Here is a 57671-nt window from a genome sequence, read left to right as displayed (position 1 = left end):
GCAACCTCTCCCGGTACGTCCGGCACGGCATCGGCGTGCACCACGCCGGCATGCTGCCGAAGTACCGGCGTCTGGTGGAGAAGCTCGCCCAGGCCGGTCTGCTGAAGGTCATCTGCGGCACCGACACCCTCGGCGTGGGCGTCAACGTGCCCATCCGCACCGTGCTCTTCACCGCTCTGACCAAGTACGACGGCAACCGGGTGCGCACGCTGCGGGCCCGTGAGTTCCACCAGATCGCGGGCCGGGCCGGCCGGGCCGGTTTCGACACCGCCGGGCTTGTGGTCGCGCAGGCGCCTGAGCACGTCATCGAGAACGAGAAGGCGCTGGCGAAGGCGGGCGACGACCCGAAGAAGCGGCGCAAGGTGGTGCGCAAGAAGGCGCCTGAGGGCTTCGTCGGCTGGACGGAGAACACTTTCCAGAAGCTGATCGAGTCCGATCCGGAGCCGCTGACCTCGCGGTTCCGGGTGACGCACACGATGCTGCTCTCGGTGATCGCCCGGCCGGGCAACGCCTTCGAGGCGATGCGCCGCCTGCTGGAGGACAACCACGAGCCACGCAGGCAGCAGTTGCGGCACATCCGCCGCGCTATCGCGATCTACCGCTCGCTGCTCGACGGCGGCATCGTGGAGAAGCTCGACAAGCCGGACGCCGAGGGCCGGATCGTCCGGCTCACGGTCGACCTTCAGCAGGACTTCGCGCTCAACCAGCCGCTGTCCACGTTCGCGCTCGCCACGTTCGAACTCCTCGACCCCGAGTCGCCGTCCTACGCCCTGGACATGGTGTCCGTGGTCGAGTCGACCCTGGACGACCCCCGGCAGATCCTTGTCGCGCAGCAGAACAAGGCGCGCGGTGAGGCCGTGGCGGCGATGAAGGCGGACGGGGTCGAGTACGAGGAGCGCATGGAGCGCCTCCAGGACATCACCTACCCGAAGCCGCTGGAGGAGCTGCTCTTCCACGCGTACAACACCTACCGCAAGAGCCACCCGTGGGTCGGCGACCACCCGCTGTCGCCGAAGTCGGTCATCCGGGACATGTACGAACGGGCCATGTCCTTCACGGAGTTGGTCTCCTTCTACGAGCTGGCCCGCACCGAGGGCATCGTGCTGCGCTACCTCGCCAGCGCCTACAAGACCCTGGACCACACCATCCCGGACGACCTGAAGTCCGAGGACCTCCAGGATCTGATCGAGTGGCTGGGCGAGATGGTCCGCCAGGTCGACTCCAGCCTGCTGGACGAGTGGGAGCAGCTCGCGAACCCGGAGGAGATGACGGCCGAGGAGGCGCAGGAGAAGGCCGACGAGGTCAAGCCGGTCACCGCCAACGCCCGTGCCTTCCGCGTCCTGGTGCGCAACGCGATGTTCCGCCGCGTGGAGCTGGCCGCGCTCGACCAGGTCGAGGAACTCGGCCAGCTGGACGCCGAGTCCGGCTGGGACGCCGAGGCGTGGGGCGAGGCGATGGACGCGTACTGGGACGAGTACGACGACCTCGGCACCGGCCCCGACGCCCGCGGTCCCAAGCTGCTGGTCATCAAGGAGGAGCCGGAGAACGCCCTGTGGCGCGTCCGCCAGATCTTCGACGACCCGAACGGCGACCACGACTGGGGCATCAGCGCGGAGATCGACCTCACGGCCTCGGACGCCGAGGGACGTGCGGTCGTCCGCGTCACCGCTGTCGGACAGCTCTGACCACAGGAGAGACCCACCGATGACGAACCCGGCCGAGAGACTGGTCGACCTGCTCGACCTGGAGCAGATCGAGGTCAACATCTTCCGTGGCCGCAGCCCGCAGGAGTCCTTGCAGCGGGTCTTCGGCGGCCAGGTGGCGGGCCAGGCGCTGGTCGCCGCCGGCCGCACCACGGACGGCGACCGCCCCGTGCACTCGCTGCACGCGTATTTCCTGCGTCCGGGCCGGCCGGGTGTGCCCATCGTGTACCAGGTGGAGCGGGTCCGCGACGGGCGGTCGTTCACCACCCGGCGGGTCACGGCCGTGCAGCAGGGCCGCACGATCTTCAATCTGACCGCCTCCTTTCACGAGCCTGAGGAAGGACCGTTCGAGCACCAGCTGCCGCCGGCCCGCGAGGTGCCGGACCCGGAGTCGCTGCCGACGGTGACCGAGGAGATCCGCAAGCATCTGGGCGCGCTGCCCGAGCAACTGGAGCGGATGGCGCGCCGCCAGCCCTTCGACATCCGGTATGTCGACCGGCTGCGCTGGAACCCCGAGGAGATCCAGGGCGCCGATCCACGCAGCGCCGTGTGGATGCGCGCGGTCGGACCGCTCGGCGACGATCCGCTGGTCCACACGTGCGCGCTCACGTACGCCAGTGACATGACTCTTCTGGACGCGGTCCGCATTCCGATCGAACCGCTGTGGGGTCCGCGGAACTTCGACATGGCCTCGCTGGACCACGCCATGTGGTTCCATCGGCCGTTCCGCGCGGACGAGTGGTTCCTGTACGACCAGGAGTCCCCGATCGCGGTGGGCGGCCGGGGCCTTGCCCGGGGCCGCATCTACAACCTCTCAGGGCAGCTGATCGTGTCGGTCGTCCAGGAGGGGCTGTTCCGGTCCCTGTAGCGGGGGCCGGAGCCGGGCGTGCGGTGGGCCGGGAACATCGGGCCGGGGGCGTCGGCCGCTTTGTTCAGACCTGTGCGGGCCGTGGTTTCTGCGGCGGAGCCAGCCGCGCAGCCCGCGTGCCGGTCGGTGTGTACCCGCTCGGGGCGCTTGGTTCCGGGGCGGGCAGGACCTGGCCGGTGCGGGCTGCCGTGCCGGCAGGGCCGGGCGGGCCTCCGTGCGCATCCTGGGCACCGGCCGGCGCGCGGCCGGACGCCGGGCCGGCGAGAGGCTGCGGGCCTCCTCGACGGCCCGGGCCAGTTCGCTGCGCAGCCACTCGATCTCGTCCGCGTCCTGTGCGGTCATGATGGTCTCGGCCAGATGGGCGGAGGGCGATCCGGGCTGGCCCGCTCCCGGCACCACAAGCCGGTAGCGGTTCAGCCGGGCCCGTTCGTACGGGTCCCTGACCACGTCGGCGATCTCGACGGAAGCGAGGAAGGCGGCCACGGCTCCGGCCCGGGCCCATGGGTCCTCGGCCTGACGCAGCAGGAAACCGAAGTGACGCCCGCGCCAGTTGCGGGCGCGCAGATCCACTCCGTCCGCCAGCCGGCTGCGCAGCACTTCGGGCGTGCGCCCCTTGAGCAGGTGTGCGTTCTCCGGGGCCGCCGCGAAGGTGCGCAGGTCCGCCGCCAGATAGAGCCAGACCACGGCGCGATAGCGGTTCAGGTAAAGGCGCACGGGCACGAACAGGCCCAGGCGGGCGAGCCGGGTGAACCGGCCGGCCGGGATCCCCATGAGCGCGGCCCCCTCGGTTGTCCCGACGACGCGCACGCTCTCGCGCAGGGCTTCGGGGAAGCCGTCCTGGGCGCGGAGGCGGTCCAGTTCCGCGCGCTCCACCCGCCCGGGTCCCCCTCCCCCTTCGTCGGGCACGGTCCTGATCCGGCCGAGGTGCACGGCGAGGTCGAACTCGCTGCGCTTGAGGCCCAGCTCCCTCGCGGCTCGGCTCGGCGTGCAGCTGCTGGTGGGGTGCGCGGTGAAGGTGGTCGCCGACATGGTCGTACTCCCCCGGGGACTCGGGTGGCTCACGCCCGGTGCGTTCGCCGTGCACACACCGTAGCCGTTTCGGAGCAGTCCGTGGCGGGCCTGTGGATAACTCCCCGGTGGTTCAAAAAACCGCAGGTCAGGACTCTTGGTTAGGCGTGCGCTCGGGCTGCCTTGCGTCGACGGCGAGGTGTTCGCCGACGCGGTTGACGAGGAGGGTCATCTCGTAGGCGATCTGCCCGATGTCGGCCTCGGCCGCGCTGAGCACGCACAGCGAGCTGCCGGTGCCGGCAGCGGTGACGAACAGCACGGCGTCGTCGTACTCGATCATGGTCTGGCGCACCCGGCCCGCGCCGAAGTGGCGTCCCGAGCCCTTGGCCAGGCTGTGCAGCCCCGATGCCACGGCGGCCAGATGCTCGGCGTCCTCGCGGCGCAGGCCCGTGCTCGCTCCGGTGACCAGTCCGTCGTTGGACAGGACCAGTGCGTGCCGCACATGCTCCACCCGCTCGGTCAGATCGTCCAGGAGCCAGCCGAGTCCCTGGTTGTGCGCCATGTCCTTCTCCCCGTGTGCTGTCTCCGCCTGGCTGGAGGAGCCTCCCGGCCAGCCTTCCCCACCGACCGGGGCAGGGGCAAGGAGGACAAGCCCCTGACCCGGAAGATGACCGACGCACACTGACCGACGCCCGCCTCCGAGGCAGCCCGGGCGAGACCGGGTCCGGCCGTTCGCGCCGATGAGAGACCCTTCGTACGGTTCCGTTCCCCCGCGCTCGCCGGGGCGAACCGGTCTTCGAGACCGGCGACGCCGTGGTGAAAGGGCGCAATCTCGCCTGTGCCGGATGGATCGCCCGGTGCGGGACGTTCCTTGCCTCATACGGAAATGCCCTTGCGCTAGCCCACCGAGTCCAGCAGCCGGGCGGTGTGCCTGCGTCCGGCGTACTCGACGAGGCTGATCAGCACTTCCTTGCCGGAGTTCCGGTCGCGGGCGTCGCACAGCACCACCGGGGTGCCGGGGTCGAGGTCAAGGGCCCGGGCGACGTCGTGGGCGTCGTGGGCCCGGGCCCCGGCGAAGCAGTTGACGGCCACCACGAACGGGATGCGCCGGTGCTCGAAGTAGTCGACCGCGGGGAAGCAGTCCTCCAGGCGCCGGGTGTCCGCGAGGACCACGGCGCCGAGCGCGCCCTGGGACAACTCGTCCCACAGGAACCAGAAGCGGTCCTGGCCCGGGGTACCGAAGAGGTACAGGGAGAGGCCGGAGCGGATGGTGATGCGCCCGAAGTCCATCGCGACGGTGGTGGTGACCTTCCGGTCCACGCCGTCGGTGTCGTCCACGAGTTGGCCGGCTTCGCTGAGCAGTTCCTCGGTGCGCAGCGGCCGAATCTCGCTGACGGCCCCGACGAGGGTCGTCTTGCCGACGCCGAATCCGCCCGCGACCAGTATCTTCAGCGCCAGGGCGGAGGTGTCGTCGACGGTGCCGGAGTGCTCGGAGACCATGTTCACTTCTCTCGGAAGGGCCGACCGGGGCCGACGTACGTTCATCTACAGCGCCCGCAGTCCCGCGATGACCTCGCGCAGGATCCGCTCGTCGGGCAGTTGCGCGGGCGGCACGGGACGGCTGATGGTCACCCGGCCCAGTTCCAACAGGTCCCCGAGGAGCACCCGCACCACCCCCACGGGCAGGTCCGCGTCGGCGGCGAGTTCGGCGACGGACTGGGTCTCGGTGCGGCACAGCCGGATCAGCGTGCGGTGTTCCGGTCCGAGCGCGGTGTCGTCGTCGGCCGCCGGTGCGGCGGGGTGGAGGGTGACCAGCGCGATCAGGTCGAACCGCACGCCGGTGGGGCCCGGTTTGGTGCGTCCGCCGGTCATGGCGTAGGGGCGGACCAGGGGCCCGGCCTCGCCGTCGTACCACTGGCTGCCCGGCTCGCGGGGACCACCGGTCGGGGTCTGGGTCATCGGTTGTGCCTCTCCGGCTCATCCGGCGGCGGGCGGCTGCGCGGTGACCCGCGGCGGGGTGTAGAGGTGTTCGCCGACGCGCTTGACCAGTCGCGCCATCTCGTAGGCGACGAGGCCGATGTCGGCGGTGACGGCGGTGAGCAGCGCGAGGCAGGAGCCGTCTCCGGCGGCTGCCACGAAGAGGAAGGCGTCGTCCATCTCGACCATCGTCTGGCGCACCCCGCCGGCTCCGAAGTGTCGTCCCGCGCCCTTGGCGAGGCTGTTGAAGCCGGACGCCACGGCGGCGAGGTGCTCGGCGTCCTCGCGCGCGAGTCCGCTGGAGGCGCCGACGGCCAGTCCGTCGTTCGACAGCACCACGGCGTGCCGCACCTCGCGCACGCGCCTCACCAGGTCGTCCAGCAGCCAGTCCAGTTCGCCGGATCGCCGCCCTGTCCTCGGGTTCGGGTCCTGGATCATGCCGGGTCTCCTTCGCTGCTGTCACTGCGCGTTTCGGGTTCCGGGGCGGCACCGCGGCCCGGCTGCCGGCCCCCGCCGCGCACCCAGCCGGCGCGGTAGGCCGCCATGCGGTCCCGCACGAGTTCGGGGGTGCGCCGGTCGTCGCCGTGGCGGGTGGGGGACGGGTCCGCCTCTGCCGTGTGCTGCTGGCGCAGCTGGGGGGCGAGGCTGGCCTGGCGCACCCGGCGCGGGAGGTCGTCGGAGGGCTCGGACTCGTCCGGAGGGCGGTGCAGCTTCAGGGGGGTCACTCCAGGTGGCGGGGGCTCGTACGAGCCTGGGCCGGGGGCGGTGCCGTACGCATCCGGCTCGGGGGCGGCGGCGCGGTGCGGGCGGGGTGGGTGGGCGCTGTTGCGCGGCTCGGGGGTGGTGACGGCCAGGGCGGGCCGGCCGAAGCCCACGGTGACGGGTTCCGGCGGCGGGGCGGCGCCGGACACGCGCGCGTACCCGCGACCCCGCTCGGTGACGGTCTGTTCGTCCTGGCGGGGCGGGCGGTCGGCCGGGCCGGTGTGCAGCAGGGCGGTCGGCAGCAGGACGACGGCGGTGGTGCCGCCGTAGGGCGACGTCCGCAGGTGCACCTTGATGCTGTGCCGGGAGGCGAGCCGGCTGACCACGAAGAGCCCGAGCCGGTCGCTGTCGAACAGGTCGAGGGCATCGGACTGTTCGATGCGCCGGTTGGCTTCGGAAAGGGTGTCGCCGCCCATGCCGAGTCCGCGGTCCTCGATCTCGAGGGCGTAGCCGTTGCCGACGGGCTCCCCGGTGACGCGTACGCGCGTGTGGGGCGGCGAGAACTGGGCCGCGTTCTCGACGAGTTCGGCGAGCAGATGGGTGAGGTCGGCGACCGCCGCTCCGATGATGTGCGCCTCGGGGAACTGCCGTACCTCCACGCGCGCGTAGTCCTCGATTTCCGATACGGCGGCGCGTACGACGTTCGTCAACGGGACGGGCAGCCGCCAGGCCCGGCCGGGTGCCGCCCCCGAGAGGATGATCAGGCTCTCGGCGTGCCGCCGCATCCGGGTGGTGAGGTGGTCCAGACGGAACAGGTCGCTCAGCTCGTCGGGGTCGTCGGAGCGCCGTTCCATGCGGTCCAGCAGGCTGAGCTGGCGGTGCACGAGCACCTGGCTGCGGCGGGCCAGGTTGACGAAGACCCCGGAGATGCCGCTGGCGAGTTCGGCACGCTCCACGGCGGCGTGCAGCGCGGCGCGGTGCACGGTGGTGAGGGCTTCCGCGACCTGGCCGGTCTCGTCCTCGGCGGGTGGTCCGGCGGGTGCCTCCGCGTGGATGTCGATCTCCTCTCCCGCGCGCAGTTTCCGGATGGCCTGGGGCAGTTTGCGGCGGGCGATCTCCAGGGCGTCGTTGCGCAGGCTGACGAGTTCGACCACGAGTGCCCGGCCGATCCGCACGGAGATGACGAGCGAGGCGGCGACGGCGGCGAGGCCGAGGAGGACCGCGGCGCCCGCCGGACTCAGCAGTCCGCGGGTGAACGGGTCGGCGCGTCCGGCGACGGCACGACCGGTGTCCCGCGCGATGGTCCGCATGCCGTCCTGCACGCGCGCGTGGGCGGCGCTCCAGAGGCCCTGACCGGCCGCGTCGGGCTCGGCGACCGGGCCACCGTTGACGATCTTGTCCTCGGCGCGGCCGAGGTCGGTGTAGGAACGGCTGCCGGCGAGGGCGCGCCAAGCGGCGCGCTGGGCAGTGGGGAGGTCCGGGACGGCGGTGTCGGTGAGGGTGCGGCGCGCGGCGACGGCGGCGCTGAACAGCCGGAGCCGCTCGCCCCGGAGCGCGCCCGCGGTCCGCGCGGTGCCGAGCAGGGCGTCCTCCTGGGCCAGTGCCTCGGCGGCGCGGGAGAACTCGAGCAGGACACGCGCGTCGGAGCCGGTGTCGGAGCGCTGGACGGCGGTGAGGGTGCCGTCCACGGCGAGGGCCGCCGCGATGCTGTTCGTGTACTGCTCGTACGTCGTGTTCCAGGCGGTCCGGTGGTCGAGAACGCCCCTGCGCAGCGTACGGAGACGCTCGGCGCCCTGGATGAAGGCGGCGAGGCGGTCGGAGATGTCGGAGGGCAGTTCCTGGCTGTCGGCGACGGTGCTGCCGTCACCGAGCCGCAGCGCGGCCACGGCCCGGTCGGTGCGGGCGGCCAGCCCTTCGAGGTCGCTGCCGTCGGTCCCGGGCGGGGCGGTGGCGTAGCGCACGGCGGCGGTGCGTTCGGCCTGGAGGGCGATGACGGCGGTGGCCACCGGGGTGCGCAGTTCGGCGTCGACACGCTGGGACTCGCGGAGCCGGGCGACGTCCTGGGCGGTGCTGACGGTGGCGTACGCCCACAGAGCGAGCAGGGAGACGACGGGCACCATCAGGAGGCTGACCACCTTGGCGCGCACGGTCCGCGGCCGCAGGGGGCGGCGCGCTCCGCGGGCGCGTGCCGGGCGCGGTCCCCTGCCCAGGGAGCCGTCGGCGGGCGGGCCGGCGTGCGCGCGGCGGCCGCGGGGCGGGTGCGGGGACGGCTCCGGGGTGCCGTCGTTCGGGGTGGTACGGGGTGGGCGCATGGCCTCCTCGCTCGGGGTGTGGGCGGAGCGCTCGGGACTGCCTCAGGGGGTGAGGGACTCGACGGGCCGTTGGGCGGAGGCGGAGGCCTCGCGCTCGTCGGCGCTGGGCGAGAGGGCGACGAAGGCCGAGGTGATGAACAGGTAGGAACCGAGGCCGACGGCGAGGGGGAAGATGAACTGCATCGCCGTTGCCCCGGGCAGTGCCGCGCCGGAGGGGTGCACCCGCACGCTCACCGCGAACATCCCCGTGTAGTGCATGCTGCTGACGGCCGCTCCCATGACGAGGGAGGCGACGGTGACCGCGCGGGGGGACTTGATGTTGAGCCCCGCCCACAGGGCCGCGGTCGCCGCCACGATGGCGATCAGCACCGACAGCCCGACGAGCACGGGGTCGTACCTGACGTCGCCGTGCAGCCGGACCGCGGCCATGCCCAGGTAGTGCATGCTGGCGACGCCCAGACCCGTGGTGAGACCGCCGAGGAGGAGTGACCGGGTGCGGTCGCGACTGCGGCCGACGGCGAAGACGCCGGCGCAGACGACGACCATGGCGACGAGAAGGCTGAGCATGGTCAGCGGCACGTCGTAACGGATGTCGGTCCCACTGACGCGGAAGCCGAGCATGGCCACGAAGTGCATGGTCCAGATGCCCGTACCGATCGCGGAGGCGGCGGTGACTTGCCAGTTGCGGCGCGCGCGGCCGGTGGTGGCGAGCGCGCGGACGGTGCAGCGCAGTCCGAGAGCGGCGCCGGTGCAGGCCATCACGTATGACAGCACGGGGGTCAGCCAGCCGAAGGCGGCGTGGTCCAGGTGTCCCATGGCCCAGGGACGCTAGGGGTGCACGGGTGCACAAAGGGGGCGCATTTCGAAAGGTGTTGGAATATGACACTGAGATGCGCTGGAACGATCGCGTCCAGCTCGAACATGCGCACAGGGGCATCCCTCGTGTTGGTGAGGGATCATGCGGAGCATGAGCGACGACCACACACATGTCCGGGAGTTCTTCACCGCGCGGGCGGCCGACTGGGACAGCAGGTTCCCCGACGACGGCCCCGCCTACGCGGCCGCCGTCGCGGATCTCGGGCTGCGTCGGGGTGACCGGGTCCTGGACGCGGGCTGCGGCACAGGGCGCGCACTGCCTCCGCTGCGCGCCGCCGTGGGGCCTTCCGGGGTGGTGCTCGGCGCCGATCTGACGCCGGCGATGCTCGAGGCTGCCGTACGGTCGGGCCGGGACCGGGACGGCCGGCTGCTGCTCGCCGACGTCGCCGCACTGCCGCTGGGCTCCGGGTGCCTGGACGCCGTGTTCGCGGCGGGGCTGATCGCGCATCTGCCGCAGCCGGAGGACAACCTGCGGGAACTGGCGAGGGTGGTACGGCCGGGCGGCACGCTCGCGCTGTTCCACCCCATCGGCCGGGCCGCGCTGGCGGCGCGCCACGGCCGCCGGATCACCCCCGACGACCTTCGGGCAGAACCCCACCTCCGGCCGCTCCTGGCTCGTTCGGGCTGGCGTATGACCTCGTACGCCGACGAGGACACCCGCTTCCTCGCGGTCGCCGTCCGCGAGGGCTGACCCGGGGTCAGCCCGCCCCGCCGACGACCGCCGCGAAGGCGTCGGGGTTGTCGAACATGACGTTGTGCCCGGCGCCCGGCACGGTCACCACCCGCACCCCGGCGGCCTCCAGGTCCGCGCTGCCCGCGAGGTCGCCGCTGTGCTCGCCCTGCAGGTAGACGCGGTCCACGGGCAGCCCCTCCAGGATCGTCCGCATCACCGGATCGGAGCCCTGGCGCAGGCCGACGGCGCTGCGGTGCAGGGCTCGCGGATCGGCGAGCCGCATGGTGGCCGCCCACAGCGGCCCGACGCGGTCCAGCACGCGCGCGTACTCCCGCTCGGCGAACTCGTCCTCCGTATAGGCGGCGATTCCGCTGCTGCCGGCGGTCGGCGGCGGGAAGGGGTCCAGGTTGGCCTCCGTGAGCACCAGCCGGGACACCAGGTCGGGGCGCCGGTGCGCGAGCACGATGGCGACGGCGCCGCCCATGCTGTGCGCGATCAGCTCGGCGCCGGCGACCTGGGCAATGTCCAGGGCCGCCGCGACCGCGTCGGCGTGCTCCGCCAGGGTGTACCCGAAGTGCTGGGGCCGGTCGCTCACTCCGTGCCCGGGCAGGTCGACGAAGAGGCTGCGCCGGCCCGCCAGTTCGGGCCGGGCCGCGATGTGCGCGTGATAGACGGAGGACATCGACCCGAGCCCGTGGAGGTACACCCGGGCGGGTTCCGCACCGGGCGCCTCCGTCCAGCGGACGCAGCTTCCCTCGCTGTCGAATACGGCCTGCCGCATGGCACCTCTCCCTGCCGACTGTGCTGTCCCGCGACAATACATCGGTGCCGATGTATTGCGTCAAGGTGGTATGGAGGGGGCGATGTACACCGCCATGCCGCAGAATGCCGTCATGCTGGAACTCGCCATCCTCGGATTCCTGTACGACGCCCCGCTGCACGGATACGTCCTGCGCCGGCATATCGCGGCGCTCACCGGCCATGTGCGGCCCGTCGCCGAGAGCACCCTGTACCCGGCGATCAAACGGCTGGAGAAGGCCGGTCTGCTGGCGCGGGCGACCGAGCCCGGTGCGGTGGCCGCGCCCCGCCATGTGCTGCGGCTGACCGAGGAGGGCGGACGTGAGCTGCGGCGGCGGCTCGCCGAGCCCGCGCAGCGTGAGATCACGGACGAGAACCACTGGTTCACGCTGCTCGCGTTCCTGCGGCACCTGGAGGACCCCGCCGCCCAGGCCGCCGTGCTGCGCCGCCGGCTGGCCTTCCTGGAGGAGCCGGCGAGCTTCTTCTACGACGGCGACCGGCCGCTGCGCGCCGAGGAGCTGGACGATCCGTTCCGGCGCGGCGTTCTCACCATCGCGCGGGCCACGAGCCGGGCCGAACTCGGCTGGCTGCGCGACACACTCGCGTCACTCGAGGGTGTCGGCCGCTGAGGTGTCCAGGTGGGCCGGCCGTGCAGACCGGAACGGGACGGTTGCCGCATACGTCGCCGAGCGGCGGAGGAGCGGCCGAGAATGACGGCCCCACGGACCGGAGCCGTGGCCCCTCCGGGGCGAGTGGCGGTCTGGGGAAGTCCTGTGGAGACCGTGGCCGTTTCGCCCCGTCCAGGTGGAAACCGGCAGGTCCGGGTGGTGTGCGGAGTCGTGACAACCGCCTTCCGCCCGCATTAGGGTGCGCGCCGATGGAAGAACCACTGGGGAGGCAGAGATGGCCGGGACGGACGAGAAGGCCGTCGCCGCCGCAGACGACGCGCTGTATGTACTCACAGCGGTACTGCTGACGCCGGCGCAGTTCCCGAGCGTGCTGGGCGACGACTACCCGGAGGCCTGTGCGGCTCTGGGCCTGCCACCCCGGGCCGACGGATACGGCCTGGTGCTGGGCCAGGACGGCGACGGTGCGCGGTGGACGGTCGTCATCGACGACGTCTCGCTGGTCGCTGTGGCGATCGCGTCCTGGGACTGCGGCATGGAGTACGAGCTGTCCCCGGACGAGCGCGCCGTCGTCACCGCGCTGCCGGGCTGGCCGCTGGCCGTGGCCGTCGCCGCCCCGGGCGTACCCGCGCCGCACGACCCTGCGGTGGAGGCGGGCGACCAGGCGCCGCTGAGTCCGCCGGACACCAGCTCGTGGGGCCCTGCGCAGCGGCGCCTCGGCGCCGATGAGATCGCCCTCCAGTGGGCGATGTGGCGGGAGCAGATCAGCGACGACAAGTTCCTCCCTGCCGGCGAGCCGCAGGGGGCGTCTGCCGAGCCCCGCGCGGAGGGCGGAGCGAGCGTGCCGCAGGGCGGCCATCAGGGCGTCAGGCGAGTGCTCGCGGAGGCGCGCGCCTATCTCGACACGCCGCCGCCGCTCGGCCGGGTGCGTTCCTCCTTCGCCACCGGGGACGCCCGTACGCTGCGCGCCGACGGCCCCGGCTGGTCGATAGTGGCGCGCACCGACGACATCGCGTTCGTGCTGCTGGACGAGGAACCCGGCGAGGTGTTGCCGGTGGGCCGGGGTCCCGAGCTGCCGGGCCTGCTGGAGGCGCTCGACAAGCTGGCCGTACGACCCCTGTGAGCCGCGCTCGCCCTCCGGCCCACCGCGCCGTCGGGTCCCCGGCCGCTCAGCGGCCGAGTTCCTTGCGGGTGACACGGCGGAGCCTGCGCCGCTGGGAGGGGTCCAGCGCCAGATAGGCGGCGACCGGAACTCCGACCACGACGAGGAACACCACCCACCAGGGCAGCCAGGCCAACAGGATCAGCCCGATCGCCACACCTCCCACGGCGATCATCAGCTTCTTGGACATGAGCGTCGCCTCCTTCACGGCCGCTGCCGCTTCTGCACTGAGAACGGCCGCCCGCTTCCCGCTGTTCCGGCCCTGTCCCGGAGACATCCCGGAGGCCGCCCCCTAAGGGTCGCCCGTCGCGACGGCGTCGGCATGTCCCGTTCACCCTCCGCGTGCTGTACCCTCGGCGACCCCAACCCGAGTAGTCAAATTTGAGGAGTGCGGCAGAGCGTGCAGGGCAAACAATGCGCACCACCCTCCGAACTGTCCGAACTGGCCCGCTGCGGCGTCGTGTTCCTGCCGTCCGATCCCGCCCGGGCCGGCCGGTTCGCCTTCTGGCGTCCGGACGGCGCGCCTCCGCCCGGCGGCGTCGACGGATACCCCGAGGAGCTGGACGTCGTCGCGCCGGCGGCGGACGGCGGCGTCGAGCGGGTCCGGCGCCCGGTCCTCGTGCTGTCGACGGGCGCGGCTCTGCCGCTGCTCACGCGCGTGCGTGGACTCCCCGAAGTGCACCGGGCCGGTGCCTTCTGGGGGGCGGCATACGCCCTGGCCCTGCACTTCCTGGCCCGTGGGCTGCTGCTGCCGGGGCTCTCACCGGGCGAGCACGACGCCTGGCGGATCGGACCGCTGTCCGCGCGGGACACAGAGCTGATCCGTGAATGCGCCGCCGCCATGCCCCCGGAGGCGCACGCCGTGCCGCTCGCGCCGTCGGGGCCACCCCAGCTGCCCGCTCCGGAGCGGCTGCTGCGCGCCTTCCTGGACGCGGTCGCCGACACCCTGCCCCGCTCCCCCGCCGCGCCCCTGGTGACCGGCAGCCCTCCGTACGCCGTGGCCGAGCCGCAGCGGCTGCCCGCCCTGCGGGCGTGGGCCGACGACATCGCCACCGCCCATGACGCGGGCGTACGGCTGTCGCTGCGGGTGGAGATGCCCGGACTCGGCGAGGCGCCGCAGGAGGAGGCTGCCGTCCGCTTCCGCGCCGTGCTCCAGGTGCATGGGCCGAGCGGCGCGGCGGACGTCATGGATGCCGCGGGCCTGTGGACCGGGGCGGCGGACGTGCGGGGTGCGTTCGGCCCACGCGCGCGTGCGGACGCGTTGCTGACGCTGCGCCGCGCGGCCCGCGTCTGGCCGCCGCTGACGCCCCTGCTCTCGGCCGCCGTGCCCGACACCGTGGACCTCGCCGACGAAGAGATCACCGAACTCCTGGGCGAGGACGGCCGAGCGCTGGCCGCGGCCGGAGTCGAGGTGCACTGGCCGAAGGAGGCCGTGCGCGGCCTCACCGCGCACGCGGCCGTCGGCCCGCCGGACGACGGAACGGAGACGAGCGGTGCACCGGCGGGCCCGTCCGCGTTCCTCCCAGGAGCCGGCGCGGTCGCGTTCCGCTGGCGGTTCGCGCTGGGCGGGCGGGAGCTGTGCGGGGAGGAGCTGGACCGGCTCGCGGAGGCCAAGCGCCCGCTGGTCCGGCTGCACGACGGCTGGGTTCTGGTCGACCCGCGCGAGGCGCAGCGCGCCCGAAGCCGCAAGGAGCGGGCCCTCTCGCCCGTGGAGGCCCTGGCCGCCGCGCTGACGGGCTCGGCACAGGTCGACGGCCGGCTGGTCGACGTACGGCCCACGGGATGGCTCGCCCGGCTCCGGGAACGGCTCGCCGGGGCTGAGCCCGCGCCAGCCACCGGACCGCCGCCCGGTCTGGCCGCCACCCTGCGGGACTACCAGCTGCGCGGCCTCGACTGGCTGGCCCGCACCACGGCTCTCGGCCTGGGCTGCTGCCTGGCCGACGACATGGGCCTCGGCAAGACCGTCACGCTGATCGCGCTGCATCTGCACCGGCAGCGGGAGGCCTCGACCACCGGTCCGACGCTGGTGGTCTGTCCGGCGTCGCTGCTCGGCAACTGGCAGCGCGAGATCGAGCGGTTCGCTCCCGGGGTGCCGGTGCGCAGGTTCCATGGCGCCGGGCGTGATCTCGGTGCCGTCGCGCGCGGGGAGTTCGTGCTGACCACCTACGGGACGATGCGCCTGGACGCCGCCGGGCTGGCCGCTGTGCCGTGGGGGCTGGTCGTGGCCGACGAGGCCCAGCATGTGAAGAACCCGTACTCGGCGACCGCGCGGGCGCTGCGGTCCATCGACGCACGCGCACGCGTGGCGCTCACCGGCACCCCGGTGGAGAACAACCTCACCGAACTCTGGGCGATCCTCGACTGGACGACACCGGGCCTGCTCGGCAGCCTCGGCACCTTCCGCGCGCGGTACGCGCAGCCGGTCGAGACCGGCCGGGACCCCGCCGCCGCCGAGCGGCTGGCGCGGCTTGTGCGGCCGTTCCTGCTGCGGCGCCGCAAGTCGGACCCCGGCATCGCACCCGAGCTGCCGCCGAAGACGGAGACCGACCGTCCCGTCACGCTCACCCCGGAACAGGCAGGACTGTACGAGGCGTTGGTCCGCGAGACGATGCAACGGATCGCGGCCGCCGACGGCATGGCGCGCCGGGGTCTGATCGTGCAGCTGCTGACCGGTCTGAAGCAGATCTGCAATCACCCCGCGCAGTTCCTCAAGGAGGACGAGCCACGGCTTGCCGGGCGCTCGGGGAAGCTGGAGCTGCTGGACGAACTCCTCGCCACCGTCCTCGCCGGGGGCTCGGGGGTGCTGGTGTTCACGCAGTACGTCCGCATGGCGCGTCTGCTCGAACGGCATCTGGCGGCGCGCGGGGTGGCGTCGCTGCTGCTGCACGGGGGCACTCCCGTGGCGGCCCGCGAGGAGCTGGTCCGGCGTTTCCAGGACGGTGAGGCACCGGTGTTCCTGCTGTCGCTGAAGGCGGCCGGCACCGGTCTGAACCTCACCCGCGCGGAGCATGTCGTGCACTACGACCGGTGGTGGAATCCGGCGGTCGAGGCGCAGGCCACGGACCGCGCGTACCGGATCGGGCAGGATCAGCCGGTGCAGGTGCACCGGCTGATCGCCGAGGGGACTCTGGAGGACCGCATCGCGGAGCTGCTGGGCCGCAAGCGGGAGCTGGCCGACGCGGTGCTCGGCTCCGGCGAGGCCGCGCTGACGGAGCTGACGGACGCGGACCTGGCCGCACTGGTGGAACTGCGCGGGGAGGCGCGATGAGCCGTGACGACGACGAGCGGGACCGTGACGCTGGGCGCACGTTGGCGGCGCTGCCGCCGGTGCGGGGCCGTGGGTTCGCCCGGAGCTGGTGGGGGCGGGCCTGGCTGCGGGCGCTGGAGGACGCCGCTCTGGACGCCACGGCGGTCAAGGCGGGGCGCCGGCTCGCGCGCGCGGGTGCGGTGGGCGCGGTGACCGTACGGCCGGGCCGGGTCACGGCCGTCGTACGCGATCCGGGCGGGGCGGCCCATCGGGCCGACGTCCTGGTGCCGGAGCTGTCCGACACGGCGTGGGGCCAGCTGCTGGACCTGGCCGTGGAACAGGCCGGGCATCTGGCCGCGTTGCTGGACCGGGAGCTGCCGCCGCACCTGGTCGAGGACGCGGCCTCGCGCGGGGTCGATCTGCTGCCGGGCCTGGGCGAGCTGGACCCCGAGTGCGACTGCGGCGCTTGGGACCACTGCGGGCACACCGCCGCGCTGTGTCACCAGGTGGCGAGGCTGCTGGACGAGGATCCGTTTCTGCTCCTGCTGCTGCGCGGGCGGCGGAGGGGGACCTTCCTGTCCGAGCTGCACGTACGGAGCACCACGCCCCGGGCGGAGCCTGCCGACGCCGGGCCCGCGGACGTGGGCGCGGGCCTGGATGCGGCGCATGCCTGGGCGGCGGCGGACGCCCTGCCCCCGCTGCCCGCTCTGCCCGGACTCCCCGACGAGCCCGGCACATCGCCGTCCCTGGACGCCGGAACGGCGCCGGCACCCGGGGTCGATACCGTCGCACTGGAGCATCTGGCGGGCCGTACCGCCGTGGAGGCGTACCGGATGCTGGCGCGGTTCCGGTCCGGGGATGCACCCGCGGAGGGGCTCACGACGGCGCAGGACGCGGTACGGCTGGCCTGCGGACCGGTGCCCGGCGCGGTGGCCCGGCGGCTCGCCGAGGGGTCGGGGCGGGGCGGCGCGGAACTGGCCGCGGCGGTCCGGGCCTGGCGCGTGGGAGGTCCGGCGGCCCTGGCCGTGTTCGAGGAGGAGTGGCAGGTGGCGGGCGCGGCGCTGGCACGCGCGCGTGCGGCGCTGGAGTCGGCCTGGGGGGAGGACGAGCGGCCGGTGTTCCGGCACAGCGGCAACCGGTGGACCCTCCCGGACGGCACGGTCCAGCTGCGGCTCGGACGGGACGGCCACTGGTGGCCGTACCGCGACGAGGACGGCCACTGGGTCCCTGCGGACGGCGCGGACCGCGATCCGGCCACGGCACTGGCCGCGGCGCGATGCGCCGCGGAAGGCGCGGACTGACGCTCCGTCAAAGCGACGAACGGTCGACAGCGGCGTCAGGACGACCGCGGTGTACGTGCGGCTGCCCGAGGGGCTGTGACGCGGGCCTCCCGGCGGTCAGGGGAGGGGCACGTGCCCGTGCCGCCTCCCCGGCTCTTCGCGTCTGCCCGCGCGCGTGGGCGACGGCCTACGCGCGTGAGTGCTCAGCCGCGGGCCGCCAGCAGGTGGTCCATGGCCAGCTGGTCGAGCCGTTCGAAGGCCATGCCGCGCGCGGCCGCGCTCTCCACGTCGAAGTCCTCGAAGGCCGTGCGGTCGGCGAGCAGCGCCTGGAGGCCGTCGGCCGCGGTCGGCTGGGCGAGCTGGTCCAGACGCGCGGCGCGCAGCGCCTCCTGCACCTCCGGGTCGGCGCGGAAGGCGGCGGCACGCTCCTTCAGGACGAGGTAGTTGCGCATGCAGCCGGCCGCCGAGGCCCACACGCCGTCGAGGTCCTCGGTGCGCGGCGGCTTGAAGTCGAAGTGCCGGGGGCCGGTGTAGCCGGCGCTCTCCAGCAGGTCGACCAGCCAGAAGGCGGCGCGCAGGTCACCGGCGCCGAAGCGCAGGTCCTGGTCGTACTTGATGCCGGACTGGCCGTTGAGGTCGATGTGGAAGAGCTTGCCCGCCCACAGGGCCTGGGCGATGCCGTGCGGGAAGTTCAGACCGGCCATCTGCTCGTGCCCGACCTCAGGGTTCACGCCGTACAGCTCGGGGCGCTCCAGGCGCTCGATGAAGGCCAGCGCGTGGCCGACCGTGGGCAGCAGGATGTCGCCGCGCGGCTCGTTCGGCTTGGGCTCGATGGCGAAGCGCAGGTCGTAGCCCTGGGCGGTGACGTACTCGCCGAGCAGGTCGAAGGCCTCCTTCATGCGGTCCAGAGCGGTGCGCACGTCCTTGGCGGCGCCGGACTCGGCGCCCTCCCGGCCGCCCCAGGCGACATACGTCTTCGCGCCCAGCTCGACCGCCAGGTCGATGTTGCGGATCGTCTTGCGCAGCGCGTAACGGCGCACGTCACGGTCGTTGGCGGTGAACGCGCCGTCCTTGAAGACGGGGTGCGTGAAGAGGTTGGTGGTGGCCATCGGCACGGTCAGGCCGGTGGCGTCCAGCGCCTGGCGGAAGCGCTTGATGTGCGACTCGCGTTCGGTGTCCGAGGAGCCGAAGGGGATCAGGTCGTCGTCGTGGAAGGTCACTCCGTAGGCGCCCAGCTCGGCCAGGCGCTGCACCGTCTCGACCGGGTCGAGGGCACGGCGGGTGGCGTCGCCGAACGGGTCCCTTCCCTGCCAGCCGACGGTCCACAGGCCGAAGGTGAACCTGTCCTCGGGGGTGGGCTGGTAGTTCATGCCGCGGCTCCTTGCTGCGTACGACTATTTCGTCATGGCCGTTTACAAATTAGTATGCGGACGCACCTGTGGGAAGAGAACAGCCAGTACGCATCCCGCTGAGCCGCGGAAGAGGGAGAGCCCGATGTCAGCAGCCGAGGGTCCGCTCGTCGTCGGCGTGGACACATCCACGCAGTCCACGAAGGCGCTCGTCGTCGACGCGGCCACCGGGCAGGTGGTGGCGAGCGGCCAGGCGCCGCACACCGTGTCCTCAGGAGTGGGCCGGGAGAGTGATCCTCGCCAGTGGTGGGACGCCCTGTGCGCGGCGCTGCGTCAGTGCGGCGACGCGGCGCACGAGGCGGCCGCGGTGTCGATCGGCGGCCAGCAGCACGGCCTGGTGACCCTGGACGAGCGGGGCGAGCCGGTGCGTCCGGCGCTGCTGTGGAACGACGTCCGCTCGGCGCCCCAGGCCCGCCGGCTGGTGGAGGAGCTGGGCGGGCCCAAGGCTTGGGCGGAGCGCACCGGGAGCGTGCCCGGGGCGTCGTTCACGGCCACGAAGTGGGCCTGGCTGGCCGAGCACGAGCCGGAGGCCGTGCGGGCGACCAGAGCGGTGCGGCTGCCCCACGACTACCTCACCGAGCGCCTGACCGGGCAGGGCACCACCGACCGCGGCGATGCCTCGGGGACCGGCTGGTGGGCGTCGGGGACGGAGGCCTACGACGAGGAGGTCCTCGCTCATATCGGTCTCGACCCGGCACTGCTGCCCCGGGTGCTGGGGCCGGGCGAGGTGGCCGGCACCGTGCGGGACAGCCATGACCTGCCGTTCTCCAAGGGCACGTTGGTGGCCCCCGGCACCGGCGACAACGCGGCGGCGGCGCTGGGGCTCGGCCTGCGGCCCGGCACCCCGGTGCTGAGCCTCGGCACGTCCGGCACGGTGTACGCCGTCTCCCGGCACCGCCCGGCCGACCCGACCGGCACGGTGGCGGGGTTCGCGGACGCGCGCGGCGACTGGCTGCCGCTGGCCTGCACCCTGAACTGCACGCTGGCCGTGGACCGGGTCGCCACGCTGCTCGGCCTGGACCGCGAGGCCGTCGAGCCCGGGGGCACGGTGACCCTGCTGCCGTATCTGGACGGCGAGCGCACCCCGAACCTGCCGAGCGCCTCCGGCCTGCTGCACGGACTGCGTCACGACACGACCCCGGGCCAGTTGCTGCAAGCCGCGTACGACGGCGCGGTGCACGCGCTGCTCGGCGCGCTCGACCTGGTCCTCGACGAGGACGCGGACCGCAGCACCCCGCTGCTGCTGATCGGCGGCGGCGCCCGGGGCACCGCCTGGCAGCAGACGGTACGGCGCCTGTCGGGACGGCCCGTCCAGGTGCCCCAGGCACAGGAACTGGTCGCCCTGGGCGCCGCGGCGCAGGCGGCCGGGCTGCTGACCGGCGAGGACCCCGCGGCGGTGGCCCGCCGCTGGAACACGGCCGCGGGCCCGGTGCTGGAGGCCGTGGAACCGGACCGGGAGACGCTGGCCAGGATCAGCGGGGTACTCTCCGACGCGGCCCCGCTGCTGGAGCGGGGGACCCACACCCAGCCGCCCGCGCAGAGCCCGGCGGCACAGGACAAGGATTGACGGAGGCATGACCGCACCGCTGCACGAGGCCCGCCCGGGTGCCGGCCGTGCCCTGCCGGACACCCAGCAGGGCATGCGCCGGCGCAATCTGGCCCGGGTGATGCACGCCGTGAGCGCCGAGGGACCGCTGTCGCGGGCCGCGGTCGCCTCGCACATCGGGCTGACGCGGGCGGCGGTGTCGACCCTGGTGGACGAGCTGATCCGCTGGGGACTGCTGGAGGAACTGGGCCCGGAGCGGCCCGGCCGGGTGGGCCGCCCGGGGTCGGCGCTCGCGGTGAGCGGCCGCGGGCCCGCCGGGATCGGCGCCGAGATCGGCGTCGATCACCTCGCGGTGTGCGCGGTGGATCTGCGGGGCACGGTCCGCGCGCAAGCGGTACGGCACGGCGCCAACCGGGGACGGGCGCCCGGGCCGGTGATCGAGGAGCTGACCGGGCTGATCCGCCGGGTCGTCACCGAGGCGGAGGAGGCGGAACTCTGGCCCGCCGGTCTCGCGGTGGCCGTGCCCGGCCTGGTGGCGCGGGACGGGCGGACGGTCGTACGCGCCCCCAACCTGGACTGGTGCGACACGGACCTCGGCGCTCTGCTGCCCGCAGGCCTGCCGCTGACCGTGGACAACGAGGCCAACTTCGGTGCGCTGGCCGAGCTGTGGCTCGGGGAGGCCACCCCGGGCGACTTCCTGCATGTGTCGGCCGAGATCGGCATCGGCGCCGCGGTCGTGGTGGACGGCGGACTGCTGCGTGGCACCCGGGGTTTCGCAGGCGAGCTGGGCCATGTGCCCGTCCGGCCGGACGGTCCCCCGTGCCCGTGCGGCGGCCGGGGCTGTCTGGAGCAGTACGCGGGCGAGGAAGCGGTGCTGCGCGCGGCCGGACTCGAACCGCGGGAGGACCTGGTGGGCCTGCTCGCCGAACGGGCGGAGCAGGGCGACGAGGGGGTACGGGCGGCGCTGCGGGATGCCGGTACGGCGCTCGGCATCGCCCTGACCGGAGCGGTGAACCTGCTGGACCCCGAGACCGTGGTGCTGGGCGGCGCCCTGGCCGGACTCTCACCCTGGCTGCTGCCCTCGCTGGAGGCGGAGCTGACGGGCCGTACGGCGGGCCCGGCCTGCCCGGTGTCGGTGTCCCGGCTGGGTCCGCAGGGGCCGCTGCTCGGCGCGGCGCACTCGGTCGTCCGGGCCGTCCTGGACGATCCGGCGACGGTGGCGGAACGGTCCTGACGCCTGGCACGCTGGGGCACGTCGGAGAGGGGGGCCTGATGACGGGCTGGGTGCCGCGGGCGGAATGGGTCAAAACCCAGCCACAGGCTCTGCTCGCCTCGTGCGTGCTGATGCTGGACGGGCAGTCTCGCGTCCTGCTGCTGCGCTACGGTCCGGGCCACCCGAACGCGGGCCGGTGGTGGCTGCCCGGCGGCATGCTGGACCACGGCGAGGATCCCTGGACCGCGGCGCGCCGCGAGATGCGCGAGGAGACCGGTGTCGAGCTGGGGCCGGCGCCGCAGCTGCTCGGGATCGACCACCGGGTGGACGTGCTCGGCACCGGTCCGGTCCTCGACTCCTTCTTCCACGGCGGCACGCTGGCCGAGGGCACCCGCATCCGGCTGAGCGCGGAACACGACGGGCACGGACTGTTCACACCGTCCGAGCTGGTGGAACTGCCGCTTGTGACACGGCGGTCCACGCTGCTGGCCCTGTATGAGGCCGCGCTGAGCGGGGACGTGGTGTACCTGAGCGAGGGTGTGCCGGTGTGACCGTGCCGGCGCGGCGGCCCGGGAGGGCGGCCGGGCAGCCCGGCCGGCCGGGGCCTCGGCGGGAGGCGGGACAGTCCGCCTGGCCGGGGCCTCGGCGGGTGGTGACGCGGGCCTGACAGGCCGCTGGACGGATGCCCCTCCTCCCGGCGTGGACCGCTGAACTCACCCGAACGGGTGGCCGAGTTGTCCACAAGGAGGGGCCTGTCCACGGAACCGCGGCGGACCCTTCTGCCCGCTCCGCCCGCGCCGTACCGTGAGGGCACGAGGCGGAACTGCCGGGCCGTCAGATCCGTCGGCCGCCTCTCGGATCAGGGAACGCGCACGCGCCGGACGGCAGCGGCCTCACAGGCATCGGGGGACACATGCACGGGGAGACGACCAGGGCCCTGTTCCAAGCTCGGAACGTCACGGGCTCATTGCGATCCCAGAACCGCACGGGCGCATGGCGAATACCGCTGCCGGACCCCGTGCGGTGGCCGGTGCACCAGCGCGGGATCTGTGAGCCGGACGCGTACCGATGCGCAACCCCGGCGGACCCGTCACCGTTGGCCAGCGCGTGTGACGGGAACGACACGTGCCTGGCCACGCTCGGCGAGGAGCGGCCGACCGCGCCGGACGCGTACCCCCGTGTGCCCGAGCGAGCGCGCCGGAACGCACCGGGTCTGCACCACTGACGTCCCCGCCATACCCGTCCTCGCTCCCCCACCCCTCCCCCCAACCTGCCCCACTCCCCACCCCACATCACCCCCACACTCCCGAAAGGGGCCCGACGATGGACATGGACCCGGTAAAGCCGCGGCTGAGCAGACGGTGGCTGCTGAAGGGGGCGGCGCTGGCCGCCGTGCCGTACGCGCTGCTGCCCGAAGCGCGTGCCGGTGCGACCGAGCCGGTCGACTACCCGCCGGCCCAGTGGGCCGGGGCGAGCAGTTCCAACTACACCACCTCCGACCGCCCCGACAGCTACCTCATCGACCGCGTGATCATCCATGTGACACAGGAGACGTACGCCAACACGCTGGCCATCTTCGCGAACCCGGCGAAGAAGGTCTCCGCGCACTACCTGGTCCGCTCGGCCGACGGCCATGTGGCCCAGTGTGTGCACGAGACGGACATCGCCTGGCACGCGGGCAACTGGGACTACAACACCCGCAGCATCGGCATCGAACACGAGGGCTGGGTGGACCAGCCCGCCTACTTCACCGACGCGCTCTACGAACAGTCGGCCCGGCTCACCGCGGCCGTCTGCGCCAAGTACGGCATTCCCACGGACAGGGAGCACATCATCGGCCACTACCAGGTGCCGGGCACCGACCACACCGATCCCGGGCCGAACTGGGACTGGGTCCGCTACATCCGACTGGTCAACCTCGCCTAGGGGCATCCGCCGGCTGTCACGCCCGACACGAGGGAGGCGATACACGAAGGGTTGGTGAACCGGTGTCGCACTGGTTGTCCGTGCGAACACCGTGCGTGACCATGGAGGCAGCCGTTTAAGCGTCGGGGAGGCCGAGTTGACCGATCCGTGGGTGGCCCTGGAAGCCGGAGCCGACCCCGCCGCACGGGTCCGGGAACTGCGCCGGGCGCACGAGACGTTCACCAGAGTGGGCCGGGTGCCGCGGCCGGTGCGCTCGGTGGTGGCGGAGTCGTGGCGGCGCAGCGCACGGGCCGGTGTCGGACCGGACGGCAGCGCCTGTGTGGAGCTGACCGAGGGCGAGCTCGGCGCCTACCGGGCGGAGCACCCGCTGGCCCGGGTGATGCCGCTGTTCCGGGAGCTGCTGGGCACCTTCGCCGCCGACGGCGAGCATCTGCTGGCGGTGTGCGACGCGCACGGCAGACTGCTGTGGGTCGAGGGCCATCCGGTGACCCGGCGCCGGGCGGACGGGATGAACTTCGTGCCCGGTGCGCGCTGGTCGGAGACGGCGGTGGGCACCAACGCGCCGGGGACGGCCGTGGCGGTGGACCGGCCGGTGCAGGTGTTCGCGGCGGAGCACTTCATCCGGCAGGTGCAGCCGTGGACGTGCGCGGCGGCGCCGGTGCACGATCCGCGTACCGGCCGGGTGCTGGGCGCGGTCGACATCACCGGCGGGGACGGGCTGGCGCATCCGCACAGCCTCGGCTTCGTGCGGGCGGTGGCGCGGGCCGCCGAGACACAGCTGGCCCTGCTCGCCCCGCCGCGGCGCGCCGCCGGCGTCCCGCTGCTCAGCGCGCTGGGCCGGGACGAGGCCGAACTCACCCTGGAGGGAGGGCGGATCAGACTCAGCCGCCGGCACAGCGAGATCCTGGTCCTGCTGTCCCGGCATCCGGAGGGCCTGAGCGGTGACGAGCTGCTGTGTGCGCTCTACGCGGACGAGTCGGTGACCCCGGTGACGCTGCGCGCCGAACTGGCCCGGCTGCGCCGCCTGCTGGGGCCGGGGCTGCTCACCTCACGGCCGTACCGGCTGACGGCCGCGGTGGAGTCCGACGCGAGCGTGGTGGAGCGACGGCTGGAGGCGGGTGCGCTCACCGCGGCGGCGGAGGCGTACACCGGCCCGTTGCTGCCCGGTTCGCAGGCTCCGGCGATCGTACGGCTGCGGGACCGGCTCGCCGGAGGGCTGCGGGCGGCGCTGATCGCGCGGCGCGACCCGGACCTGCTGGCGGACTGGGCGCACGCGCCATGGGGAGAGGAGGATCTGGAGGTGTGGCAGGCGCTGGCCGCGGTGCGGCCCACCGCGCCGGTGCGGGCCCGGCTCGCCGCGCTGGAGACCGAACTGACCGCACCGGCCGGCCGGGCACCGGCGCGGACCTGCGGTGCAACGTGCCTGCAACGTCCGTCCGCCTAGCCTCGCGCCGGGAGCTGCCCAACGGCGGGCAGCGCTGGACCGGGAGGCAGACCAGCATGACTCGTTACGCGGCGCCGGGCACCGAGGGCGCGATCGTCTCCTACCAGGCGCGGTACGACCACTTCATCGGCGGTGCGTATGTGCCGCCGGTGCGCGGGCGGTACTTCGAGAATCCGTCGCCGGTCAACGGGCAGCCGTTCACCGAGATCGCGCGGGGCAGCGCCGAGGACGTCGAGCGGGCGCCGGACGCGGCGCACGAGGCCGCGCCGGGGTGGTCCCGGACGTCGGTGACGGAGCGCAGTGACATCCTGCTGAAGATCGCCGACCGTATGGAGGCCAACCTCGAAGCCCTCGCGGTCGCCGAGAGCTGGGAGAACGGCAAGCCGGTGCGGGAGACCCTGGCGGCGGACATCCCGCTCGCGATCGACCACTTCCGGTACTTCGCCGGGGCCATCCGGGCTCAGGAGGGGTCGCTGAGCGAGATCGACGACGACACGGTGGCGTACCACTTCCACGAACCGCTGGGGGTCGTCGCGCAGATCATCCCCTGGAACTTCCCGATCCTGATGGCGGCGTGGAAGCTGGCGCCGGCGCTCGCCGCGGGCAACGCGGTGGTCCTGAAGCCCGCCGAGCAGACACCGGCCTCCATCCACTACTGGCTGAGTCTGGTCGCCGACCTGCTGCCGCCGGGTGTGCTGAACATCGTCAACGGCTTCGGTGTCGAGGCGGGCAAGCCGCTGGCGTCGAGTCCGCGGGTGGCGAAGATCGCGTTCACCGGGGAGACCACCACCGGGCGGCTGATCATGCAGTACGCCTCGGAGAACATCAAGCCGGTCACCCTGGAACTCGGCGGCAAGTCGCCGAACATCTTCTTCGACGACGTGTGGGCGCACGACGACGACTTCCGCGACAAGGCGCTCGAGGGCTTCACGATGTTCGCGCTCAACCAGGGCGAGGTGTGCACCTGCCCGTCCCGGGCGCTGGTGCAGCGGGGCCAGTACGCGGAGTTCCTGGAGGCGGCCGTGGCGCGGACGCGGCGGATCAGGCCGGGGCACCCGCTCGACACCGACACGATGATCGGCGCACAGGCCTCCAACGACCAGTTGGAGAAGATCCTCTCCTACCTGGACATCGGCCGGCAGGAGGGTGCGAAGGTGCTCACCGGCGGCGAGCGCGTGGAACTCGACGGCGAGCTGAAGGGCGGCTACTACGTCCAGCCGACGATCTTCGAGGGCGACAACCGTATGCGGATCTTCCAGGAGGAGATCTTCGGCCCGGTCGTCTCGGTGACCTCCTTCGACGACTTCGACGACGCCGTCAAGATCGCCAACGACACGCTGTACGGGCTCGGAGCGGGCGTGTGGACCCGGGACATCAACACGGCCTACCGCGCGGGCCGCGCCATCCAGGCGGGCCGCGTGTGGACCAACTGCTACCACGCCTATCCGGCGCACGCGGCGTTCGGCGGGTACAAGCAGTCGGGGATCGGGCGTGAGACGCACAAGATGATGCTGGAGCACTACCAGCAGACCAAGAACGTTCTTTGTTCTTACAGCCCTCAGAAGCTTGGGTTCTTCTAGAGCCTGCATTCGGGTTGCCTGGAGGTATTTTGCGCTCCAGGCGCCCCGACGTTACAGGTACCCACTGTAATCAATTGGGTTCTTAGAGCTACTGCCTGGCATCCAAAGGAGATCCCGCCGGACCAGTCGCGGACCAAGTAGCGCCTCGGGACATCAGCCCACGAGCCGCCCGGTCACGAGCGCAGCGACCCGCCGATACCCGCAAGCAGCGCGCAAACCGCCTGCAGGACTGGGAGAGCTCATCGGACCTCATGACCGCCCTGAACGAGTCCCCACCCGAGCGAAGTCTCCTCGCGGCGAAAACGGGCCTGCCAACGTCCACAAGCTGCCGAAGGCCACGAACAGGACAGCCCGGAAGGGCCAAGCAAGAAGGCCGCCGCGAGGAAGCCCGCTCCAAGCTCGCGACGCGAACAAGGCTGTTGTCAGTGCCTCGTGCGATCCTCACCCCGGAAGCGGGCACTTCAGAAGGAGGCCGGGTGGCGAGGGGACGTCCGCGGAAGGATCCACGCGATCCGGTGCTGATTATGCGGGATGCCGGGCTCGAACCACTGGAGCCCTATCCAGGAAGTGATAAGCCCTGGCGCTGCCGCCATGAAGCGTGCGGGAGAGAAGTGTCACCGCGGCTGGGCAACATTGCCGCGGGCCGACAGGGCGGCTGCCGGTACTGCTCAGGCACGGCTCCGATTCCTCCGGAGGAGGCGGTGGCGTTGATGCGCTCGGCCGGCCTGGAACCGCTGGAGCCGTATCCCGGGGCGACACCCCCTTGGCGCTGCCGGCACGTGCCGTGCGGTCGGGAGGTCAAGCCGCGCTACTCGTACATCAAACGCGGAGGGGGACCGTGCCGATGGTGCGCCCCGAACGCGCCGGTCGATCCGGACCAGGCCGCCGCGCTCATGAGGTCGGCGGGTCTGGAACCGTTGGAGCCCTATCCCGGGACCGACATCCCCTGGCGGTGCCGCTGCACAACCTGCGGCACGATCGGGACTCCCACTCATGGGTCGGTCAAGGCCGGACAAGGGGGCTGCGGCCCGTGCGGGCGCAAGAGCGCCGGCCAGGGCATCAGCCGGGCATGGTCGCGTCGCCGCGAACTGCCCCGCACGGACGGCGACCGGGCCGCAATGGAGGCGAAGGACTTCGACCTCGAGCCGCTGGAGTCCTACCCGGGACCGAGCGGGCTGTGGCACTGCCGCCACCTCGCGTGCGGCCGAGATGTCGAGATCAGGTTGAGCAACCTCAGGCGCGGCCTTCGGGCCTGCCCGTACTGCCCTCCCTCCTCGGGTGGCCGACGCCGCTGGCCCGCGGACGAGGCCGAGGCCCTCATGCGTGCCGCCGACCTGGAACCGCTCGAACCGTACGCCGGGCGTCGTGACAAGGCGTGGCGGTGTCGCTGCAACGGCTGTGGGCGTGAGACGTCACCGAGTCTGGGCGGCATTCTGGCGGGCCAGGGCGGCTGTCGGCACTGTGCCGACGTGAGGGCGGCAGCGGGTAGAAAGACCGACCCGGGCACCGCGGTGGCTGCCATGCGCGCGGCCGGGCTGGAGCCGCTGGAGCCCTATGCCACCTCGGTGACAGCGTGGCGGTGCCGTTGCACAACCTGCGGCAACGAGGTCTCCCCGACGCTCATGAAGATTCGTGCTGGTGGAGGGTGCAAGTTCTGTGCCACCCACGGCATCGACCTGTCAGGACCGTCGAAGGTTTACGTGATCACCCATCAGGAGTGGAAAGCCGTCAAGATCGGGATCGGTGCCTGCACCGGCTACACCTCTCGCCTCATCCAACACGAACGCCAGGGTTGGCGACTGCATCAGGCCCGTGACTACACCACCGGCGCAGCCGCCTACGACGTCGAGCAGGCCGTGCTGGGCCGCCTGCATCAGGCCGGACTCGTTCCTTTCCTCACGAGCGACGTCATGCCGAACGGCTGGACCGAGACCTGCTCCGCAGCTCGCATCACGGCGGCCGAGGTCTGGGCCATGGTCGATGAGGAAACACGGAGCGCAGAAAAACCCTATGCGCCCCGAGTTGGCGGCCGACCACGTGCCGCGGTCCTCATCGACGCGGAGGCCGCAGCCGCTGAGATGCGGGCTTGCGGATACGAGCCACTCGTGCCGTATCCCGGCCGCACCAACGCGACTTGGCCCTCGCGCTGTATGACCTGCGGGCACGAGGGGCGTCCGACGTTCAATGCCGTCCGTAACGCGGGCCAGCGCTGTCGCGTCTGCCGGGCAAAGGAAACCCAGGCGAAACGCGCCGCCACGAACGCGCCGAAGGCCCAAGAAACCATGCGCGCGGCCGGACTCCACCCGCTTGAACCCTACCCGGGCAGCCAAACGCCGTGGCGGTGCCGCTGCACCACATGCGGTCGCGAAACCAGCCCCACCTACTCCAACGTCAACAGCGGTTCGAAGGGCTGCCGGTTCTGTGCCCTCAACTCGGCAACCGACGAGCGTGCGTCCGCCGAAGTGCGGGCGGCCGGGTTCGAGCCGCTGGAGCCGTACCCCGGCCGTACCACGGACCGTTGGCGCTGCCGCTGTTCTTGCGGAAACGAGGTCATGACGCGCCTGTCATCCGTCCGGTCTGGAACCACCGGCTGCAAGAAGTGCCCCCGATCCGGTGGCCGAACCGATCCCGCGGCAGCCGCCGCGGAGGCACGCGCCGCCGGGTTCGAGCCGTTGGAGCCCTATCCGGGGAAGACCACCGACCGGTGGCGCTGCCGCTGCAGGTGCAGCACGACCATCACCCTCACCCTGACCAGCATCAGAGGAGGCCGTACCGCGTGCGGAACGTGCTCCCGAGGCGCGACTCGATAACCGTTGGTCACGATGCACGCCGCCGCTGCACCAGTAGTCGAGCAAGCCCGGGTTCCGTCGTACGAACCTTCTTTAGGAGATCGCTGCCGCCCGACGGCATCCTCGGTATCGGCCCCCTTTGAAGATGAGTTCGCCGGATCATGAGCGCTTCGGCGTCCAGCGATGTGGCCGAGGTCCTGTCGACGGTAGTCGACTGTCAGCTGACATGGGCAGGCCGCACAGTCTTCAATGGCGTCATGGCCACGCCGATGTCAACACCTCCGCCCCCCACTCTGGAGACGATCGCGGGTAGCGCAACGCTGGACGAAGTCCTGGAGTGTCTACGCGCGCGGCGGCCGGTGTTCCACTCCGAGGCCGATCTCCAGCACAGTTTCGCCCTCGCCGTAGGCGAGGTCGCACCGGAGGTGAGGTGCCGTCTCGAGATCCCGGTGCGCGGAAGCAACGCCTCGGAGTACCTGGACCTCCTGTGCCTGGGGCCGGCGAGCCGTACGGCAATCGAGTTCAAGTACGTGACCCGACAATGGTCGGGTACTGCAGGGACGCCTCCCGAGGAGTACGCCTTGCGCGGACACAACGCCCCGGACGTCGCACGTAGGGACTTCCTGCGGGACGTAGCAAGGCTGGAACGCTTCTGCGACCGCGAGGACCAGAACGGGCTGGCCCTGCTCATCACAAACGAGGCGGCCCTGTGGCGCCCCAGGCAACGCAGGATGCCCACCAGGGACGAGGAGTTCCGCATCCACCACGGGCGCGAACTGAGCGGCACCTTGCTGTGGGCCGGCGGTTCCTTCCCGGACAACACCCGAGTGCTGCGCGGCGCCTACGCGCTCGCCTGGCGTCAGTACACCCAACTGGAGGGTTCAAGTGGCGAGTTCCGCTGCCTTGCGGTGTTCATCACTCCGAGCGCCGCGCAGCCCTAGTGGCCACACGAGACGTAACCAGCAGACTGCCTCGCATGTCATTGATCACGGGAATCTGCCCTGATGGGAATCTGCCCTGGGTGAAGGCACTAGCCTCGATTCCGGAGACATCGAAAACCTCCTTCACGACTCCGAGCAGCACGTGGATCCAAACGTCGTCGAGCAGACCGTCGGGGGCTCATGCCGGCGGCCGGTGGAACGGCATGTGAGTGTCGATCACCTTCGGCACCAAGACTGTGAAGGCAGTGTGAAAGCACTGGTCATTCGATATGGTGATCCCCTTCACAGCAAGGGGGGCGCAGTGCCGTACACCGCAGAGATCAGCCGAACCAATCCGGGTTGCTTCATCTTCCTCGTGGACCAGTCCGCCTCCATGAGCGATCCCATGGGCGCCGGTGAGGTCGCGCAGCAGAGGGCCGAGGTCGTCTCCGACGCGATCAACCGGCTGCTGACCGAACTGTCCGTCAAGTGTGCCAAAGAGGAAGGCGTACGGGACTACTTCCACGTGGCCGTGATCGGGTACGGACACAATCACGTGGGCTCCGCGTTCCAGGGGGCGCTGGCCGGGCGCGACCTCGTTCCGCTGAGCGAGGTCGCCAACAACCCGGCGCGGGTGGAGAGCCGTACCAAGAAGGTGCCGGACGGCGCCGGCGGCCTGGTCGAGACCTCGGTGCAGTTCCCGGTCTGGATGGACCCGGTGACCAACGGCGGCACGCCCATGACACGCGCCCTCGGCTACGCTGACAGCCTCGTCGCGAACTGGGTCGAGGCCCACCCGAGCGGCTTCCCGCCGATCGTGCTCAACCTCACCGACGGCGAGTCCACCGATGGCGACCCCACCAGCGCCGCCATCGCGCTGGCCTCGCACGCCACCGCGGATGGCGCGGTCCTCCTGTTCAACCTCCACGTGTCCGGCAGCGGCGGCACACCGGTCACCTTCCCGGACAGCGAGGAGGGGCTGCCGGACACGTACGCCCGGCTGCTGTTCCAGATGTCCAGCGTGCTGCCCAGCCACATGCGCTCCTACGCGGCCTCGCAGGGGCACCGCATCAGCGAGACCACCCGGGGCTTCGTCTACAACGCGGACATCACCTCCATCGTGGAGTTCCTGGACATCGGCACCCGCGCCACCGAGCTGCGCTGACCACCGAGACGGAGCTGCGCTGACCATGGAGGACGTTTCGGCCCTGCCGGAATGCCAGCTGCTGCGGGTGCCCAAGGCGGGCAACACGCTCAAGGAGTGCGAGGACGCCGGGCGGTCCTGGGTCGGGGACGCACGGGCCGACGACCAGGGCCGTACCGTCCTCCCACTGTACGCGGCGGTGTCCGACGGCGCCTCGGAAAGCCTGCTCGCGGGCGCCTGGGCAGAGCGTCTCGTCGCGGACGCCGTCGAGTCGATGTCCCTCGGCCGCGACTGGTGGGACGACGTGGACACGTTCGTCGTCGACCTCATGGAACGGTCCGCGCCTCGCTGGGAGGCGTACCTCGAGTGGTACCGGGCGGAGCGCGACGCCCGTGGCCGGCCCATCACCTGGTACGAACAACCCGGCCTGGAGAAGGGCGCGTTCGCGACCGTCCTGGGGGCGGAGGTCCGAGCCACCGTGTCCGGTGACGGTACGGCCGACTGGTCCTGGCACGCCTTCGCCCTGGGCGACAGCTGCCTGTTCCACCTGCGAGACGGTGTCGTCCGGCGGGCCTTCCCCGTCGAGGACGTCGAGGGCTTCGGCATCACCCCCCAGCTCCTCGGCAGCCGTAACCACGACACGGCCCTGGTGGCCCAGCGGCTGCGGCTCGCCCACGGCACCCTGGCGCCGGGCGACGAGGTGCTGCTGGCCAGCGACGCGCTCGCGGCCTGGCTGCTGTCCCCGCACCACGGGCACCGGGCACCGGGCACCGTGCTGGCCACGCTTGCCGAGGTGGGCGATGAGCCCTTCACGGAGTGGGTGGAGGACCAGCGGGCGCGCGGGCTCATGCGCAACGACGACGTGACCCTGATCCGGATCCGGGTGAGAACGGAGGCGTGATGGCTGTGTCCCGCGGCGGTCGCCAAGCCACCGGAACCGGTGCGGTCCGGAAGTTCCCCACGGGCGCGAACTACGCGGAGGCCCTGCAGCACCCCGAACTCTGCTTCCGCGATCCCGATCTCCAGCAGGGAACCGTCCAGCAGAGCCCCGTCCTCGGACCCAAGGCGATCTCTGGCAACTTCGCCAGCGTCTTCTCCGTCACCACGCGGGACGGGCAGCGCTACGCGCTCAAGTGCTTCACCCGAGACACCTCCGCCATCGGCGTCCGTTACACCGCGATCAGCGCTGCCCTGCGCGCCCTCGACACCAGTGGCCTCTCCCAGCCGTGGCCTATGCGCTTCGAGTTCCTGGAGCAGGGCGTGCTGGCTCTCGGCGACTGGTTCCCGGTGGTGCGGATGGCGTGGGTGCAGGGCACCGACCTCATCTCGTGGATCGACCGCCACCGCCACGACTCGGCTGCCGTCCACGCCCTCGCCGACCGCTTCCTCGCGCTGGCGGGCGACCTGGAGGACCACGGCATCGCCCACGGCGACCTGCAGCACGGCAACATCCTCGTGGCGGACGACAACACCCTCCGGCTCGTCGACTACGACGGCATGTACGTCCCCGCCCTCAAGGGCGAGCCGGCGACGGAGAACGGCCACCGCAACTACCAGTCGCCACAGCGCGGCGCTACCGACTTCGGGCCCGCCATGGACCGCTTCTCGGCCTGGCTCATCCACCTCTCCCTGCTCGCCGTCGCCACCGACCCCGGCCTGTGGACCCAGCTCCACGACCCCCAGGGCGAGTACCTGATCCTTTCCGAGTCCGACTTCAAGGACCCGGCGACCTCCCTGGCCTGGCCCCTGCTCCTCGGCCACTCCGACCAACGGCTCCGCGCGGAGGCGGACCGCGTCCGGGGCTTCCTCGGGCAACCCTGCTCTACGCTGCCCCGCCTGACCGCCGACGCGCTCGCGCTCCCCGCCCCACCCCGCGAGCGAAAGGGCGGCGCCGCGGCTCCGACGGCGACCAGCGATTCGACGGGTGCCGCCGCCCCGGCAAATGCACCTTCCGGTGGCATCCCAGCCTGGCTGGTGGATCGCGTGGCGTCCGCCCCCGCCAGAGCGGTGCCGACTGGCGCGCCGACCCCCGCCTCCGCGGGCTTCACCGGGCGCCGCCCTCGCGACCTGGCGGCCGCGGCCACCGCCGTACTGAGCACCGCCGCCCCCGCCGTGCTCGCGGTCACTGTCGGACAGCCGGAGGGCTACCTGCCTGCCGCGCAGGGGGCCGCCCTACTCGCCTCGGCCGCCCTGATCGGTGTAGGCCGGCGGCTCAGGCCGGAGTACCGCACCGCCCGCCAACGGGTCCGGGGACTACGTCGCCGGGCCCGCGAACTCAAGGATCCGGCCGGCGCCCACCGGCGGCTGGAGCAGGAGATCCAGAAGCTGGATGCCGCCACGGCCAAGGACGGCGCGGCCACCGACAAGCGCATCCAGACCCTCCAGACCGACCTGCGCGACGGACTGGCCCGCATCACTATGGACCTGAACCGCCGCACCGACCAGTCCCGCAAGCGCAAGGCCGAACTGCCCGCCAGAGAGCAGAGCATGATCGCCGCCGCGCTGGAACCCGCGGTGCGCCAGCACGTCGAGGCGAAGCTGCGCGCCACCTCGATCCAGGAAGCGCGGTCACTGCCGAACATGGGCGCCAAGACGGTCGGGGCTCTGGTGCAGACTGGGATCCGCACCGCGGCCGACTTCACGGGGGTGTCCTACTCCCAGAGCCAGGGTTCCGGGAGCCGTGTCGCCTACTTCGTCCGCCCAGGCGGCCACCACGTCCGCGTGGCCGGCGTGGGCGAAGCGCGGGCGACCGCCCTCGACGCATGGCGCCGGTCCCTGGAGCAACGGGCAAGGGCTTCCGCACCCGCGAAGCTGCCTGGGCCAGCCCTGACGAGGATCCGCGCAGAGATCGCCACGCTGCGGGCGCAGTACGACCGGGAGATAAAGCAGGCTGAGAGCAAGGCCCAGCAGGACAGGGACGTCCTCCAAAAGCAGATCACCGACGAACGGCAGCGGCTCACGGCCGACCGCCAGCAGCGCGCTATGGAGACCCAGCGCAAGCGTGCTGACCTGTTGCAACGTCAGAAGCAGCTGAGCGGCGCCGAGGCGGAGCGCGCGAGAGTGACGGGCGAACTCAGCACCGCACGGACGGAGACCCGACGCAACCTCGGTGTCCGGAAATACGTCACATTCCTGTTGACGGGCCACTGAACCAGGCCCGAGACGAGTATGCAGCGTCGGCAGGGCTGGGCGAGAGTTGGGTGCGCGCGAGCAAGGTAGATGGCGGCACCAGGTAATCAGGAGCCCCAGAACCACGGGTGAGATCTGCACGAACATGCAGGAAGCGGACCTGGTGCCTCGTTCGCCTCACTACGCAAGTCACGGTCGTAGATGGTTCTTCCAAGTGCCCGTGTGGTGGCTGCTCCAGCGCTCAGTAACTCCGGCCGCGCCGGATTCACCGCCGCCCTCTACACCGCCCGCGCCAGAGCTCAAGCCGCTCGTCTTCGGCGGCGCCATCTTCGTCGGCGGTGCGCTCACCACCACAACCGAGGTCGAGAACTTCCCCGGCTTCCCCGAGCGCACTTGACGGGGCTGAAGCGCACCATGACCCGGTCAAGGTGCGCCATACGGTCCGCTGACGTGCACGCTTTCCCTCCCTTCGCGGGCCGATGCCCGCACGGCCGCGTTTATCCAACGGCCATGTCGGCGGCAGCCTGTGCTCGTGCCTATGTTCCGGGTCCCGACCAATGACAGGTTCCACGGTACCGTCGTGGGCAGGACAGCACCGTCGAGGGGCGCGGCCGTCCCAGGTGGATTAGTGCAGTCGTGGCGAGCGTGTGGGGCCAGACGGCGTGTGCCCAGCGTTCTCGCTTCACCCGCCTCAGGCACCCCGCCCAGCCGGCGGCTCTCGCTGGCGGTTCTCAGTCGAAGATTGCGTACAGGTCCTTCATCAGGGCCGCGGGACCGCTCCGCGGGACCGCTTGCGGCTCCACGGCGGCTGGCAGGCCCACGCCGACATAACGTGCCGGGGCCAGCGCGTACTCATGCTCGCGCACAGTCGCCACATCCGCCGAGAAGCAGAAGCCGGACTCGTCTTGGTAGGCCAGGTTTGCTTCCTGCGCTGATGCCGTGCCTCGCCAGGCGTGGTACGTGCCAGCGATTTTTGCGAGGTCGGCTTCTGTCAGATTCCGCTCGGTCCGGTCAACCATCTCGCCCATTCCGCGGGCGTCGATGAAAAGGGTTGTGCCGCGCCGGTCGTCCAGGCGTTTCGCGCCCTGCGGGGACTTGTCTTTGGTCAGCAACCACAGGCACGCCGGGATCTGGGTCGTCCGGAAGAGTTGGGGCGGCAATGCAACCATGCAGGCGACCAGGTCAGCTTCCACCATCGCCTGGCGGATCTCAGCCTCGACTCTGGGCGAGGAGTGTGAGCCGTTGGCGAGGACGACGGCGGCCGTCCCGCGGTCGGACAGTTTCGAGACGGCGTGCTGGAGCCACGCGAAGTTGGCGTTGTTCCTCGGAGGAACCCCGTACTGCCAACGGACGTCGCTCTCGTCCCGCGCCCAGTCCCTTATGTTGAACGGCGGGTTGGCCATCACAAAGTCGGCCTTGAGGTCCGGGTGCTTGTCGTCGGCCAAGGTATCGCCCCAACGGGCGGCCAGGTTGGCGTCGATGCCGTGGATGGCGAGGTTCATCTTGGCCAGGCGCCAGGTGCGCTCGTTGACCTCTTGGCCGTAGACCGCGATGTCGGCCTTGTGGCCGCGGCCCCCGCGTGCCTCGATGAACTTGCTCGCCTGTACGAGCATGCCGCCTGTGCCGCACGCCGGGTCGTACACGCGCCCGTTGTACGGCTCCAGAATCTCCACGATCAGCCGGACCACTGATTGAGGGGTGTAGAACTCGCCACCCTTCTTGCCCTCCGCGCGCGCGAAGTTGTTGAGGAAGTACTCGTACACGTCGCCCAGCACGACCTGGGCCGGCTTGTCCTCGGTGCTGCCGAAGCGCGCGTCGGTGATCAGGTCGAAGAGTTCAGCCACGCGCTGTTGGCCGGCGTCATCGCGGTTGAAGACCTTGGGGAGAGCGCCCGCCAGAGAGGCGTTCTCCCGCATGACCGTGTCCATCGCCTCGTCGAGGAGCTTGCCCACACCCTGGCTCTTAGCGTTCGCGGCGATCCAGGACCAACGGGCGGTCTCCGGTACCCAGAAGACGTGGGCGCCGGTGTACTCGTCGCGGTCCTCCAGGAAGACACCGATTCGGTCGTCCGAGACGCCGTCCTCGGCAAGCTCCTTGGCGAGCTTGTTCCGGTGCTCGTCGAACGCGTCGGAGACGAACTTTAGGAAGATCAGCCCGAGTATGAACTCCTTGTACTGGGCGGAGTCGACGGAGCCGCGCAGCTTGTCGGCTGCCTTCCAGAGGATCGCCTGGATCTCCTCGGGTGTGGAGGCGCTCAAGTTTCCTCCTGCTCGGTGAACTTCTTCTCGCGCAGTGGCATGCGGTGGACGGCTCCTTCCACAAGTCATTGTCCATGACTGAGGTTTGTGGTGTCTCGCGAGCGTTGTACCGTACGGCGACCTACTGTTTTTCTCATTGTCTTGAACCGGGGGCGGGGCGAAGGTGTCGACTATCGGACTGGCCGCAGCCATCGAGGAGCTGCGCCAAGAGCTGTACGAGGCGCAGCAGCTTGGCGTCAACCAGCAGTTCGCCTTCGGCGTCGAGGAGGCCGAGCTGGAGCTTCAGCTGGAGCTGCACAAGTCTGCAAAGGGGGACGGCAAGCTTTCCTTCGGCGTAGTTGTCGTCGGCGCGGGGGGCGGGCAAACCACCGTCCGTACCCACAAGCTGGTGCTGAAGCTGTCGGTCAAGGACCGGGCCCTCGGAGGCGCGCGCCCCGAGATCGGCGACGACGAGTTCGGGTCGCTGGACGAGGAGTGACGTGGATCGCCGCAGACTGGCTCTGATCCGCAGCGGGGGCACCGGTGAGGGTCGCCTCACCGTCGGCTCCGGCTATCTGATCGCCCCGCGGCTCGTACTGACCGCCCGCCATGTGCTGGAGGACCGCGACACGGGAACGCTGTGGCCGGTCATCACCGTACGCGTAGGCCACCACCTCGACGGCGAGACGACGCGCGCGGACGCGGAGCTGCTCTGGGCCCACCCAGACGGACTGGACGTCGCACTGCTGCGCATCGACCGCAAGATCGATCCGCCCGGCTCCGTCCGCTGGGGCTGCCCAGCGGGCACCGCGCCGTTGCCGTACGAGGGCCTCGGCTATCCCTGGGCCGCCAAAGGGGAGACCCGGGCCCCGGAGCACCTGCGCGGTGTCCTGCCGGTCCTCTCTGGAGGCAAGGACCGCTACGTCCTCGACCAGGGACCGGCCCCCACCGCCCGTACCGACGGCGGGAACGCCTGGGGCGGGGCCTCGGGCACGGCGATCTTCTGCGGCGGCCACCTCGTCGGCGTCGTGACCGAGGAGGACCACGCCTACGGAGCCCGTCGGCTGATCGCCCTGCCGGTGTCCTCCTTCGCAGGGGACGGCGGCTTCGTGTCCCACGTCGAGGAGCAAACCGGTCGGTCTCCCGAGCTGAGTGCGATCGGCGCGTCCCTGCCCGAGGCCGGGCCCGCCGCCGAGCGCACGCCCGCTGAGCGCGAACTGGAGACGCTGCTTGCGCCGTTGTTCTCGCACCCCGGCGTCCGTGTCGACCACGCCCGGGCCCTGGCGCGCGAACTGGGCTACGAGACCCAGGGGTATGAGCCCACTGCTGCCGACCTCGTGGCGCTCCTCATGGCCCATCCCCGAGCGCTCGCGTCTCTCGGCGAAGCCCTCGCGAGCAGCGCGCAGGGGATGGCCCGCGCCGCTCTGACTCGTCTGTTCTCGTGGGCCAGGGGACTCGACTGCGGGTCGCTGCTCTCCGTGAACGAGTACGACGTCCTGATCGGCCTGTTGCGCCGGGTCTGTGAGAAGCAGCCGGCGCTGCTGCCCCGAACAGCCGGTGAGGCGCTGCGGTACGTCGTACTTCCGGAGATCCTCACCCGTCGACAGCTCAACGCGGACGATGTCTGCGGCGTGGTCGAGGGCTTGGAGGATCTGTCCGACGGTGTGAGCGGTCCCGAGGACGCCCCGCCGGTGCCGGCGCTACTGCGGCTCGTCGAGTACGTGGCGGCGGCCGCGGGCGACGGGCTGGGCGACGACCTGCGCGCGTGGTCGGGGAAGACCGCCCGGCGGCTCGGTATCCACACCGGGGCCCTGGGCGAGCGGCGCGCGGACGCCGCCCAGTGGGCGAAGCGCGCAGCGTCGCCGGTGTCGCGGGTCGTGATGGAGTTGGCACACGACCTCGCCGCGGGAGACGACCGGTACCGCGTCCGGATTCTGCTCGTCCGCGACGACGGTTCGTACCGCGTGCTCAAGGAGGCGGAGTCGGAGCCCAAGACCCCGCGGGAGGCGGCGAGCACCCTGAGCGAGGCGGTCTTCGCCGCGGCCCAGGAGCCGGGGCAAGGCGACCATGCGCCGTGGGTGACCGTCGTGGTCGACCGGACGGGGCTCGACTTGGCCGTCGACGAATGGGAGCCCGGAGCGCTCGACGACATTCTTCCGGCGTGGCCGATCGGAGCGGAATACCGCGTCTCCCTGAGCTGCCCGGAACTCAGTGACCAGAGGCCGGAACGCGAAGGCGACCAGGAGCGCCGGTGGAAGAACGGACGCGCGTCGGTGCTCGTCACCGGCCGGACGTCCGGCGACGCCAGGCAGCTCGTGAATCTGCTGAAGACTGAGCATCGTGATACCGCGCGGGTGGTTCTCCACGGCCCCGCCAACGAGCGTCGGTCCTGGTTGCTGAAATGTCTCGTCCTGGGCGTCCCGGTCGTGCTGTGGGACCGTGAGGCCATTGGCTACGAGGACGCAGGGAGACTGGAGATCCTGGCTCCCGCCGGCGACCTGGAGGGACTTCCCGAGCGGGTCCGGGGCTTCCGGAGCGACTCGGCGGCTTGCCCGGCGGAGCGGCGGGCACGGCCCTCCCTCGTGTGGGAACCGGAAGGTCGTCTCCCGCAGACTGAGTCGCTTCAACTGAGTGACCCTTGGAGAGGATCGCACGCGTCATGACCACCTCAGAGCCCCTGGCCGGTACAAGCCCTCGGCTTTCATCCTCCGACGGCGGAGGCGACGACTGGTGGCTGTTCCGCGGAGACGGCGAGCGCCGTGAGGTACCGTTCCCCGCTGCACCCCCGTGGCGCCGGTTCGACCGGCAGGAGACCGTGACCGGTGACAGGGTTCCGTACCCGCGGCCCTACCTCATCGGCCCCGACGAGGTGGAGGTGGTGAACGCGGCACTCCACCTGCGCCGACCCCTCCTGGTGACCGGGCAGCCCGGCACGGGCAAGTCCTCGTTGGCCCACGCCATCGCTCACGAACTCGCGCTCGGCCGTGTCCTGCAGTGGCCGGTGAACAGCCGCTCAACTCTTCAGGATGCCCTTTACCTCTATGACGCCGTCGGCCGGCTGCGCGAGGCGACCCTGCGGCGCGACGCGGACGGCACCGAACCGGACATCGGCCAGTACATCCGGCTCGGCCCTTTGGGCAACGCGCTTGTGCCCCGGGAGCGCCCCCGCGTGCTGCTCATCGACGAGCTGGACAAGGGTGACGTCGATCTACCCAACGACCTGCTGACCGTCTTCGAGGAGGGTGAGTTCGCCATCTCCGAACTCACCCGGCTGCCCGCGAGCCACGCACCGGTACACGTTCGAACCGACGACCTGGATGAGACCGCCCCGGTCACGCGCGGCCGCGTCCGCTGCCGTGAGTTCCCGGTTGTAGTCATCACCAGTAACGGCGAACGGGAATTCCCGCCCGCCTTCCTGCGGCGCTGCGTTCGCCTCGATCTCCCCGAGCCCAACGAGCGGCGGCTTCGGGAGATCGTCGCCGCGCACCTCGGTCCCGACGCCCTGGACGACACCGACGACCTGCTGCGGGAGTTCCTCGAACGCCGTGCCGAGGGCGAACTGGCCACCGATCAGCTGCTGAACGCAGTCTTCCTCCGCAAGGGTGGCGTGAACCTCGACGCGGCTTCCCTCCTCCAGGGCGTCCTGCACCGTCTCGGCGGAGCCGTGTGACGCCGTGATCTCGCGCGTGACGAAGGTCCTAGCCGAGAGCGGGGTGGAGCTCTCTCTGGAGGAACTCCTGGACGCCATGTGGCTCGCCGGGAAGCTGCCTCGGGACTCCGGGCCCCTGGTGCGCTCCATCGGCGTGGCCGCTGCGAGCTCGGAGCGGCACGGCGAGCCCCACCACGAGGGGTCGACGGTGGCGGCGCCGGAGGCCGCGGAGCCCGCACCAGAGCCGACCGCTGCGGAGTCCACGAAGAAGCGGTCCGCGCGCCCGCTTCTGGCCTCGGCGCAGGCCAGTCCCACCGAAGACGCGCCAGCGCTCGCGGGCCTGTCACCGGCGTTCGCAGTCCGCGCCCCGGACAGCAGCATCCTCGGCGCCGGGCAGCTCCGGCTCGGCAAGTCCCTCCGGCCGCTGCGGCAGCGCTTCCCCGACCGGCGCCAGCAGGAACTCGACGTCACACGAACCGTCGCTGCCATCGCTGAGACGGGCGTGCCCGAGACCGTCGCCCGTGCGGTGCGCACCCGCTGGCTGTCCCTGGCCCTCGTGGTTGACGACGGCGTCTCCATGGTCCTCTGGCAGCGGCTCGCCGCCGACGTCCGGGCACTGATGGAACGTGCTGGGGCCTTCCGAGACGTGCGTGTGTACGGACTCGACACGCGCAGCGACACTCCGTCTCTGCGGACCACCCCCTACCGCCACCGCGGCCGGCTCTTATCGCCGAAGGTCCTGTGCGACCTAACCGGCAACACCCTCGTCCTGGTCGTCAGCGACGGTGTGGGCGAAGCCTGGCGGGACGGCGGGATGCGCCGGGTGACGGACCGCTGGGGACGTTGCGGTCCCATCGCGATCGTCCAGGCACTGCCGTCCCGGCTCTGGGCGAGCACCGGCATCGGCGCACGGCGCTGGCAGGTCACCACCCATCGCCGCGGCGGCCCCACCCGCGCCTGGCACGTCACCGACCCTGACCTGCCGCCGGACCTGGTCCGCTTCGACTCCGTACCCGTCCCGGTCCTCGCGCCGACCCCTGCGGCCGTCGCCGACTGGGCGTGGCTCGTCGCCTCACCCGGCGGCACAGCGCTCCTCCCGCTGTGGGACGCCGGCCGTCCCGGCTCCAGCCGGACCGTCGCCGACGCCCGGGACGGCGACGCCGCCGAAGCGGTACTCCGCTTCAGGGAGGCCGCGTCCGCCGAGGCGTATCGGCTCGCGGCCCACGTGGCGGCCGTCGCCCCCGTCACGCCGCCCGTGATGCGCCTGGTGCAGGCCGCCCTCGGGCCGCCGACAGACATCGGACACCTCATGGAGGTGTTCCTAGGGGGCTTGATGCACGAGCTCGACGCCGACGGTGCGGACCGGCTGCCGCACCACCGGCGGTACGACTTCACAGACGGCGCCCGGCGCGTTCTCCTCAGCGCCGTCTCCCCTAGGGAATTGCTGCGCACCGCCGAAGCTGTGACGCAGCGCATTGAGGCCGCCGTCGGCCGCGCCCCGGTCTTCCCTGCGTGGGTCGGGCACCCGGACGGCGCGGCCGTCATCGACGACACCGGGCGCTCCTTCGGCTGGCTACGGGAGCAGGCACTATCGCGGCTCGGCATCCCGTCCGCCGACGCAAGGCCAGTGGCGCCCATGCCGAAAACCCGTGTCCCCGAGGGCGAGACCGGGGATTCCACCGAGCCCCGGGACTCCGCAGCCGCCGGGACTGATGAGGCGTACGACGACGCGCCGGGCGAGACCCTGCCAGCCGGCTGGGTGGAGCTCCTGCCGGAGGACCCGGTACGGCTCGGTCGATTCCGGCTCCGTGCACGCAGTGCCCACGGGTGGCCTCACCTGACGATGTACCTGGCCGAGGACGATGACGGCACCGTCGCCACGGTCCGGGCGCCGGTCATGCTGCATACCCGCGACCCGGGAACCGCGCGGGACCTCGTCCGGACGGAAGCCGAGTGCCTGACGCGGATGCAGGGCACGCATGCCCCCGCACTCCTCGGTGTGGCGGCGCCCACCACAGGGGAGCTGCCGTGGGTCGCGGCGAGCTGCGTCCACGGCCGCACAGACGCCCCGTCCTTACCGCCCGCACCGAACCTGCGCGCCGTCCTCGACGAACACGGGGGAATGGTCCCGGAGGAGCTTTTCTTGCGGATCGGGCTGGGCCTGACGGAGGCCGTTGCCTTCGCCCACTCTCGGGGGCTCGTGCACGGCTCGCTCTCACCCCTGGCCGTTCTCGTGACCGACCGCGACGTCCGGCTGGTCGGTTGGGCGACCGCGACGATCGACGGAGTCGACAGTGCTCACCGCGACGTGCTGCCCCTCAGCGACACCTACCTGGAGGCGGACGACGACGAGCGGTCGCTCACGCCGCAGAGCGATGTGTACGCCGTCGGTGCGCTGCTGCTGGCCTTCCTCTCGGGACGGTGGAGCGACCCCAGGGACGACAACTCGCGACATGGTCCCCTGACCAACCCCAGGATCGGCCCGGTGCTCCTGCGGACTCTTTGGCGTTGCTTGGAGCGTGACCCCGCCCGCAGACCCTCCGCCGCTACCCTGGCCGAGGCGTTCGCCCTTGCGTCCGGAGGCCCGACGGCCGACCGAGCGTCGGAGGAGGTCGTCGCTGAGGACGTCCGGCGGGTTCGGGATCTGGCGGGGCGGGACATCGGCACCTACGGGCTGGAATTCGCCCGTCTTCTCCTGACGTTCTCGAACCAACTGGCCTCCGTGGGGCAGCGGGAGGAGTCGCTCGCTGCGGCCCTGGAGAGCGTGGAGGTGTACCGAGAGCTGCTGTCGGTAGGGGGTAACTCCGCCCCCGTCCCCTTCTCGTCTGGTCTCGCCGAGGCCCTCAGTAATCTTTCCGTGCGACTGGGCGAAGCGGGCCGGGCGCGGGAGAGTCTCGACGCGGTCGCAGAAGCGGAGACGCTGTACCGGGAGCTGAGTCGCCAGGACTTCGGCTTCTTCGGCGCGGGCCACGCCATGACCCTGAACAACCAGTCCAACCGCTTGGCGGAGGCAGGTCGGTACCGTGAGGCACTCCAGGCTATCGAGGAGGCTGTTCTCATCGGGCGCAGAAGGGCCGAGCTGGGTGAGCCGGCGGTTGGGGGCGATCTGGCGAGGAGTCTCACGAACCTGGGCAGCCGCCTGGGCGACCTGGGACGGCAGGGCGAGGCTCGGACGGCCGTCGCCGAGGCTACCCAGATCTACGGTGCCCTGCCTCCGGAGGAGGCGCGGCGCGTCTGGGCGGACCACGCCATGAGCCTGATCAATTTCGCCGTCCTGCTCGGCGACGAAGGACGTCACGACGACGCCCTGAGTGTGGTTGACGCGAGCTTCGCCGTGCTGGACCAGTACGGAGACGAACGGTCGCGGGCTGCGTTCGAGATTCAGGAGTGGTCCCGGCGCATCAGGCACTGGCTGGAGGGCCCCGCCGCGCGGGCACCCGGTCAGTAGTCGGCAGCACGGCGGAGAAGTTGGTGCCCAGGTGTGTGCTCGATGCGCCACGGTCCGATGCCTGCACCGCCCCGGGCTGGCGCCCACCAAGCACCTGGCGCAGCGAATCGGCACCCGGCTAGTCAGCACCACTGCGCCCCGGTCAGCCCGGGCCCATGGCTCCCGAAAAGGCATCGAGAGGTCGCATCCCTAGTTGCCCCGGCGTGGGCTGATGACTGACTGGTTCTGGGGACAAAAGACGAGAACGGCGGGGCCGCGCGTAGCGCGCTGGCTGCACGACGACGCCCCGCCGCAGCAAGCCGGCGGGGCGTCGTCGTATCAGGCCCCCGTCTACGCAGGACCCCCCGCCGGAGCATCATTCGTTTCGAACGTCTGTTCCGAAAAAGGGGTTGCCTCAACCCATGTAGTCCCAGCGGCGATTGCCGCGCAGCCCATCGGTCGTGGGGCCCATGCCGCTCTGGGTATTTGGTCTGCAGATCGAACCGCTCGGCTCCGAGGCCGCGCCTGCACCCCGGGGCGCGACAGAACGGCAGCGACGCCGCAGTTCCCGGTCTCCGACTGCCGGCCAGGCACGAGGGTTAGTCACCGCGGCCCTTGGCGCAGGTCGTTGAGGGCGACTTCGAGCAGGTCGTAGCGCACGCGTTCTTGTTCGAGTCGCACGTTGGGGCCGAACTCGCCGTCCGCGAGGCTGGCGTAGACGTCGGCTTCGTCCGGGGTGAGCGTGCCGAGAGGCTGGTGGGTGGGGGCGTCCTCCTTCACCCATTGGCCGCGGTGCTCCAAGAGAGTGCTCCGGTCCATCAGGATGGACTGCGTGTGCGGGAAGGCCCGATGCAGCCGGTCGAGGATGGTGAAACCGTGAGTGTCCAGGTCGCCCCAGTACACAAGGCGTACATCGTGCAGCCAGGTCAGGGCGGACAGTTGGGTGACGGCGTAGCCGCCGCCGTGGATCACGATGCTGTGGGGCTGGTCGGGGAAAGCGAGGTAGGTGGTTTCGTTCTCGATGACGAACACGGTCGTGATGCCGGGCGGCGGCGCGGTGAACTCATCCGCGCGGATCGTGAGTTCGCTGAAGCCCCCCAGCGACTCGCCGCCGAGCAGCCGAAATCGCAGGTAGGCGGGCTTGCGCAGGAAACGGAAGCGGGCGGCGAAGTCAGTGCGCGCGGCCTCGGCGTCGATGCGGTCGTCGGGAAGGCACTGTTCGAGCAGGGTGGTCAGGATAGCGCGGTGGCGTTCGATGAACTTGGTGTCCACCCCAGGTACGTCGAGCTGGCGTAGGTAGACGGCTGGGCCACGGTAGTCGGTGATCCAGCGGATCGTGCCCTCCAGGCGATGCCAGTCGGCCTCCCGCTGGAGGACCTGCATGGGGTGGGCAACCATCCAGTCGATGAGAGCGGGCAGCCTTTCCTGGGTGGAGGCCAGCAGGGCTTGGTAGCGGGCGACCGTGGGGGTGACGCCGAGTATGCGCCAGAGGTCGTCGCGGCCGTCGACCCAGACGCGGTCGGGGATGTAGTTCACGCCGGCCAGGCGTCCGCCGAGCCGGCGGTATTCGATGCGCAGGTGCCGGTGTGCGCTGGGCGCCCACGATTCGGTCCAGGCGAGGACGTCGTCGTAGTGGCGGGTGATGTCGCCGGCTTTCGGGCCGCGCAGGGGAATCTCGACGGGTTCCCAGGGTGCCCCGTTGGCGAGTTGGGTGAGGTAGGTACCCGTGTTCCAGCGTTTGCGGAGGCGTTCGAGGACGGCCTGCGGCGTAGTCCAGTTGAGGTTTTGATGCGTCGTCATCTCAGTCTCCCTGTCCGGCGGCGGGCTGCAGGCTGGCCAGGGTGTGGGCGAGGCGTTCTTGGCGGTATTGGGCGATGGTCAGGGTGCGTAGGCGGGAATGGTGTCCGCTGGGGTTGTCGACGAAGCCGACGGCGGACACGTAGGGCTCGATGACGTGGATCTTCTGCAGTGGGGTGACGATAAGGAGTTGCAGGCCCAGACGTTTAAAGAGGTCCAGGGCGAAGCGGGCGGATTCCTCCGAGCCGCGCCCGAAGGCTTCGTCGATGACCACGAAGCGGAAGGTACGGCTTCTGCTGTGGCTGGTGTCGAGCTTGAACTGGTAGGCGAGAGAGGCGGCCAGGATGGTGTACGCGAGCTTCTCCTTCTGTCCGCCGGACTTGCCGCCGGAGTCGGAGTACACCTCGTACTCGGAGTCGTCCTCGCGGCGTCGTTCGCTGGCGCTGAAGACGAACCAGTACCGCACGTCGGTGACGCGCTTGGTCCAGCCGCGGTCGCTGTCCGCGTGGCCTTCGCGGCCCTTGAAGCGTTCGATTAGGTGCTGGACCTGGTGGAACTTCTCCTCGGAGTACAGGTCAGAGTCGTCGCCGGATAGGACGTCGTCGGTACAGGCGCGCAGTTCCGCGGTGAACTCGCGGATCTCGGTGTTGGGCGTCTGCTCGGGCTTGAGCATGATGTAGCGGCCCGGGTTGTAGTCAATGCCGGCCAGCGACTCGTTGATGGTGTTGATGCGGTCGCCGATCTCGTCGGCCCAGATGTTCAACTGCGCGTGGAATCCGGCGATTTCGCGGATCACGTTGGTCTTCAAGTAGGTGCGGAACTGGTCCTGGAAGCGCGGCAGGTCGTCGGCAACGAGCTGCTGGTGCAGGGCACGGTAGCCAGGGGCGGAGGCAACCGAGGCGTCGAGTTCGCTGGTCTCGACCTGATAGGTGGTGCGGAAGGAGCTCATCTGGGCGGCGATCGTCTGGGCGAGGCGGGTCTGCTCCTTGGCCCAGCGGTGCTTGTGCGCCGTCATCTCCTCGCGCAGCCGGGTTTCCGTCTGCGCGCACTCCTGCGCGGTCCGGCACGCCAGGCGGGCGGTGGTCAAGCGCTGTTCGAGGGCCGGAAAGTGCGCCTGTGCAGCGCCGGCGGCCGGTTCGTCGAGTACCGCGCGGGCCTCGTCGCGGGCGCGTTCAGCGGCGTCGCGCTCGCCGTCGACCCGTCCCCAGCTCTGGCTGGCCTTCTCGTAGGCGGCTCCCTGTTCGGCGATTTCGTCTGCGATCTCGGTGAGGCGGCGGGTGAGTTCGTCCAGGTCGTTGGAGGCGGCTTGCAGGCGCTGCTTCTCCGCGGTCAGCTCGGTGATGCGCCGTACCGCGGACGGCCAGTCGATCTCGCTGTAGTCCACCATCGCCGTCAGCCGGTCGAGGACCTTGTCACGGCTGATGGCGTCCTCGTAGGCGGCCCCCAACGTGCGTCTCTTCTCGTCCATCTCGCGCTGGGCGCCATGGACTCGTCCCGCCTGATCCAGGAGGGCATCAATCTTCGCCTGGTTCGTCCAGCCGAGCACATACGTGCTGCGGTCGTCGATGCGGGTGGTGTCGTTCTTCTCGTGGCGGCCCCGCGTCCCCTTGATCAACCCCTGTGCGGTGATAGCTAGTTCGGCGTGCCGGAAGTCCTCCATCGTCGGCACGCAGGCGTGGGAGGCACGGCGTTCGAGCTCGCCGGCCAGCCACGGAGCGAACGGCGAGTCCTCGCGCACTTCGAGCTTGGTGAACAGCGCCATGGACGCACCGGTGGGCAGGCGCCGCGGCGGGAGCTTCTCCGGGACGCGGAAGTAGACCAGCTTCGTCCCCAGGTGGTGGTCGTTGATCCAGTCGGAGACGCGAGCGTACTGATCGCCGGGGACCAGGAGGGACACGGCGAAGCCGCGCAGCAGCCGCTCGGCGGCTCCGGCCCACGCCTGTTCCTCGTCTCGGACCTGAATGAGTTCGCCGGCGAAGGGCAGAGCACTGTCCTCGATGCCGAGTTCGCGGCTCAGGCGAGCGCGTACCTCCAGCTGCTTGCGGGGGATGTTGCTGCGGCGCGAGCGCAGACTGATCAGGTCTGCGTTCAGGTCCTCGGCCCGCTGCTTCAGCTGTGCGGCCTCGACTGCGAGCGTCTCCAGGGCCGTGCGCGTCTCCTGTGTCGTCCCGGCGACGTCGTGCTGGGCCCGGGCGACCTCCTCAAGGCGGTCGGTGAACTGCGCCTGATCGGTGACCGGGGCAAGCTCTGCCTGCTCCAGCAGGGTTGCGTGCTGGCGGGCACGCTTCTCCTGAGCGGCTCGCTGCTGCTCCGTCTCCTCGATCTGGCGCTCCAGTTCGCCCAGGCGCCCGCCGCCCAGGCCCTCACGCTGCAGTTCCCACCGGCGTTCCTGGTCCCGCAGCCGCTCCAGCTCGTCCTTCGCGGTCTTCTTCTCGCCCTCCAGGCGGGCGAGCATCCGCTCCGCCTCGGCGCGCTGGGCTTCGTGCAGCGCCGACGTGCGCTGGGCGATGAAGTACCGCAAGGCGGCCTGCTGGCCGTCGGCCTCCTCGATGCGTGCGGCCAGGCCCTCATAGGCGTCGCAGTCCTCAAGCAGCGGGGTGAGGGCCTCGATCTGGGCACGGGCCCGCTGAACGGAGTTGTAGGTAGTAGTCAGAGCGTCGAAGTGGCTCACGATGTTGTCCGTCATCGCCGCCGCATCGAACGGTTCGAGCATGTGACTGCGCACGAACTCGTCCAGGCTGCCCACCGACTTCATCGACACCGTCTGATGGAAGAGCTCCAGCGCCTGTTCGGACTCGATGCCCATCCGGCGCCGGAAATCCTTGCTGTATGGCGGGAACGTCTTGTGGACGCGGACATCGCCCGCTTCGAGACGCTTCTTCAGCGCCCGCACCTCGGTGCCGAAGTCGGCGAAGTCCCCGGCGACGGACAGCGTCCGGTCGGCGACGAGGAACAGCCGCTCGGGGCTGGTGGCGTTCCCGTCGGCCAGCCAGAACACCTGCCCCAGCGTGACGGTCGCAGCCATCGCCGGGTTCGTGAACACGCCCAAGATAACGGAGTAGCTGCCCGGCTTTCGCAGCGCTACTGGCTTGGTCGTCCCGGTGGTCTCGTTGCGTTCGGACTTGTAGTGGCCCAGCACGTAGGAGCGCAGGCTGCGCTCGCCGCTCTCCGCACCGGCTGCCTTGTTGTAGGCGATCTTGCGGGCGGGCATGAACAGCGTGGTGATCGCATCCACCAGGGTGGACTTGCCGGAACCGATGTCACCGGTCAGCAGGGCGTTGGCGCCGCCGAGACCGAACGACCACACGTGCTTGTCGAACGTGCCCCAGTTGTAGACCTCCATACGCTCCAGTCGGAAGCCTGCCGCAGCCAGGTCGGTGGAGGCACTCGTGTCGGCGGGGCCGGGCTGGGCGGGGATCATTGCTACTTCTCCTGGGGGGTGTGGGTGGCGGCGTACTGGGCCAGGTTCGTGTCGAAGTCGGCGAGCCACTGCCCGTCGACGAAGGCTTTGATGATCCGCTGCACCTCGAACAGCTGCTCCTGCCCGCGAGCGCGGCGCAGGAACTGTAGGTCCACCACCTTGTTGATGTGGCCGTCGATCTGGTCGACCAGACGTGCCTCGTTGCTGCCGGCCGGGAGAAACATGCGGATCATCTCGACGATCTCGTCCCGGGTGATCATCAGGCGGGTGCCGTCGGCGCCCGCGTCGAACTCGGCAAGCCTCTTGCGCAGCAGCACGACCAGCAGACTGACGGGGTAGGACAGCGAGCGGCGGGGCATCAGCCGCGGCGGCGCCATGCGGGGATCGCGGTCATCGTCCTCGTCGTCGGGTTTCGACTGGAGGAAGGCGTAGCCCTCCATCTCGTCGATCACCACGCGCAGCCCCATGACGTCGACGTAGTCCTTCACGCCGGCACTGTGGTGCAGCAGCGCGTCCCAGGCCCGCTCGTGCTGGTCGCGGAAGACCGGGCCCTTGAGTAGCTGGTTGACCGGCAGCGAGAGGGCGTACGGCTGCTGCGGGGTGGGGGTGGCAGGTGTGGTCATCGCCCCTCCTTCGGGCTGGATACCCAGGCGATGCCGGGGCTGGTGCGAGCAAAGGTGACCACGGGCACGGTGGCGACCTGCTGGACGTCGTCCTCGCCGATCCACGTGATCTCTTCTTGGCGGTCGTCGTCGAACACGGTGGTGAACCCGTCGTCCGGTAGCGCGAAGTAGGCGACCAGTTCGGCAAGCCCCTGCTCCAGAGGGTGCTCGCGCAGCGTCTCGGCCAAGGACACCTGCGTGCGCAAGCCCAGGGCGTGGTGCACCGCGGCCGTGAGCCGGGCGGGATCCACATACACCGCCTCGAACAAGGCGTCGGCGGTGAACTCATCGTCCCCCGCCTCGATGTCGGTACTGTCGATCGGCGCCTTGACCACCGGCGTATACAAGGGCCGCTCCATCGGCAGGGCGATGGCCGGGGCTGCCGCATCGATCTCGGCGACCAGATTCACGCCCGGCACGTCGCGCAGGGCCAGGGCCTGCGTCTCGATCGCGCGCACCAGTTCCAGGACACGGCGGTCTTCCGAGCGCACCTGGTCGTCCAGGAATCGGCGGAGCTGATCCGACAGCTGCCGCACCGTGGCCTGGGTGCGTTCGGCGGCCTCCAGCCAGTCCCGGGGCATGCGACGCATGCGCGGGTCAGGCTCGTCGATGGCTTCCATGGCCTCAACCTCGGCCAGCAGCGTCTTGAGTTCGTCCTGACGGCTCGGGGCGAGCAGGAAGTCGTAGAACGCCTGGAAGGTCCGTCCCTGGTCCGACTCAGCGATGCTCTCGCGGCTGCTCAGCACCTCATCCAGGAGTTCGCCCTTGGCCCCGTCCCACGCGGCGATCTTGCTCCGCAGGTCCCGGTCCAAGTCCCGGAAGTTCGCCTCAACCTCGCGGAAGTCGGCCAGCAGCCCATGCGCCGTCGTTGTCACCTGCTGGTAGCGGTCCCGCAGCGCCGCGCTGTCCAGAACGTCTACCTCGCCGGCCTCAACACGCTCGATTTCCTGGTCGATTTCATGCCGTCGCCGGGAGAGCTCGGCCAGTCGCGCCTCGGGGTCCGTTTCGGTGCCGAACGTCATCTGCCGCAGCAGATCGAAGATCGTATTCAGGCGCGACTCCGTACCGACGAACGAACGCTCTTCCAGCGACCGGACCCACGCGATCGCCTTCTCGACCGCGGCCGTGGCGTCGTAGTGCGGCTCGTCCGAATCCGCCGGGTAATACTTGCGCAGCCAGCCGTTCCCCGGTGCCGACCAGACATCCAGATACGCCTTCGCGGACTTGGGAAACGTGCCCTGCCCGAGCCGGTCATTGAGGGCGAACAACTCATCGTCCAGACGTTCGACAAGCTCCGCACCGGCAATCGAGCGCGCTCCCTGCTCGACGAACACCTTGTTGAAGAAGCTCAACATCAGTGCCGCATTGTCGGCCTTCAGCAGCCGCCAAGCAGCGCTCTGTTTCCGCAGGGCGACCAGGCGGTCGTAGTCCAACTCCATACATCCTGCCCTCTCACTACCCCAGCAAGTACGACCGCATTTCCCGCCAACAGCGAAAATGGACGCCCCACTCGATCGGCACTCATGCCCGCACAGCCGCGCATGGGCATTCCGCGCCGGCCACAAGGAACCGTAGAGGCCACCACTGACAACGGGACTCGGCCCGAGCCGATGACGGGATAGGCCAGGCTGCCTCGGGGAGGGAAAACGGCAGGCAAGAGGCCGGATACATCCGGATCTGGATCGTTCCCGCTTCTCGCCCTTGCGACGATCCCCGAACACAATTTCGAGTCCCGGCCGAGGGTTTTGGCTCGCCTACCGGTCCGCCGGCGCCCTGCCCCATCCGGACGGACGCGAGGCCGTGCCATCGCATCTTGATCGCGCCCGGTGAGGACTGGGTCGTGTTGCCGCCGGATCGGTCCGCCGGAAAGCGCGACAGGGTACCTAGAAGCGCCGGCAATATGGCTGCACCATCTACAGCGCGCCCGAGACCTCGCCTTCCAACTGGCCGACTCCCCGCCCGAGGACGCGTCCTTGGCCATCGCCAACTGCCTGACAGTGCTCCGCAGTCACACTGGCCATGGCACCCCGGAGCCAGAGGTGCAAGCCCTCGCCGCCGATTTCGACTCGCTGAGCCAACGGATGCCGACCATTCCGTCCGCACGCATTCAGCGCGAGATCGGCCAGATCAATGACACCCTCACGACCGGGCTCATGACCGACGAGGAAGTCGAGCAATGCTGCCGAACGCTGCTTAAGGACGACGGTCTGCGCGGCCCCCAGCGCCTTGAGCTGAGAGGGTTCCTCACCGAGGTCCTGGTGTATCAAAACCGATGGAACGATGCCCTGGAACCCCTTCAATCCATCCACGCGTATTCGGTCGAGCGGCCCATGCATCCGCAGGTGATCGCCAGGACCCTGCACGATGTAGGGCTGCGTGTGGAGCTGTCCGTCGCCTCCGGCGTGCCTGAGTGCCGCGCCTCACTCATGGTCCTGGTCGGCGAAGCCCACGCACCACCTGCCCTTGAGAGCCATCAAGTGCTGTCCATTCTCGTCAGCATCACGTCACGCATGATTGGCCGAACAGCTCAGTCTCCAGGCGAGGGTGACGTGCATGCCCTTCAAGATGCAGACGTTGCGCCTCCTGGAAGCGGTGCGCGCCGGGGAGCACGCCGCGATTCGCGAAATCTACGATGGCCTCGATGGTCTCGACACGGCGGCACTAGACCGGGATAACGAAATCGGATGGAAGCGACTTTCCCAAGCCGTCATCGACTCCGCGGTCAGCATGACGCTCCGCGGCGTTTGAGCTGCTCACGCTCTCCCCACTCAGGGCGGCGCCCACCTGAAAGACCGGCAGCGACCTCAGGGCTTCCTGCCCCACAGAAGCGGGACAGGCCGTTCTCAGACCTCCCGGGGATCTTGCTGGTCGAGCGCAGCCAGCACGGAAGTCGGATCGTCGATCAGATCGAACAGGCCGCTGGTCCGTCGCGCCCAGCGCTCTGGATCCTCTCCTTCCGCGAACGCCGCGGCCGACCTGAACTGGTTCCGGAGATTGACCGGCAGTCTGTCAGCCAGGGACGCACCGAGCTGTCGGCCCAGGACGGCGCGCGCCGATGGCGGCCGCATGCGGAGGGCCAGCTTGCCGGTCGCCGGGGCGGCGGTGTCGCTCACGCCTTCAAGAGCCGCGACGGCATCGCGCACCCAGCCGCCATCCCGGGTGTCGGGGAGCGGAACCGCGATCCGCTGAACGCTGGCGATCGCGTTCCTCCCCAGTGCGAGCGAGAGCCCTCCCGGATCCTCGTGGTAATTCAGGTAGCGGGCGACGTCGACGCCTGGCGGGCAGACCTCGTCGAGCACGACGTCGCCGACGAAGTTTGCGGGGTCGACGAGCCACCCCTCCCGCACCACAACGGATGGCTTCAGACGGACCTGATACAGATTGAACTGGCTGCGCTGGTCGGCCTGGTCACGGATCCGACGCAGCATGTTGTGGACAGCGGCCTCGTACGCGCCGACGTGGAGGGCCTTCGCCCGCTGGCTCGCGACCCACGCGGAAACCCGCTGCTCTCCGCCCATCCTCCTGCGCATCTCGGGAGTCAAGACGGCTGACGGGTCGAAGTCCCGCGTCGGCCAGTGCGCCTGCGTACTGGCGTGGTACCAGAAAAACTGCGCGACCCTGTCGCCGTCGAGTGCCGGGTCGCAGGAGTCGAGCGTCACCCGAGGCGAATCCTCGTGCTCGCAGGTCATGCCGCAGCCGGGGCAGGTTTCCGTCGCCTGCTCCCACCGATCGATCCAGTCCAAATCGACATGCCACCCATGATCGCAGCGCCCACAGAACATCTGCCGCTCTCGCCAGAAGTCGATCCGCCGTTCCACGGCACCATTCTCCGGAAGCGTCCGACGGAAAACCAGCTTCAGCCGAGGTCCCAAACCCGCCGAAACTCCTCTTCCGCGGCATCTGCTTCGTCGCTGAGCAGATCGACGATCCACTCAGCGGACCTGCCGGGATCCCCGGAACGCAGCTCAGCCGGGCGGCGGGCAGCCTACCGCTTTCGCGGAAGCCAGCTCCGCGTTGAGCAGGCACTCGGACATGACAGCGAGAGAGCTGCCCATACTTCAACCCTGGGGGGCGGATGCGTCTGATGCGACGAGCCCCCGGCAGAGTCGTCGGGGCCTCGTCACGCTTCGAGGATCGGTCTTCTACAAGGCGTTCGCCCTCTTCACGCTCGTGTTGCCGATCGGCACGTCGATCCGGTCCCGAGCGACGACGACCCCGTCCTTGACTACGTAGCACTCGACGACGTGCTCGCCTTTGAAGTCCGAGTGCTCGATGCGGACTCCCCGCTTGCTCGAGTCGACGATCTGGCCGCGGATCGCGTCCCGCCGCTCGGCTTCCGGACCACGATTGAGCACCTTCCACTTCAGCGTGTAGGGCTCCCCGACCGAGCAACTGGTGACCACGAACCTCAAGTTTTTGTCGGCCTTTAGCAGGATCCCGCCGCGACGCATCGCGCGAAGCCAGGTCGGACGCCATCCGGCCTGCGTGACCTCGCAGTCGATGGACACAGTCTCGGACACGTCGACCGGGAACTCATCCTCGATGAACTCCTCGGTGTCCCTGAACGACCGGGACGACTCGCTCGCGCTCTTCGCCAGCGGCACCGACGTGCCGAAGACCTCGCGCCACTTCTTGTTGGCGGACGTCTTGCCTTCGTCCGCGATCGCCTCGAGGCATCGGTTGTACGCCTTCTTGGCCTTCGGCTGGAACTGCGCCTTGACGTGGACCCGCTGTCGGCTGCCCAGCGCCAGGTAGTACTCCTGCTCTGACTGATCCTTGAGGAATTCGAAGAAGTCGCGGGCCATGAGGTCGAACGAGCCTGTGCCCGCTGCGTCGTAGTCGTCGGTCTGGTCGAAGAAGTTGTAGACGAGGGTGTCGATGAGCAGGCCGCCCATGTTTACGCCGTTCGCGTTCTTCCAGGCCCGTGCCATCCGGGCGAGGTGGCGCATGTTCGTCGAGGTGCGGTCGTTGCACTCCTTGGTCGCGGCGATCTCCTCGCGCGGCTTGGTGACCTTCCAGCCCTCAGCCTTCGTGTCCGGGTAATCGAAGCTGCCGTCGGCGTTCTCGAACGCAGGCTGGACCTCAAACTTGAAGGCGTTGGACGCGAACCGCACTCGGACGACGCACTGGTCGACGCGGATCTCCGTGTTCTTGTACCGCGCCTTAAGGTCGTCGCGAACCCTCTCGAGAATCCTCCGCGGGCCGGTGTCCCCGTCGTAGCTCGACCGGATCCCGGGCGGCAGGATGAAGATCATGTCGAGGTCGGACACGCCCTTGATCGCGGTGTGCCGGCCGAACGATCCGACCATCAGCTTGTAGTCGGTGCAGCCGTCCTTGTCGCGGAAGTCCTTGTTGAGCGCCTTCGTGATCTCATCCCGGCGCGAGGCGACCGTCGTGGCCGTGTCTCCGACCTTTAGGTTTTCGAGCAGCGTTTCGAAGATCTCTGAGGTCTTCATCTTCATGCCTCGCCTTCGCCGAGCCGGAGCGCCTCCGGGAGGAAGAGGTCGATCTCGCGCGAGGTGAACGTCATCTCCTCGTTGTTCTGCAGACCGCCCTGGGCGCGCGCGAACGCCCTGCTGCTCGTCCTAGGCGCGTCGGCGTACGCGTCGCGCGCGGCCCGCTGCAGCTCGTCCCGCCGCTCTCGGCCCTCCGCGACGGAGACAGTGCCGGACATCAGGTCGGCGATGAGGGAGATATAGGACTCCCGGACGTCCCACAGCCGAGAGGCGATGCCGCGGTGGGCATCGGACTCCTCCTCGAACTTGAAGGTCTTCGTCCCAAGGCTCATCCAGCTGACCAGGAGCGCGATAGAAGAGGTCGCGAGACTCGTCAGCACTGCGTTGCCGAGCAGGCCGACCACCGCGGCAAGGAAGGTGCCCGAGCTGATCGCGGTGAGAGCAATGAGGACGCCCTGCTGCCACCGGTGCTTGGTGAAGCAGATGTCCGCCTGTTTCTCATGGGTCTTGTGGCTGTAGACCACGCGCCCGAAGGCCTCTCGTATCTGCGCCAGAAGGTAGGGGTCGCGGTCAGGCACCGCGTCGCTCTCGGGTGTCAATTCGTTCCTACTCGGTCGAGGACTCCTGGACATGCGCCTGAAAGTCAGTTGCACATCTTCTGAGTATGGCGGCGACCACTGACACTCCGACCGACTTGAGCTACGTCCCGTTCAGGCCGCTCGATCTGGCCCGCTCTGCGGTCCTCCCCTGCTTCGCGCAGGTAGGGGAAAGCGGTGGACACGATGCCGCGGAGCCGCTCGCCTTCCATCTCCGCGGTGGCCCCGCGAAGCTCCTGGCTCCAGGCCCGCGCGAGAGCGAGGCTCAGAGCAACTGGTACTGATCCGGGCAGACTGGGGCCGGACCTGGCAGCGCCGACGCCTGTGCCGCGTGCGCGGTCGCGATTCCGCAGGCGGCGACCATCCCGGAGCCCCTGCGTTGTGCGACGGTACGGCCCGCGAGTCACCGGCGACCGGCGCCTCCTATGTGCTGGAAGAGCCCGACGAGGCCAGGCAACCATCTGCGCCGTCAAGTCCCGCTCGCTCCCAATCGCTCGCACTGCAGTCGCAGCATGAACCGAACCGACACCTCCAGAGCAAGATCCGGACCATGTCCGGACCAGCTCCCGACCGAAGACTGCGCCAACTACCGTTTCGCCTGGTCAATGCAGGTGCAGCTGCTGTACCACAAGCAGACCAAGAATCTTCTGTGTTCCTACAGCCCGAAGAAACTCGGCTTCTTCTAGAGCCCGGAGGCACTCCGCACCAAGCGTGCTCACCGAACTCGGGACAGCTCACGCTCCCCCGCCTTCACTTCTCTGAACAGCCGCACATAGCGGGCCGTAAGCGCCGGCCACGCGTACCGTTGGACAGCGGTCTGACGGCCCGTCGCACCGAGGCGGTCTGCCAGGCGGCCGTCGCCCAAGAGGGACACCAGGGCGTCGGCGAGGGCGGCTGGGTCGCCCGGCGGGACCAGGAGACCGTTGGTGCCGGGGTCGATCACATGGGGGATGCCACCGACATCCGAGCCGACCACCGGAGTGCCGCAGGCCATGGCCTCGATCAGGACCATGCCGAAGGACTCGGCCTCGCTCCTGGACGGAAGGACGACGACGGCGGCCTGTTGCAGGGCCCCCACCAGGTCGTCCCCTGTGAACTGCCCGGGGGTGTGCACGCGGTCGGCGATACCGAGCCGTTCAGCGTGAGCGCGGTGGTCGGGGACGGCGTCGCCGCTGCCCACCAGGGTGAGGGTGACGTCGTCGGGGAGTTGTGCGGCGGCGTCGAGGAGGACGTCGACGCCCTTCCAGGACGAGGTGCGGTCCATGCGGCCCAGGTACACCACTGTGCGGGGGCGCCGGGACGGCGGCAGGGGGCCGGGGGTGAAACGGTCGGTGTCCACACCGGGGGTGATCTGCAAGGCGCCGGGGCGGCGGGCGGCCAAGGAGACCGGGGAGACGGCGACCAGCGCCCGAGCCCGGGCGAACACCCGCGGCAGCACATGACGTTCGTAGCAGCGGATGACCCGATCGGCTGCGGCCTCGCCCTTCAGCATCGAGCCGGCGTGATAGGTGACCACGGCGGGCCTTCGACCGCGCAGAGCGACCGCGAGGTCGGGCAGGCCGGGAACCGGCGCATGGGTGTTGATCACGTCGACCTGCATCCGCCGCAGCCAGCCACGCAGTTGGAACGGCCACAGGGGGTTGAGCGGGGTGTTGGACAGGCGGGCCCAGGTGCCGAGCCGGACGACAGGCACGCCGTCCTCCACGGTGACGCCGGTGCGCCGGTCCGCCGGGTTGGTGGTGATCACCACGGACCGCAGCGCAGGGTCCCCGGCGATCGCGGTGGCGACCCGCTCGGCGTAGTTCTGCACACCGCCGATCTCGGGCGGGTAGTAGGGGGCGACGACCGCGACCGTGCGGGGCCTGCGGCCCTCGAGCACTCGGGCGAAAACCTCGGCGGTGCGGGTCGCCTGCCTCCCCCAGCCCAGCGTGTTGCGGACGTGGGCCAGCCCCGCCGCGGCGAGCCGGTCGGCGAGGGCGTCATCGGTGAGCACCCGAGTCAGTGCGGAGCGCAGTCCGGTGCGGTCCCCCGGCGCGACGAGCAGACCGTTGTCCTCATGCCGGACGAGGCTCGGGATGCCGCCGACGCGGGTGG

43 protein-coding genes and 1 pseudogene (2 of these 44 cut by a window edge) are annotated in these 57671 nt (G+C 70.6%); 24 read left to right on the top strand and 20 right to left on the bottom strand.

Annotated features, from left to right (window positions below):
* Both ACFVIU_RS12440 and ACFVIU_RS12435 read left to right on the top strand, forming a co-directional pair.
* Positions 1-1685: the 3' portion of a DEAD/DEAH box helicase gene (locus tag ACFVIU_RS12440; protein WP_385842307.1), read on the top strand. It extends 829 nt beyond the left edge of the window; 1685 of the gene's 2514 nt are visible here — the last part of the coding sequence; its start codon lies beyond the left edge, outside the window; the stop codon is at positions 1683-1685.
* 19 nt (positions 1686-1704) lie between these two features.
* Positions 1705-2571: an acyl-CoA thioesterase gene (locus ACFVIU_RS12435; protein WP_385842306.1), complete on the top strand. Its 867-nt coding sequence runs from the start codon at positions 1705-1707 to the stop codon at positions 2569-2571.
* On the opposite strand, the gene ACFVIU_RS12430 is transcribed toward ACFVIU_RS12435, so the two are convergent.
* The 7 genes from ACFVIU_RS12430 to ACFVIU_RS12400 form a co-directional block, all read right to left on the bottom strand.
* On the bottom strand, positions 2518-3600 hold the full coding sequence (locus ACFVIU_RS12430) for a DUF6397 family protein (RefSeq protein ID WP_385842305.1): 1083 nt from the start codon (positions 3598-3600) through the stop codon (positions 2518-2520). The genes ACFVIU_RS12435 and ACFVIU_RS12430 overlap by 54 nt on opposite strands.
* Before the next feature lie 127 nt (positions 3601-3727).
* Positions 3728-4141, bottom strand: coding sequence for a roadblock/LC7 domain-containing protein (locus ACFVIU_RS12425; protein ID WP_385842304.1), 414 nt, complete (start codon positions 4139-4141; stop codon positions 3728-3730).
* A gap of 335 nt (positions 4142-4476) precedes the next feature.
* Complete coding sequence (locus ACFVIU_RS12420; RefSeq protein WP_385842303.1) at positions 4477-5079, bottom strand: ATP/GTP-binding protein; 603 nt, start codon at positions 5077-5079, stop codon at positions 4477-4479.
* A 45-nt stretch (positions 5080-5124) separates the two neighbouring features.
* The gene (locus ACFVIU_RS12415) at positions 5125-5538 is read right to left on the bottom strand and encodes a DUF742 domain-containing protein (RefSeq protein WP_385842302.1); all 414 of its coding nucleotides are present in this window, start codon (positions 5536-5538) and stop codon (positions 5125-5127) included.
* Positions 5539-5556: 18 nt separating this feature from the next.
* Positions 5557-5994, bottom strand: coding sequence for a roadblock/LC7 domain-containing protein (locus ACFVIU_RS12410; RefSeq protein WP_385842301.1), 438 nt, complete (start codon positions 5992-5994; stop codon positions 5557-5559).
* The gene (locus ACFVIU_RS12405) at positions 5991-8570 is read right to left on the bottom strand and encodes a nitrate- and nitrite sensing domain-containing protein (protein ID WP_385842300.1); all 2580 of its coding nucleotides are present in this window, start codon (positions 8568-8570) and stop codon (positions 5991-5993) included. Before ACFVIU_RS12405 ends, ACFVIU_RS12410 begins: the two co-directional genes overlap by 4 nt.
* 42 nt (positions 8571-8612) lie before the next feature.
* Positions 8613-9386 (bottom strand): MHYT domain-containing protein, encoded by a 774-nt coding sequence (locus ACFVIU_RS12400; protein ID WP_385842299.1) that lies wholly within the window; start codon positions 9384-9386, stop codon positions 8613-8615.
* A gap of 151 nt (positions 9387-9537) precedes the next feature.
* On the opposite strand from ACFVIU_RS12400, the gene ACFVIU_RS12395 reads away from it, so the two are divergent.
* Positions 9538-10137 (top strand): class I SAM-dependent methyltransferase, encoded by a 600-nt coding sequence (locus ACFVIU_RS12395; protein WP_385842298.1) that lies wholly within the window; start codon positions 9538-9540, stop codon positions 10135-10137.
* Between the two features lie 7 nt (positions 10138-10144).
* On the opposite strand, the gene ACFVIU_RS12390 is transcribed toward ACFVIU_RS12395, so the two are convergent.
* Positions 10145-10900 (bottom strand): alpha/beta fold hydrolase, encoded by a 756-nt coding sequence (locus ACFVIU_RS12390; protein WP_385842297.1) that lies wholly within the window; start codon positions 10898-10900, stop codon positions 10145-10147.
* 112 nt (positions 10901-11012) lie between these two features.
* Between ACFVIU_RS12390 and ACFVIU_RS12385 the strand changes: the two genes are divergently transcribed.
* A complete protein-coding gene (locus ACFVIU_RS12385; RefSeq protein ID WP_385842473.1) occupies positions 11013-11546 on the top strand; it encodes a PadR family transcriptional regulator in 534 nt (177 codons plus the stop codon).
* 274 nt (positions 11547-11820) lie between these two features.
* On the top strand, positions 11821-12666 hold the full coding sequence (locus tag ACFVIU_RS12380; RefSeq protein ID WP_385842296.1) for a hypothetical protein: 846 nt from the start codon (positions 11821-11823) through the stop codon (positions 12664-12666).
* A 46-nt stretch (positions 12667-12712) separates the two neighbouring features.
* On the opposite strand, the gene ACFVIU_RS12375 is transcribed toward ACFVIU_RS12380, so the two are convergent.
* The gene (locus ACFVIU_RS12375; RefSeq protein ID WP_385842295.1) at positions 12713-12895 is read right to left on the bottom strand and encodes a hypothetical protein; all 183 of its coding nucleotides are present in this window, start codon (positions 12893-12895) and stop codon (positions 12713-12715) included.
* A gap of 210 nt (positions 12896-13105) precedes the next feature.
* Between ACFVIU_RS12375 and ACFVIU_RS12370 the strand changes: the two genes are divergently transcribed.
* Both ACFVIU_RS12370 and ACFVIU_RS12365 read left to right on the top strand, forming a co-directional pair.
* The gene (locus ACFVIU_RS12370) at positions 13106-15973 is read left to right on the top strand and encodes an SNF2-related protein (protein ID WP_385842294.1); all 2868 of its coding nucleotides are present in this window, start codon (positions 13106-13108) and stop codon (positions 15971-15973) included.
* A complete protein-coding gene (locus tag ACFVIU_RS12365) occupies positions 15970-17253 on the top strand; it encodes an SWF or SNF family helicase (RefSeq protein WP_385842293.1) in 1284 nt (427 codons plus the stop codon). Before ACFVIU_RS12370 ends, ACFVIU_RS12365 begins: the two co-directional genes overlap by 4 nt.
* A 182-nt stretch (positions 17254-17435) precedes the next feature.
* On the opposite strand, the gene xylA is transcribed toward ACFVIU_RS12365, so the two are convergent.
* Positions 17436-18602, bottom strand: coding sequence for a xylose isomerase (xylA, locus tag ACFVIU_RS12360; protein ID WP_385842292.1), 1167 nt, complete (start codon positions 18600-18602; stop codon positions 17436-17438).
* Positions 18603-18726: 124 nt separating this feature from the next.
* Between xylA and xylB the strand changes: the two genes are divergently transcribed.
* The 12 genes and pseudogenes from xylB to ACFVIU_RS12300 form a co-directional block, all read left to right on the top strand.
* Positions 18727-20208, top strand: coding sequence for a xylulokinase (gene xylB / locus ACFVIU_RS12355; protein WP_385842291.1), 1482 nt, complete (start codon positions 18727-18729; stop codon positions 20206-20208).
* A gap of 7 nt (positions 20209-20215) precedes the next feature.
* Positions 20216-21421 carry an ROK family protein gene (locus tag ACFVIU_RS12350; RefSeq protein ID WP_385842290.1) on the top strand — a complete coding sequence of 402 codons (1206 nt, stop codon included), beginning with the start codon at positions 20216-20218 and terminating at the stop codon, positions 21419-21421.
* A 38-nt stretch (positions 21422-21459) separates the two neighbouring features.
* On the top strand, positions 21460-21951 hold the full coding sequence (locus ACFVIU_RS12345; RefSeq protein WP_385842289.1) for an NUDIX hydrolase: 492 nt from the start codon (positions 21460-21462) through the stop codon (positions 21949-21951).
* 778 nt (positions 21952-22729) lie between these two features.
* A complete protein-coding gene (locus tag ACFVIU_RS12340; protein ID WP_385842288.1) occupies positions 22730-23326 on the top strand; it encodes an N-acetylmuramoyl-L-alanine amidase in 597 nt (198 codons plus the stop codon).
* Between the two features lie 136 nt (positions 23327-23462).
* Complete coding sequence (locus tag ACFVIU_RS12335) at positions 23463-24770, top strand: GAF domain-containing protein (RefSeq protein WP_385842287.1); 1308 nt, start codon at positions 23463-23465, stop codon at positions 24768-24770.
* A 56-nt stretch (positions 24771-24826) separates the two neighbouring features.
* Positions 24827-26350, top strand: coding sequence for an aldehyde dehydrogenase (gene adh, locus ACFVIU_RS12330; protein WP_385842286.1), 1524 nt, complete (start codon positions 24827-24829; stop codon positions 26348-26350).
* Positions 26351-27468: 1118 nt separating this feature from the next.
* On the top strand, positions 27469-29160 hold the full coding sequence (locus ACFVIU_RS12325) for a hypothetical protein (protein ID WP_385842285.1): 1692 nt from the start codon (positions 27469-27471) through the stop codon (positions 29158-29160).
* Positions 29161-29396: 236 nt separating this feature from the next.
* Positions 29397-30080: a hypothetical protein gene (locus tag ACFVIU_RS12320; RefSeq protein WP_385842284.1), complete on the top strand. Its 684-nt coding sequence runs from the start codon at positions 29397-29399 to the stop codon at positions 30078-30080.
* Positions 30081-30381: 301 nt separating this feature from the next.
* Complete coding sequence (locus ACFVIU_RS12315; RefSeq protein ID WP_100572672.1) at positions 30382-31224, top strand: vWA domain-containing protein; 843 nt, start codon at positions 30382-30384, stop codon at positions 31222-31224.
* Between the two features lie 25 nt (positions 31225-31249).
* Complete coding sequence (locus ACFVIU_RS12310; protein ID WP_100572673.1) at positions 31250-32104, top strand: hypothetical protein; 855 nt, start codon at positions 31250-31252, stop codon at positions 32102-32104.
* Entirely contained in the window at positions 32104-34353 is a 2250-nt protein-coding gene (locus ACFVIU_RS12305; RefSeq protein WP_385842283.1) for a hypothetical protein, read from the top strand. Before ACFVIU_RS12310 ends, ACFVIU_RS12305 begins: the two co-directional genes overlap by 1 nt.
* Before the next feature lie 180 nt (positions 34354-34533).
* Positions 34534-34720: pseudogene (locus tag ACFVIU_RS12300) on the top strand (thioredoxin-disulfide reductase); the annotation flags it as partial.
* Positions 34721-35063: 343 nt separating this feature from the next.
* On the opposite strand, the gene ACFVIU_RS12295 reads toward ACFVIU_RS12300, so the two are convergent.
* Positions 35064-36590 carry a type I restriction-modification system subunit M gene (locus tag ACFVIU_RS12295; RefSeq protein WP_385842282.1) on the bottom strand — a complete coding sequence of 509 codons (1527 nt, stop codon included), beginning with the start codon at positions 36588-36590 and terminating at the stop codon, positions 35064-35066.
* Positions 36591-36753: 163 nt separating this feature from the next.
* Between ACFVIU_RS12295 and ACFVIU_RS12290 the strand changes: the two genes are divergently transcribed.
* Genes ACFVIU_RS12290 through ACFVIU_RS12275 form a run of 4 tightly spaced genes read left to right on the top strand, consistent with a single transcriptional unit; the run spans position 36754 to position 43666 of the window.
* Positions 36754-37068, top strand: coding sequence for a trypco2 family protein (locus tag ACFVIU_RS12290; RefSeq protein WP_385842280.1), 315 nt, complete (start codon positions 36754-36756; stop codon positions 37066-37068).
* Between the two features lies 1 nt (position 37069).
* The gene (locus ACFVIU_RS12285) at positions 37070-39232 is read left to right on the top strand and encodes a trypsin-like peptidase domain-containing protein (protein WP_385842279.1); all 2163 of its coding nucleotides are present in this window, start codon (positions 37070-37072) and stop codon (positions 39230-39232) included.
* Entirely contained in the window at positions 39229-40239 is a 1011-nt protein-coding gene (locus tag ACFVIU_RS12280; protein WP_100572677.1) for a MoxR family ATPase, read from the top strand. The genes ACFVIU_RS12285 and ACFVIU_RS12280 overlap by 4 nt, the downstream gene beginning before the upstream one ends.
* Before the next feature lie 16 nt (positions 40240-40255).
* Positions 40256-43666 (top strand): SAV_2336 N-terminal domain-related protein, encoded by a 3411-nt coding sequence (locus ACFVIU_RS12275; RefSeq protein WP_385842278.1) that lies wholly within the window; start codon positions 40256-40258, stop codon positions 43664-43666.
* 582 nt (positions 43667-44248) lie between these two features.
* Here the strand turns inward: ACFVIU_RS12275 and ACFVIU_RS12270 are convergent.
* The 5 genes from ACFVIU_RS12270 to ACFVIU_RS12250 all read right to left on the bottom strand — a co-directional run bounded on the left by ACFVIU_RS12270 (position 44249) and on the right by ACFVIU_RS12250 (position 51834).
* On the bottom strand, positions 44249-45445 hold the full coding sequence (locus ACFVIU_RS12270; RefSeq protein ID WP_385842277.1) for a Wadjet anti-phage system protein JetD domain-containing protein: 1197 nt from the start codon (positions 45443-45445) through the stop codon (positions 44249-44251).
* A gap of 1 nt (position 45446) precedes the next feature.
* Positions 45447-48863: an ATP-binding protein gene (locus ACFVIU_RS12265; protein WP_385842275.1), complete on the bottom strand. Its 3417-nt coding sequence runs from the start codon at positions 48861-48863 to the stop codon at positions 45447-45449.
* 2 nt (positions 48864-48865) lie between these two features.
* Entirely contained in the window at positions 48866-49486 is a 621-nt protein-coding gene (locus ACFVIU_RS12260; protein ID WP_100572681.1) for a DUF4194 domain-containing protein, read from the bottom strand.
* The gene (locus ACFVIU_RS12255) at positions 49483-50964 is read right to left on the bottom strand and encodes a DUF3375 domain-containing protein (RefSeq protein ID WP_385842274.1); all 1482 of its coding nucleotides are present in this window, start codon (positions 50962-50964) and stop codon (positions 49483-49485) included. The genes ACFVIU_RS12260 and ACFVIU_RS12255 overlap by 4 nt, the downstream gene beginning before the upstream one ends.
* Before the next feature lie 474 nt (positions 50965-51438).
* Positions 51439-51834: a hypothetical protein gene (locus ACFVIU_RS12250; protein ID WP_385842273.1), complete on the bottom strand. Its 396-nt coding sequence runs from the start codon at positions 51832-51834 to the stop codon at positions 51439-51441.
* Between the two features lie 244 nt (positions 51835-52078).
* Between ACFVIU_RS12250 and ACFVIU_RS12245 the strand changes: the two genes are divergently transcribed.
* Positions 52079-52273, top strand: a complete 195-nt coding sequence (locus ACFVIU_RS12245; RefSeq protein ID WP_100572683.1) for a hypothetical protein — start codon at positions 52079-52081, stop codon at positions 52271-52273.
* 95 nt (positions 52274-52368) lie between these two features.
* Here ACFVIU_RS12245 and ACFVIU_RS12240 read toward each other — a convergent pair whose 3' ends face one another.
* From ACFVIU_RS12240 to ACFVIU_RS12225, 4 genes are all read right to left on the bottom strand, one after another.
* Positions 52369-53343: a hypothetical protein gene (locus tag ACFVIU_RS12240; protein ID WP_385842271.1), complete on the bottom strand. Its 975-nt coding sequence runs from the start codon at positions 53341-53343 to the stop codon at positions 52369-52371.
* A 324-nt stretch (positions 53344-53667) separates the two neighbouring features.
* Positions 53668-54987, bottom strand: a complete 1320-nt coding sequence (locus tag ACFVIU_RS12235; RefSeq protein WP_100572685.1) for a nucleotidyltransferase — start codon at positions 54985-54987, stop codon at positions 53668-53670.
* Positions 54984-55580, bottom strand: coding sequence for an SLATT domain-containing protein (locus ACFVIU_RS12230; RefSeq protein WP_263277378.1), 597 nt, complete (start codon positions 55578-55580; stop codon positions 54984-54986). Before ACFVIU_RS12230 ends, ACFVIU_RS12235 begins: the two co-directional genes overlap by 4 nt.
* Before the next feature lie 712 nt (positions 55581-56292).
* Positions 56293-57671: the 3' portion of a glycosyltransferase family 4 protein gene (locus tag ACFVIU_RS12225; protein WP_385842270.1), read on the bottom strand. Its footprint extends 934 nt past the window's final position; only the last 1379 of its 2313 coding nucleotides appear in the window; its start codon lies off the right edge, out of view; the stop codon is at positions 56293-56295.

This window comes from Streptomyces sp. NPDC127190 (genome assembly GCF_042672505.1).
In the GTDB taxonomy this organism is placed as follows: Bacteria; Actinomycetota; Actinomycetes; order Streptomycetales; family Streptomycetaceae; genus Streptomyces.
The sequence above is the reverse complement of the archived record's forward strand: the minus strand, read 5'-3'. Positions and strand labels throughout refer to the sequence as shown.

Excerpts from the sequence above, each read along its gene's own strand:
- ACFVIU_RS12280 (WP_100572677.1), top strand. The coding sequence starts at position 39,229 with ATGACCACCTCAGAGCCCCTGGCCGGTACAAGCCCTCGGCTTTCATCC.
- ACFVIU_RS12375 (WP_385842295.1), bottom strand. The coding sequence starts at position 12,895 with ATGTCCAAGAAGCTGATGATCGCCGTGGGAGGTGTGGCGATCGGGCTG.
- adh (WP_385842286.1), top strand. The coding sequence starts at position 24,827 with ATGACTCGTTACGCGGCGCCGGGCACCGAGGGCGCGATCGTCTCCTAC.
- ACFVIU_RS12325 (WP_385842285.1), top strand. The coding sequence starts at position 27,469 with ATGGAGGCGAAGGACTTCGACCTCGAGCCGCTGGAGTCCTACCCGGGA.
- ACFVIU_RS12350 (WP_385842290.1), top strand. The coding sequence starts at position 20,216 with ATGACCGCACCGCTGCACGAGGCCCGCCCGGGTGCCGGCCGTGCCCTG.
- ACFVIU_RS12415 (WP_385842302.1), bottom strand. The coding sequence starts at position 5,538 with ATGACCCAGACCCCGACCGGTGGTCCCCGCGAGCCGGGCAGCCAGTGG.
- ACFVIU_RS12385 (WP_385842473.1), top strand. The coding sequence starts at position 11,013 with ATGCTGGAACTCGCCATCCTCGGATTCCTGTACGACGCCCCGCTGCAC.
- ACFVIU_RS12265 (WP_385842275.1), bottom strand. The coding sequence starts at position 48,863 with ATGATCCCCGCCCAGCCCGGCCCCGCCGACACGAGTGCCTCCACCGAC.
- ACFVIU_RS12270 (WP_385842277.1), bottom strand. The coding sequence starts at position 45,445 with ATGACGACGCATCAAAACCTCAACTGGACTACGCCGCAGGCCGTCCTC.
- ACFVIU_RS12365 (WP_385842293.1), top strand. The coding sequence starts at position 15,970 with ATGAGCCGTGACGACGACGAGCGGGACCGTGACGCTGGGCGCACGTTG.
- xylB (WP_385842291.1), top strand. The coding sequence starts at position 18,727 with ATGTCAGCAGCCGAGGGTCCGCTCGTCGTCGGCGTGGACACATCCACG.
- ACFVIU_RS12425 (WP_385842304.1), bottom strand. The coding sequence starts at position 4,141 with ATGGCGCACAACCAGGGACTCGGCTGGCTCCTGGACGATCTGACCGAG.
- ACFVIU_RS12255 (WP_385842274.1), bottom strand. The coding sequence starts at position 50,964 with ATGGAGTTGGACTACGACCGCCTGGTCGCCCTGCGGAAACAGAGCGCT.
- ACFVIU_RS12390 (WP_385842297.1), bottom strand. The coding sequence starts at position 10,900 with ATGCGGCAGGCCGTATTCGACAGCGAGGGAAGCTGCGTCCGCTGGACG.
- xylA (WP_385842292.1), bottom strand. The coding sequence starts at position 18,602 with ATGAACTACCAGCCCACCCCCGAGGACAGGTTCACCTTCGGCCTGTGG.
- ACFVIU_RS12405 (WP_385842300.1), bottom strand. The coding sequence starts at position 8,570 with ATGCGCCCACCCCGTACCACCCCGAACGACGGCACCCCGGAGCCGTCC.
- ACFVIU_RS12430 (WP_385842305.1), bottom strand. The coding sequence starts at position 3,600 with ATGTCGGCGACCACCTTCACCGCGCACCCCACCAGCAGCTGCACGCCG.
- ACFVIU_RS12345 (WP_385842289.1), top strand. The coding sequence starts at position 21,460 with ATGACGGGCTGGGTGCCGCGGGCGGAATGGGTCAAAACCCAGCCACAG.
- ACFVIU_RS12320 (WP_385842284.1), top strand. The coding sequence starts at position 29,397 with ATGGCCACGCCGATGTCAACACCTCCGCCCCCCACTCTGGAGACGATC.
- ACFVIU_RS12400 (WP_385842299.1), bottom strand. The coding sequence starts at position 9,386 with ATGGGACACCTGGACCACGCCGCCTTCGGCTGGCTGACCCCCGTGCTG.
- ACFVIU_RS12260 (WP_100572681.1), bottom strand. The coding sequence starts at position 49,486 with ATGACCACACCTGCCACCCCCACCCCGCAGCAGCCGTACGCCCTCTCG.
- ACFVIU_RS12305 (WP_385842283.1), top strand. The coding sequence starts at position 32,104 with ATGGCTGTGTCCCGCGGCGGTCGCCAAGCCACCGGAACCGGTGCGGTC.
- ACFVIU_RS12235 (WP_100572685.1), bottom strand. The coding sequence starts at position 54,987 with ATGAAGATGAAGACCTCAGAGATCTTCGAAACGCTGCTCGAAAACCTA.
- ACFVIU_RS12310 (WP_100572673.1), top strand. The coding sequence starts at position 31,250 with ATGGAGGACGTTTCGGCCCTGCCGGAATGCCAGCTGCTGCGGGTGCCC.
- ACFVIU_RS12245 (WP_100572683.1), top strand. The coding sequence starts at position 52,079 with ATGCCCTTCAAGATGCAGACGTTGCGCCTCCTGGAAGCGGTGCGCGCC.
- ACFVIU_RS12340 (WP_385842288.1), top strand. The coding sequence starts at position 22,730 with ATGGACCCGGTAAAGCCGCGGCTGAGCAGACGGTGGCTGCTGAAGGGG.
- ACFVIU_RS12410 (WP_385842301.1), bottom strand. The coding sequence starts at position 5,994 with ATGATCCAGGACCCGAACCCGAGGACAGGGCGGCGATCCGGCGAACTG.
- ACFVIU_RS12420 (WP_385842303.1), bottom strand. The coding sequence starts at position 5,079 with ATGGTCTCCGAGCACTCCGGCACCGTCGACGACACCTCCGCCCTGGCG.
- ACFVIU_RS12395 (WP_385842298.1), top strand. The coding sequence starts at position 9,538 with ATGAGCGACGACCACACACATGTCCGGGAGTTCTTCACCGCGCGGGCG.
- ACFVIU_RS12380 (WP_385842296.1), top strand. The coding sequence starts at position 11,821 with ATGGCCGGGACGGACGAGAAGGCCGTCGCCGCCGCAGACGACGCGCTG.
- ACFVIU_RS12435 (WP_385842306.1), top strand. The coding sequence starts at position 1,705 with ATGACGAACCCGGCCGAGAGACTGGTCGACCTGCTCGACCTGGAGCAG.